Raw genomic sequence first — 57,013 nt, 5'->3', positions numbered from 1 at the left:
CTACCGTCTGCGCGACTGGGGCGTGTCCCGTCAGCGTTACTGGGGTGCCCCGATCCCAATGGTAACTCTGGAAGACGGTACTGTCGTCCCGACGCCGGAAGATCAGTTACCTGTCATTCTTCCGGAAGATGTGGCAATGAACGGCATCACCAGTCCGATCAAAGCCGACCCTGAATGGGCCAAAACCACGGTGAATGGTCAGCCGGCACTGCGCGAAACCGATACTTTCGATACCTTTATGGAGTCATCCTGGTATTACGCGCGCTATACCTGTACGCATTATGACCAGGGAATGCTTGACCCGGCCGCCGCCAACTACTGGCTGCCGGTCGATCAGTATGTGGGTGGTATCGAACATGCCATTATGCACCTGATGTATTTCCGCTTCTTCCATAAACTGTTACGTGACGCCGGACTGGTAAACTCAAACGAGCCTGCCAAACGCCTGTTATGTCAGGGTATGGTACTGGCCGATGCCTTCTACTACACAGGCAGCAACGGTGAGCGTAACTGGGTTTCTCCGGTCGATGTTTCTGTCGTACGTGACGAGAAAGGCCGGATTACCAGTGCCACCGACAAAGATGGCCGTGAAGTGATTTATGCCGGTATGAGTAAGATGTCAAAATCTAAAAATAACGGTATTGACCCGCAGTTAATGGTAGAACGTTACGGCGCAGATACCGTCCGTCTGTTTATGATGTTCGCCTCTCCGGCAGAAATGACTCTGGAATGGCAGGAATCCGGCGTTGAAGGTGCTAACCGTTTCCTGAAACGTGTCTGGAAACTGGTCTATGACCATAGCAGCAAGGGCCCCGCTCCGGTGTTAGACGCCGGGCAGCTGAATGACGACCAGAAAGCACTGCGCCGTGATGTTCATAAAACGGTGGCAAAAGTCTCTGATGATATTGGCCGTCGTCAGACCTTCAACACGGCCATCGCCGCTGTGATGGAACTGATGAACAAACTGCTGAAAGCACCACAGGACACCGATCAGGATCGTGCTCTGATGCAGGAAGCGTTAGATGCCGTGGTTCGTTTACTGTATCCGTTCACCCCGCACGCCTGTTTTGAACTGTGGCAGACCCTGGGGCACAAACAGACTATCGACACCGCGCAATGGCCGGTGGCAGACGAAAGTGCCATGGTCGAAGACTCAGTACTGATTGTGGTTCAGGTGAATGGCAAGGTCCGCGGAAAAATTACGGTTCCGGTTAACTCCACTCAGGAGCAGGTGCAGGCTCTGGCCGCTCAGGAACACCTTGTGGCAAAATACCTGGAAGGCGTTACTGTACGTAAAGTTATTTACGTTCCGGGTAAACTGCTTAACCTGGTCGCAGGTTAAGTTCAGGAGGCGATGTGCGCAAACTTTTCTCAGCACTGATGATTGCGGTGGCCGTACTGGCCACCGCAGGTTGTGGTTTTCATACCAGCGGAACGACCCGGATCCCGAAGGAAATGCAAACCATGATATTAACCAGCAATGACCCATACGGGCCGCTGGCCAGGACCGTACGTCAGCAATTACGGCTTAATGATATTACGCTGGTGGATGACAGTGCAGACCGCCGTAATACCACTCCGTCATTACGCCTGGAAGCCGAAAGCTCCGGTCGTAATACGGCGTCCGTATTCCTCGACGGCACTGCAGCCGAATATCAGCTGTATATGACTGTCACTGCGCAGGTTCTGCTGCCGGGTAAAGGTATTTATCCGCTCAGTACTACGGTATACCGTACATTCTTTGATAACCCTGGCGTACCGCTGGCCAAAGATGCTGAGCAGGATATTATTTATCAGGAAATGCGGGTACGGGCTTCCCAGCAACTGGTTCGTCAGTTACTGGCAGTACATGCCGCACAGTTAAACACCGCAGACACTTTACCGGCCCCGGAGACGATTACCTCGCATTCGGGCCAGCAAAGTGACACTGCAGGCGTGACGACATCCCGCTGATGGTCAGGCTTTACCCTGAACAACTGGCCGCGCAACTCGCTGAAGGGTTGCGCGGCAGTTATTTCCTGAGTGGTAACGACCCGCTGTTACGCCAGGAAAGTCATGATGCCATTATTGCTGCCGCCCGCCAGCAACAATTCCTCGAGCATTTAACTTTTACCATTGATAACCACACCGACTGGGATGCCCTGTTTACCGTCTGTCAATCCCTCAGCCTGTTCACCCGGCGTCAGACCCTGACATTGCTGATGCCGGAAAACGGTCCCTCAGCCCAGATAACCCCGCGGCTGATCCGTCTTGCGGAACTGTTACACAGTGATCTGTTACTGATTGTGCATCTGCACAAACTGACTAAAGCCCAGGAAAACAGCGGCTGGTTTAAAGGGTTATCCCTGAATGCTGTGATGGTACCCTGCACCACTCCGGAACAGGCACAATTACCCCGCTGGGTAAGTCAGCGCTGTAAGAGCCTGGGTATTGCCATTGACCAGCAGGCTATCGGCTTACTCTGTTACTGCTATGAAGGTAACCTGCTGGCCTTATCTCAGGCACTGGAACGCTTATCTTTATTGTGGCCGGAAGGCCAGCTGACGTTACCGAGAGTAGAACAAGCGGTCAACGACGCTGCACATTTTTCACCCTACCACTGGGCAGATGCGATTCTGGCCGGTAAAAGTAAACGGGCATTGCATATTCTGCAGCAGCTGCAACAAGAGGCTGCCGAACCGGTTATTTTAGTGCGTACCCTGCAGCGGGAACTGATGACCCTGCTGCAACTGCAACGTCAACAGGGGTCGCACAACGTCCGTCAGTTAATGGACAAACTGCGTGTCTGGCAAAACCGCAGGCCATTATTTACCGCGGCATTGGAACGACTGGATAACCAGGCGGTGCACCTGGCAATAAAGCAGCTGGCATCGATTGAACTGACCATAAAACAGGATTACGGCAGCGATGTATGGTCACCGCTGGCCTCTCTTACACTGCAACTGACCTTCGGGAAGTCACCGGTGGTGGTGAGCGATGTCTGAGTTACATGCGGTCTTTGGCGGCACATTTGATCCGGTTCATTTCGGTCACCTGCGTTCTGCTGAAGCTCTGGCACGTCTGACCGGGTTGCATAAAGTTACCCTGTTACCGAATAATCTGCCGCCTCATCGTCCTCAGCCGGTCGCCAGTCCGGCACAGCGTCTGGCGATGCTGCGTTGTGCTATTGCCGATCTACCCTTATTCGATATCGATGATCGGGAATTACACCGCGACACCCCTTCCTGGACAGTGACAACCCTGCAGACTATCCGTGCCGAACGCGGCAGCCAGCAACCCCTGGCGTTTATTATTGGTCAGGACTCTCTCCTCAGCCTGAATAAATGGCACCGCTGGCAGGAACTGATGTCCCTTTGTCATCTGCTGGTCTGCCGTCGCCCCGGCTACTGTCGGCAGCCGGAGTCTGCAGAGCTGCAACACTGGATCAGTAAACATCTGACCGATGACCCGCGGCGGCTGCAACAGTATCCTGCCGGGCTTATCTGTCTGGCTGATACACCGTATTACCCGGTGTCGGCCACGGTTATCCGTCAGCGCCTGCATACCGGCCAGTCATGCAGCGACCTGCTGCCTCTATCAGTGATTAACTACATCCGGCAGGCTGGCTTATATCGCGATTGATTAGGGCGTGATATACTCCGCCGCTTCAAATTCGACCGGCCGGGATATTATGACGGTCACTCTGTTATTTCCAGCACATCACGAGGGGAACCTTTTGCAAGGCCAGACACTCCAATCTTTCGTTATCGATAAAGTCGATGACCTCAAAGCACAAAATATTATCGCTATCGATGTCCGTGGTAAATCCAGTATCACTGACTGTATGGTCATTTGTACCGGTACATCTAACCGTCATGTCGTCTCAATTGCAGACCACCTGGCACAGGAATCACGCGCCGCAGGCGTCAGCCCGCTGGGTACCGACGGTAAAGACGACGGTGAATGGGTAGTAGTAGATCTCGGCGAAGTTATCGTTCATATAATGCAGGAAGAAAGCCGTCAGCTGTATGAGCTGGAAAAACTCTGGGGCTGACACGTGAAACTGCAACTTGTCGCAGTCGGCACCAAAATGCCCGACTGGGTGCAGACGGGGTTTATGGACTACCTGCGCCGTTTTCCGAAAGATATGCCGTTTGAGTTGATCGAAGTCCCTGCCGGTAAACGGGGAAAAAATGCCGATATCAAACGTATTCTGGAAAAGGAAGGCGAAGCTATGCTGGCAGCTGTCGGCAAAGGTAACCGCATCGTCACTCTGGATATTCCGGGTAAGCCCTGGGAAACACCTCAGCTGGCACAACAGCTTGAACGCTGGAAGCTGGATGGCCGTGATGTCAGCCTGTTAATCGGCGGACCTGAAGGGCTGGCCCCCGCCTGTAAAGCTGCGGCTGAACAAAGCTGGTCATTATCTGCTCTGACGCTCCCCCACCCGCTGGTTCGTGTGCTGGTTGCCGAAAGCCTTTACCGGGCATGGAGTATTACCACTAACCACCCTTATCATCGCGAATAGCAGATAAGGCAACTTCCGGACTGACAGGCCGCGGATGAACTTAACCAGTAGTGCGTTCAGAGATTATACAGCCGAGCAAAAACTGTTCGCCAGACGAGCGTTAGTCGCTTTTTTCGGCATTCTGCTGCTGAGCAGCATTCTGGTGTTTAATCTCTGGCATCTGCAGATCCTTCACTTCGACGACTACAGCACCCGTTCAAACCAGAACCGGATTAAACTGGTGCCAGTCGCACCGAGCCGCGGGATTATTTATGATCGTAATAAAATCCCGCTGGCAATTAACCGTACGATTTATCAGGCCGAGCTGGTGCCGGAAAAAGTTGCCAGTCTGTCAACAACCCTGCAGGAATTGCAGTCAATACTGGATCTGAGCCAGGAAGATCTGGACGCCTTCGAAAAAGAACGTAAACGATCACGCCGGTTCACTTCTGTTCCGCTGAAAAGTAATTTAAATGAATTGCAGATCGCCCGTTTTTCGGTAAATCAGTACCGTTATCCGGGGGTTGAAGTTAAAGGTTATCAGCGCCGTTATTATCCTTACGGTGCAACCCTGACGCACATTGTCGGCTATGTTTCGAAAATTAATGACCGTGACGTGGCAAGACTTGAGCAGGAAGGAAAAACCGGCAACTACGCGGCGACCCATGATATCGGCAAGCTCGGTATAGAAAGCTATTACGAAGATACTCTGCATGGTAAAGCCGGCTACCAGGAAGTCGAAGTGAATAACCGCGGCAGAGTTATTCGGCAGTTGCACCAGGAGGCGCCGCGTGCCGGACGTGATATTTACCTGACCATCGACCTGAAACTGCAACAATATATTGAGAGCCTGCTGCAGGGCAGCCGGGCCGCGGTGGTAGTCACTGACCCGCGTAACGGAGATATTCTGGCAATGGTCTCAACGCCGGGCTACGATGCGAATCTGTTTGTTAACGGCATCTCGTCAACGGATTATAAAGGTTTGCTGACCGACCCCGATCGGCCATTATATAATCGGGCCATTCAGGCCGCTTACCCGCCCGCGTCGACGGTAAAACCGTATGTTGCTGTTTCAGCATTAAGTGCAGGTGTGATTAATCGTAATACTTCATTAGTCGATCCGGGCTGGTGGCAATTGCCCGGCACAGAGAAACGCTACCGTGACTGGAAGAAATGGGGGCACGGGCGGCTTAACGTCACGAAATCTCTTGAAGAATCTGCAGATACTTTTTTCTATCAGGTCGCTTATGATATGGGGATCGACCGGTTAGCCGAATGGATGCAGAAGTTCGGCTATGGCTCGCGTACCGGTGTTGACCTGCCTCAGGAAAGTGCCGGTAATATGCCGACACGAGAGTGGAAACTGCGGCGGTTTAAAAAGCCCTGGTATCAGGGCGATACCATTCCGGTCGGTATTGGCCAGGGATACTGGACAGCCACACCGTTGCAAATGAATAAAGCCCTGATGACCCTGATTAATGACGGTGTGGTTAAGGTACCTCATTTTCTGCTGGCCGAAAGCCAGGGCGCGGATATTGTGTCCTACCAGCCACCCGCGGCCACCACTATCGGAGAAGTCAATTCCGGATACTGGGAAATCGCCAAAGACGGCATGTACGGTGTGGCAAACCGGCCAAATGGTACGGCCCGTAAAAGCTTTGAAGGTACGCCTTATAAAGTTGCCGCCAAATCCGGAACCGCCCAGGTGTTTGGCCTGAAAGAGAATGAAACTTATAACGCGCACCGGATAACCGAACGTCTGCGGGACCATAAGCTGATGACCGCGTTTGCTCCGTATGATAATCCGCGGGTTGCAGTCACAATGATTTTAGAAAATGGCGGTGCAGGTGCCGCAGTCGGCACCATTATGCGGCAGATCCTTGATCACATTATGCTGGGAGACAACAATACTGAGCTCCCTCAGGCCGCACCGCTTCCTCCTGGTTATGAAGGTGAGTAAATATGTCCCTGAGTCGTAGTCCTCAGAAACGGTCAATATGGACCCGCATCCATATTGACCCTCTGTTTGTACTGATAATTTTTGCCCTGCTCACCTATAGCGGATTTGTTATCTGGAGTGCCAGCGGTCAGGATCCGGGCATGATGGAACGTAAGCTGGGCCAGATTGCGATGGGTGTCACCCTGATGCTGGTACTGGCCCAGGTACCGCCACGGGTTTATGAAAGCTGGGCACCCTATCTGTATATACTCAGTATTGTACTGCTGGTGGCCGTGGATGCTTTCGGTCATATCAGTAAAGGTGCCCAGCGCTGGCTGGATCTCGGCTTTGTGCGTTTTCAGCCCTCTGAAATTGCGAAAATAGCAGTACCGTTAATGGTCGCGCGGTTTATTAACCGTGATGTCTGCCCGCCGACCCTGAAAAATACCGCTATTGCATTAATATTAATCTTCCTGCCTACCCTGCTGGTGGCCGCACAGCCTGACCTGGGGACCGCTATCCTGATTGCTGCTTCAGGACTATTTGTCCTGTTCTTATCCGGTATGAGCTGGAAACTTATCGGTATTGCCGTGGTGCTGGTGGCCGCTTTTATTCCGATCCTGTGGTTTTTCCTGATGCATGGATACCAGCGTGACCGTGTAATGATGTTGCTTAACCCGGAAAGTGATCCCCTCGGTGCCGGTTATCATATTATTCAGTCTAAAATTGCTATCGGATCCGGCGGATTTGAAGGTAAAGGCTGGCTGCATGGTACCCAGTCACAGCTGGAGTTTTTGCCGGAACGCCATACTGACTTTATCTTTGCGGTACTGGCAGAAGAACTGGGTCTGGTTGGCGTACTGGCGTTACTGGCGCTGTATCTGCTATTAATTATGCGCGGACTGGTAATTGCGGCCAAAGCCCAGACAACCTTTGGCCGTGTGCTGGCCGGCGGTATTATGCTGATATTATTTGTCTATGTATTTGTTAATATTGGTATGGTAAGCGGTATTTTACCGGTGGTAGGAGTTCCGCTACCGTTGATCAGTTATGGTGGCTCAGCACTGATCGTATTAATGGCTGGATTCGGCATTGTGATGTCGATCCATACTCATCGAAAAATGTTATCAAAAAGCGTTTAAGAGGCGATACATGCGTAAGGAATGGCTGATCTGTATTGGACTGACATCGTTAGTATTGGCGGGATGTTCCGTCGACCAGCAACAGCAATATACCGCCCCTGCTCAGCCCGCCTGGACCGGGCCGGTGGTGGAAATTCCCGGTATCCCGCCTAAATATGAGCCGCTGATCGCTTCAGCGAATCAGAATTATACAGTCAACGGTGTCAGCTACCGTGTCGTCACGGATACGTCAAACTTCAGCCAGATCGGATTGGCAAGTTCTTATGGTCAGGAGTCTGCAGGCAATACCACGGCTTCCGGTGAGAAATTCGACCCGAATGCCTATACCGCAGCGTCCCCTTACCTGCCCATTCCGAGCTATGCACGTGTCACCAATCTGGCGGATGGTCGTCAGCTGGTGGTACGGATTAATGACCGCGGTCCTTTTGTTGCAGGAAGAATCATCGATTTGTCTTCTGCATCCGCAGGGCGACTGAATATTTCCAATAATACACAGGTTCGTGTAGATGCTATTACTGTCGCTCCCGATGGTACCTTATCCGGACCGGGAACCAACGGGACCAGAGTGGCTATACAAAGTTATGACTTACCGGCCAGACCAAACCTGGACAGCACTGATATGGCCCCGACACCGGCTATACAAAGCAGTAACAGTACCGCTTTACCAGCCACGGCCCCGTCAGTTACTGGTACCTCTCATGTTATGCCGATAGCCAATAGCAGCTTGCAAAGTAGTAACAGTATGGGTGCCCCGCTACACAGTAACGGTTTTCTTGGTGCGCCACAGCCGTTAGCCAGCGGCGTACTGGAGCCTGCAACCCCGGCGGCAACCCCACCCGCGCCGGCAGCAGCAGCTATTGCAGCCCCGGCCGCAAAAACACCGGCGTCCTCCGCGAGTAAAAGTCACGGCTTTGTCGTCCAGGTCGCGGCACTCAATGATGCACAGCGTGCCAGACAGTTAGAGCAGAAGCTGAGCCAGCGTTTTGGCGTTAACGCACATACTGAAGTCGTTAACGGGAACACCTACCGTGTACAACTGGGAGGTTATGCCGATCGCAAGGAAGCCGCCGCGTTACAGCAGCGATTATCAGGTGAAAAAATAAACTCATTTATTACTACTGCGCCGTAATTTTCCCTTCTGTTTTGCGCTAAAGCATAAACTTAAGTAAAGCAGGATGCCTGTTACAAGGGCATCCTGTTATAGTTTGTGACAAATAATACCTGTCCCATGGATGAAGTTACTCTAAAGATGAAGAGAAATTCCCCTTTGCACTTCCTGACCAAATTCAGTTCTGCCTCTCTGGTTGCATTGATTATCAGTCATTCTGCAATGGCTGATGATGTCAATCTGCAAACCATGATCCCCGGCGTCCCTGATATTGATGCCGAAGCCTACATCCTGATTGATTATAATTCAGGCACAGTACTGGCAGAAAAAAATGCAGATAACCGCCGCGACCCGGCAAGCCTCACCAAAATGATGACCAGTTATGTGATTGGCCAGGCGCTCAAAGCCGGTAAAATCCATCAGGATGATATGGTGACTGTCGGCCAGGATGCCTGGGCAACCGGCAATCCGGTATTCAAAGGGTCTTCATTAATGTTTCTTAAACCCGGAGATCGGGTCCCGGTGTCTAAACTGACACGGGGGATTGTACTGCAATCCGGGAATGATGCCTGCGTTGCAATGGCCGATTATGTCGCCGGTAGTCAGGACGCCTTTGTCGGTCTGATGAATAACTATGTCAGCGCTCTGGGATTAAAAAACACTCACTTCAAAACCGTCCATGGGCTGGATGCTGATGGCCAGTATAGTTCAGCACGGGATATGGCACTGATCGGTCAGGCCTTAATCCGCGACGTGCCTGACGAATACGCAATCTACAAAGAAAAAGAGTTCACCTTTAATAATATTCGCCAGACTAACCGTAACGGTCTGTTGTGGGATACCAGCCTGAACGTTGATGGCATTAAAACCGGCCATACTAATGCCGCCGGTTATAATCTGGTAGCCTCTGCGACCGAAGGAAAAATGCGGCTGATTTCTGCAGTGCTCGGTGGGCATACTTATAAAGGCCGCGAAACGGAAAGTAAGAAATTACTGACCTGGGGCTTCCGCTTTTTTGAAACCGTTTCTCCTCTGAAAGCCGGTAAAGACTTTGCCTCTGAGCCCGTATGGTTTGGTGACACGGACAATGTGCAGCTGGGGGTGGATAAAGACGTGTATCTGACGGTTCCCCGCGGCAGGGCAAAAGATTTGAAAGCCAGTTATATTCTGAGCAATACCGAACTGCATGCACCGCTGCAGAAAAACCAGCAGATTGGGACTATCAACTTCCAGCTGGACGGAAAAATCATTGCCCGGCAGCCACTGGTGGTGCTGAATGATGTTAAAGAAGGTGGTTTCTTTAGCCGGATTATCGATTATATTAAACTGAAATTTCATCACTGGATGGGATAGCTGTCAGGGTTGAAATATTCTTAATCATCCCCACATAGTAAAGCATTACTCTGCCCCTGAATCTTCGGGGGCATCTTTTTTACGGAGTCACTATGAAAACCAAACTGAATGAATTGCTCGAATTTCCAACCCCGTTTACCTATAAAGTGATGGGTCTGGCACAGCCCGGGCTGGTTGATCAGGTGATTGAAGTGGTACAACGCCATGCACCGGGAGATTACTCACCCGATGTAAAACCGAGCAGCAAAGGCAATTATCACTCAGTTTCTATTACCATTAATGCCACCCATATCGAACAGGTTGAGGCTCTTTATGAAGAGCTGGGCAACATCGAAATTGTTCGTATGGTGCTGTAACTCTGGCTGCCGGGTACCGGCAGGTATTCAGCCTGCCCGCCCGGCGCTATACTGCGTTTTTCAGCGGCTACCGGATATTCCCCTTGTCTGATCAATCTCTTATTATCCGTCAGTTAGGATTACGTGACTGGCATACGGTTTCTCAGGCGATGCATCAGTTTACTGATCAGCGTACTGCCGATACTGCCGACGAACTCTGGCTGGTACAACACCCTGCGGTATTTACTCAGGGCCAGGCCGGTAAACCCGAACACCTGCTCGACCCCGGCGATATTCCGGTCATGCAAAGTGACCGCGGAGGACAAGTGACTTTCCATGGTCCCGGGCAACAGATCCTCTATGTACTGGTTGATATCCGCCGTCGTAAGCTGGGTGTACGTCAGCTGGTCACGGCAATTGAGCAAACAGTGATCGCGACCCTGGCCGACTTCTCTGTCTCAGGCAGGGCCCGCGATGATGCACCGGGCGTCTATGTCGATGCTAAAAAAATCTGTTCTCTGGGACTACGGATCCGTAAAGGCTGTTCATTCCACGGGCTGGCTTTAAACGTGGATATGGACCTCTCTCCTTTTCTGCGGATCAACCCCTGCGGGTATCCGGGGATGGAAATGACCAGGCTGGCAGACCTGACAGACAGCCGCCTGATGCCGGAAACCCCTCAGCGACTGATTAAACATTTTACGGAACAACTCCCGTACACAGATATTCGTTATCAACACCAGCAGACACTGCCTGACTGATTTTTAATTTACAAATATGTAACTTTTACAGAACCGGAAAGCTGCCCGTCAGCAGGTAAAATGATATACTTTTTTCATTGTTACAAAATTAGTTGAATACAGGCTGCCTGTAGACAATCAGCAAACGGAACCCGCAGAAATGAGTAAACCTGTCCAGATAGAACGCGGTGTCAAATATCGTGATGCCGATAAAATGGCATTGATCCCGGTAAAAACAGTCGTCAGTGAACGCCAGGAGTTGCTGCGTAAACCTGAATGGATGAGAATCAAGCTTCCTGCAGACTCCAGCCGGATTCAGGGAATTAAAGCCGCTATGCGCAAAAATGGCCTGCATTCTGTCTGTGAAGAAGCCTCCTGCCCGAACCTGGCCGAATGTTTTAATCACGGCACGGCAACCTTTATGATCCTCGGTGCTATCTGTACCCGCCGCTGCCCGTTTTGTGATGTCGCCCACGGGCGTCCGCTGGCCCCGGACGCCGCAGAACCGGGCAAGCTGGCACAGGCCATTGCTGATATGGGACTACGCTACGTCGTTATCACCTCCGTTGACCGGGATGATCTGCGTGATGGCGGAGCACAACACTTTGCTGACTGTATCACGGCTATCCGTGAAAAAAGTCCGGCGATCAAAATAGAAACACTGGTACCGGATTTCCGAGGTCGTATGGATCGTGCACTGGATATTCTGACCCGCACGCCGCCGGATGTTTTCAACCATAACCTGGAGAACGTACCACGAATCTACCGCCAGGTAAGACCGGGAGCGGATTACCAATGGTCCCTGACCCTGCTGGAAAAATTTAAGCAATCGCACCCTGATATTCCGACCAAGTCGGGGCTGATGGTGGGTCTGGGTGAAACTAACGCTGAAATTATCGAGGTGATGCGCGATTTACGCCGTCACGGTGTCACCATGCTGACCCTGGGACAGTATTTGCAGCCAAGCCGCCATCACCTGCCGGTTCAGCGCTATGTCAGCCCGGCGGAGTTTGATGAAATGAAACAGGAAGCGATGGCAATGGGGTTCACCCATGCGGCCTGTGGCCCGTTCGTACGTTCCTCGTATCATGCCGATATGCAGGCCAAAGGTATCGAAGTTAAATAACCGGAAATCGTCAGAGACGGTCTGCAGGACTGTCTCTTTCAGGCCGGGTTTATCTCCTGCCCTGCGGCTGGCTTTCACCAAAAAACAAAAAACCAGACAGTCTGACTATCTGGTTTTTACTGACAATAAATACGTATATTTATTGCAGGGGCACATCATTACTCTTTATGAGTAACACGTTCAGCAGGAATCTCTTCCGCTTCACTCTTAGTTGCAGCTGGTTTAGCCGCGGCTGAATCATCATCTTTCATGGCTTTTTTAAAGCCCTTAATTGCGCTACCCAGGTCACCGCCTAATGAGCGTAATTTATTGGTGCCAAAAAGCAATACGATAAGAGCACCAATGATCAGCAGTTTTGCAATACTGATACCTTCCATAATATACCTTTAAACCTCAGCGAAGATCGTTACATCTACATTAATACGCAAAGCCGAGTATAACACAAAACAATTCTGTAACAGACTACGAATAGCACTAATCAGCCGGAAATACGCCATCCCGGAGCTGGCCAGCGATAACGGGCAGCAGGCACTTTCAGCAGGTGAAAAAAAATACGGATATTGGTTAACAAAAAAATAACAGGCAATAAAAAACCCGCCATAAGGCGGGTTTTAGAGATTCTGACTGAAAATTACAGGCTGATAACGTTAGCAGCAGATGGGCCTTTAGCACCGTCAGTAATTTCAAACTCTACACGCTGACCTTCAGCCAGAGTTTTGAAGCCATTGCTCACGATAGCAGAGAAGTGTACGAATACATCTTTGCTGCCATCTTCAGGAGTAATGAAACCGAATCCTTTAGATTCATTAAACCACTTAACGTTACCTTTAATCTTGGACATCTTATTACCTTTACATGAAAAATGGACACTAAACTGTGTCGGCACCTAGTACATCAATTGCGGTGCAATTTGTCCAGCACCATTTTAAGAAAAAGTGATAAATATCTAAATTTCATCACAACAGGGCATTTTTTGCACAAGGATTATGCTTAAAACTGGATACGTAACCATGCGAAGTAAACGTTTCCGTTGTTATGGGTTCCCGGGATATAGGTCATCTGAAAATTTGCCGGACCGTAGCCGATGGAAGCCAGTGGCAGGACCAGAGGGATAGGCAGATAATTCCAGTTATCACGCAAAGTGACTCCGGCGGTATACCCTGCTCCCACATGAAAACGCTGATCACTGAACGGCCGCCAGGTTGCTTCCCAGCCATAACCACCGATGGGTTCCCATTTATTAAAGGAATCTTTAAATGCCATCAGATAAATGCCCTGCCAGTTGCCTTTTTCATCGTAACGGGAGATCCCTCCCCCTGCCCCCCACGGCCTTTCGTTATAACGGTCAATATGCTCGCGGTCATAGGCCAGGCGGTTGTGCCAGGTAATTGCCGGCACATACAAATCCACCGTCTGTGGTGAGTTCCATGTTTCGGCCACATTACCGGTGAAAGTATCCCAGGTTTGGGATATTTGCTGTCCGATATCTGCAGCCTGAGTGACAGGGGCGCTCAGTACTCCGGCCAGCATGATGGCCCATTGTTTAGATTTCATCGTATACACTACATTAACCTGCCAGTTAAAAATTGCTAAATACCGGTAAACCGGCCTGACTCCGCCAGTTTCCGGGCAGTCAGGGTATAACGTCCTGCCAGAAATACCCTGAATAACCAGCATCCTCACTCTGCTGACTGTATCTTCGCCGGAAAGTAAAACATCGCTGCTGTGATTAATAACAGGCGACATTTCTTAAATAACCTTCGCTGACAAAGACATAAGTATTATTTTAGATAAATTTCAAAAAAAATCCTGCTCTCAGAGAAAAAACCCCGGGAGTTAACTGGCCCGCGCTCATACAGCCGGTCACCGGCCGGTTATTTCAGGACGGCTGACAGACAATAATAACCATACCTGCCAGTGCCACTATACCTCCGGTAATATCCCAGCGCGTCAGTGCAACACCATCCACCAGCGCCAGCCACGCCAGTGCCACACAAATATACACGCCACCATAAGCGGCATAAGTCCGCCCTGCCGCAGCCGGATGGAATGTCAGTAACCAGGCAAAAATCACCAGACTTGCTACCCCGGGCACTAACAGCCAGTGACTTCGCTGTTCACGCAGCACCAGATAAGGCAGATAACATCCGGCAATTTCGGCCAGGGCTGTCAATATAAACAACAACCCGGTTTTGACTATTAACATACTTGCTTCCTGTCTGTGAGGTTACGGGACCCCGTGAATTACCGGCACAAATGCTGCACCGGCTGTCCGACGGTTTTTGCTATGCTTAAAAAGATTATCTGTATTCGCGGCACAACCCGCGGGCACCGCGCAGGGATAATTCTACCCTGACAGTCCGCTGAGGTATATTCCGCTGTACACAGACGCCCTTTGCCGCTGTGAGTATCACAGTTTCACCCGATGGCAGGCTGCACAGGGCTTCCCTGTCTTTATTTTACTCTCAGGAGAGCATCAGAAATGACTAAACGGCTTCTTGGTCAGACAGATTTATCCATCACCCCGCTGGTGTTTGGCGGTAATGTCTTTGGCTGGACGATTGATGAGCCTGCCAGTTTCAGAATACTGGATGCTTTTGTTGATCACGGTTTTGACAGTATTGACACTGCTGATGTTTACTCTCTCTGGGCAGAGGGTAACCAGGGCGGGGAATCTGAAACCATAATCGGACGCTGGCTGAAGTCCCGCCCGGGGCGTCGCGAACAGATAAAATTATTCACTAAGGTTGGTGCCGATTTAGGTATTGAAGGCCACAAAGGCCTCTCCCGTAAATGGATTATCCGGGCTGTTGAGGACTCACTGCGCCGCTTAAATACAGATTATATTGACCTTTATTTCTCCCACTGGCCGGATCCCGCCACACCTTATGAAGAAACGCTGGAAGCATATAAAACACTGCTGGCCGAAGGTAAAATCCGTGCTATCGGTGCCTCAAATCTCGATGCAACACAGCTGACAGACGCCCTGAACGTGGCAGCACAGCATGCGCTTCCTGCTTATCAGGTGCTGCAGCCGGAATATAACTTATATGACCGTAACAGCTTTGACGGTCCGCTGCGTGACCTTTGTATTAAAAAGAATATCGGCGTAGTCACCTATTACAGTCTGGCTTCCGGGTTTCTTACCGGAAAATACCGTAAAGAGAGCGATTTACAGCAAAGCAAACGCGGAGCCGGCATCAGCAAATATCTTAATCCGCGCGGATTCAGAATTGTCGGGGCATTGGCAGAAGTTGCAGAAGCACAGCAGGCGACCTCTGCGGAAGTTGCCCTGGCATGGTTAATTGCCCGTGAAGGTGTCACCGCCCCGATTGCCAGTGCAACCAGCGTCCCCCAGGTTGAAAGTTTTGCCAGAGCACTTCAGCTTTCCCTGACCCCGCAGCAACTGACGTTACTGGATACCGTCAGTCAGTAATAAGCGACTCTCCCGTCAGGGGTCTGAGGGCCCCTGATACGCTGCCAGCACACACCTTCGTTACTCCGGCCCCCCCCTTCAGGCCCGCAATGGTCCTTACCCGATTATGACAGGATAATTTTCATACTAAGTGCTAATTTTATAACTATCGCTCTAATTTTTTGATGTTTTTATTCAAAAAATACCGGTGATGTTTTGCGTCTTTTTCACGTACTTTACGTTTTTTCAAAGGGGATTTTTTTATGAATAAGCTGATTGCTGGTTTTGATCGTGTAGTTGATCATCCTGACTTCGCAAAATTATTGTTACGCCTGGTGTTTGGTTTCCTGATGCTGTTCCACGGCAGCTTTAAACTGATGAACGGTGTTGAATGGATCAAACCGATGCTGTCTGCCCATGGCCTGCCTGGCTTTGTGGCTTACGGTGCCTATATCGGGGAAGTTATTGCACCGGTATTGATTATTCTGGGGGTCTGGACCCGGCTGGCCGGCCTGGTTTATGCCATCAACCTGGTCTTCGCCGTGGCACTGGTTGCCGGTGGCAACTTCTTCAAAACCACTGATGTCGGCGCATGGGCGCTGGAAACCGAAGCACTCTATTTCTTCGGTGGCATATTTATCATGTTACTGGGTGCGGGTAAATACAGCCTTTCCCGTCAATAAGTCCGGTCTGTAGTCTCACAGCTGCCCGCCGGACTGTCAGCGCGGGCAGTATTACTGCCTGAAACACTTGTTATATTTCGCTGCCTGCATCCGTCAGGCAGCCTTTTAACTTCACCGGCTATTGGCCGACAGTATTGTCATGGTGACGTTGCAGGTTTTCCGACATTTCATCCAGCGCCTGCTGATTCTCAAGACCCCACAGATAAAGCTGTTCTATAGGCTCAGCCAGAGTTCTGCCCAGCGGCGTTAATGAATACTCGACTTTAGGAGGTATCACCTCAAAAACCTGGCGGTGAATCAACCCGCGAACTTCAAGCTCTTTCAGCGTCTGAAATAACATTTTTTTAGAAATCCCCTGCAGACTGCGCTGTAGCTCTCCGGTCCTCGCCGCTGGCTGTGGCCAGTGCCACAGGGCATGTAACACCATACTGCTCCATTTTACAGAAAACAGATCCATCAGCCGCCTCGGGCCTGAGTCTGCATAGAAAAATACTTTATCACCTGCCCATTGAGGCATACGCTTCACTCCGTCACTGCGCCTGGTCACCAAATGGTAACTACTACCATTAAAAGAACCCTTTATCTATAGTGTGCAGCTTATTTCCTCTGCCAAAGGGCTCCCGGTTGCTGCCCCGAAAAAAAGGTATTATATGCAAGTTAAAGGTCTTATTGCCCGTCACCCTGATACTCCGCTGACCAGCGGCCAGTTCTCCCTTCGTCCGTTGCAGGCTGGCGATGTCAGTATCGATATTCTTTATTGCGGGGTCTGTCATTCGGATCTGCATATGGCGCGTAACGAATGGGGGGTTAGTCACTATCCGCTGGTGCCGGGCCACGAAATTGTCGGTCGTGTCCGGGAAACCGGGGCTGCCGTCAGCCGTTATCAGCCCGGAGATATTGTCGGTGTCGGGGTGATGGTGGATTCCTGTGGTGACTGTCAGTTCTGCCAGCAGCATGAAGAGCAGTATTGTGAACAAGGATTTACCCCGACATATAACGGTACCGATCGTTATACGGGGAAAACCACTCTGGGTGGCTATGCACAACAAATTATCGTTGACCAGAATTTTGTGGTGTCAGTACCGGATAATCTGCCACTACATGGGGTAGCCCCCTTGCTCTGTGCCGGTGTTACGGTCTGGTCACCACTGATGCATTACAACCTGCAACCCGGCCAGAAAGTCGGGATTATCGGGCTGGGGGGACTGGGCCATATGGCGGTAAAACTCGCCAGTGCCCTGGGGGCAGAAGTGACATTATTCACCACATCTCCGGCGAAAGGTGAAGATGCTCTGCGGCTGGGGGCCCGCCGTGTGGTCATCTCAGGCGATGCGCAGCAGATGGCAGATTGTGCACAGCAGTTGGATTTGATTCTGGATTGTGTCGCGGCTCCTCATTCACTGGACCCGTACCTGAGCACCCTGAAGACCAATGGCCGGCTGGTACTGGTTGGCATTCCGGATAATCCTCACCCGGGCCCGGAGGTAACGCCGATGGTTTTCCGCCGGCTGAGTGTCAGCGGAACATCGATTGGCAGCATTGCCGAAACCCAGCAAATGCTTGATTTTTGTGGAAAACATAACATTATTGCCGATGTGGAAGTGATTGGCGGCGAAGGGATAGAAGAAGCTTTCAGCCGCATGCTGGCGGGGCAAATCAAATATCGCTTTGTGATTGATATGCAGCGCACTCACTGGGATTTCTCTGCCTGATAAGCGATCCGCTCAGCCATTATTCTGGCTGAGCGGACCGCCCTTTACTCCGGAGGCTGCGCATTCAGAATACGTTCAGCCTGAGCAGCAGTCAGCGGATAGTCAAAGAAGCGCTGATAAAAGTCACGCGTTTGCCTTACCATATTGATACCGGGGAACAAATCCGGATGCAGCAGTTGCGCTGCCCACTGGATCTGCAACGCGGTTTCGGTACCATAGCGATCCCAGGGAAAGACACCTGACGGATTACGGACAACATGCTGCTGTTTAACCGCCCGTAGCTGGCTGAACAGGGACTGATACGGTGACTGTTGCAGGGTACCCGCGGCGGCATCAAGGATAATATAATCCGGTTGCCATGCCAGTACCTGTTCGGGCGTAATCTGTTTCATATTACCCTCAATATTCCCGGCGACATTCCGGCCTCCCGCCAGGGTAATCCAGGTATCAATCAGAGTATTCCGGCCATCAACCTTCAGCGGATGCAATGACTGAATATGTAATACGGTCGGACGTTGCTGCAGCGTCAGCCGGTCCGTTTTACTGCGGATAACAGCAATTTGCTGCTCCAGATACCGGTTATACGCTTCGGCACGCTGACGGGCTTGTCTGGTGCCCACCACCTGTGCTGTCGTCAGTAATGAACGCTCCATGGAAGGAAAATCGTCAAAATTCATCATTAAAACCGGAATCCCCGCCTGACGGTAACCCGCCGCCGCCGGATCATTCTTTGGTACAAAAACCACATCTGCATGGCGTAATACTAATGCCTCACTGGAAAACTCATGACCCGGCGTCTGTAATGCCTGAAACAGTGAAGGCTGGATTTTAAACATCCACGGACGATCCTGTGGATGATTAACGGTTGCCACAATACGACCTCCGGCACCTAAGGTCATCAGTAATGAATGATGAGCAAACCAGCCATCTGCAATACGTGTCGCATGATCAGCAACAGTCACCTGCCGGCCCGTATCATCAGTCACCGTCTGTGTGGCTCCGTAAGGGCTGACAGCCAACAGACTAAGCAACAGGGTTGCCAAAGCCGGGCGTTTTCCCGGCGCTCTGAGCGTTATCAAAATACCACCTGCATTGATACTTCGGCCATCCGCGGTTCACCAGGCTGCGCACTGGCATACCCCACGCCCGTATAACCATTCAGCCCGCCGGGCACAATATTCGTCCAGTAATGGCGGTTGGTCAGGTTAGTCACATCCAGCCGGAAAGTTGTTGACTGAGCAAATAACCGGGTTTTCCACGAAGCACCTGCATCAGCGGTGGTATAACTGCCGGTCCATGTAGCATTGGTATTATCGGTACTTCGTCTTCCCATATAACGCAGGCCCGTATGTACTTCTGTGCCCGCCAGGGCCGGCAAATCATAAGACGCGAATAAGCTGGCCGTGTAACGTGACAGTCCGACAACCTGCTTATTATCAGTGGCGGTACTGGCGGTATTTCTCAGGCGAGGATCCAGCCAGCTCATACCACCGTAAATATGCAGATTGTCCGTCGCATCGCCTGTCGCCATCAGTTCAAGGCCACGGTTGCGCTGCTCGCCGTCCAGTGCATAAACACCGCTGCTATTGGTATATGCAAAGGGCCGCTTAATCTGAAATACCGCCGCCGTAAGTAACATTCTTCCGACAGCCAGTTTACTGCCAGCCTCGGCCTGCTTGCTTCGATAAGGCGCCAGAATATTTCCGGCATTGGATGCCCCGGCCGGGGCCGTATCACCCTGTTGCAGACTGTCCGCATAAGTCAGATACAGTGTCAGGAGATCAACGGGTTTATACAGCACACTGGCTGAACCACTGAAACCATGGTCAGAAGAGTCACTGGTCCGGAGACCACTTTTATTATAATTAGAGGTTGCCAGCTGGCTTTCACTGCCTGCCAGAACAGTGCTCCACTGTGGCGAAAAAATCAGCGTATCACTAAGTAATAACGCTGTCTGAGTGGTACTGGCAGAGTGATAGCGTTTGGTAAAATCCGGGTAGTCAGGTTCGGTGAAGGACTGAGGATCAGACAGGGAAGCGCTTCCCAGTGTCTGAGTGCTGCCGTTAACCGGATTATAATTTTTCCACGAGAACCCACGGATACCGGCAGAAACCTTATGTCTCAGCACGCCGGTATCAATTTCGCCGCTCAGGTTTGCCAGATAACTGTTAATTGTAAAACGGCTGGCCGTATTACTGGACGTGGTGGTGGTATAATGCCCGGCATTATCTGTCAGAGTATTAGTGACCGCTGTAGACTCACGATCGGCTATCTGACGCAGCACACCAATTTCTCCCAGCCAGTTACCGTCAAAATCATGTTTCAGATGCATGCCAGCGGTCAGGGTATGGTTGTTATCCCCGGCATATGACTGACCAAGATGCGCCGTACGCGGATTCAGGGGCGAAGGAAATGACACACCTTTTGTCAGCGCAAATTTACCTGCTAATCCTTTATCGTAATAATGGTAGTCACTGAAATTACTTTCCAGCAGAGTATGATCCGTCAGATTTGCATCCAGAGCCAGGCTGAACAGCTGGCGACGAATTTTGCTGCCTTTCACATAACCATTACCTTCATCATCAAGAAGATTAGCCCGGTAGCGAACTCTGTCAGAGCTGCCCAGCGGGCCACTAAAATCTCCGGCCAGTTTGTGCGTCAGGCCGCTGCCACCGCCTGCGGTTAATGAGTGATAAGGCGTGTCGGTTCCGCGTTTTGAAACAAAGTTAAATAATCCTGCCGGGTTTGCGGGACCGTATAAAGACCCGGCCAGACCGTTAAGGACTTCAATATGATCAAACTGTTCTGCTGAGTAATCGGTCGTCGAGACGACATTTAACCCGTCAATCATGCTGTTCTGTACCACACTGCCCTGCATACCACGGGTCTGGGGTCTGGCACCCTCTCCCTGCACCGAAGGCATATAACGATATAACTGAGATACACTTTTTAACTGCTGCGCATTCATCATCGACGCTGACAAGGCCTGCACCGACCATGGGGTATATTTAATACTGGTGTTTCCCGGGTTACCAAGAGTTGCCTGCTGCTGAGTGGCATCGGTATTCGCTGATTTTGCCTGTACCACCAGCGTTTGCGGAGACACCGGTACTGCCACAGATGAAAAACTCGCCAGCAGAGATAAATATAACAAGCTGTTGCGCCCTTTACATTCCTGAACCATCGGCATTATCCATTGAAAGATTGTTATTTTTTTTAATTGATTCCGGGCTGGCCGGAGGCTGCCGGTCCGCGGGGGAAGAAGAAAAATATAACGTTATGTAGTTTTTTATATAACGAATAAATAAAAAAAAACGTTTCAGAATGTTTATCAGACGGCAGTCACAATTGTCGGGATATCGAAAAACAGGTAAGGGATACGCAAAAAGGATTGAAGCTAAAGACCCGTGTCACGGATGCTGTAACGGATCTTACATTCAGGAGAAATATGATGAAAAAGCTGACGATTTACCTTTCTGTCCCCCTGTTACTGGTATCAGCATTGTCTGCGGCAGCCACGGCATCCCCGCCTGATGACCATGGGCCCTTCCCTGCGCCGGGCATGCACAGCGAGCGACCACCTCTGCCCATGCCCGTATATGCAGTCACCGAAACTACATCAGCGCCGGTCGACACGCTGAAAAATCTCGTCGCGCAGCTGCCGCAGGCTGACGCCGGTAAGTATCAGGTGCGTATTGAAATATTACCACTGCCTGCCAAACCGCTGATACAAGGCCCTGAGCATTAATCTGTCGCTCCCGCAGATAGTTACCGCAATTCAGCCACGGCTACAACATCAGGATACTGCTTCAGCAATCACCCGCCCGGCACAGGGCGGGTCAGTCACAAGACTTCCCGCCTGCCCGCTCAGAATAAGACAACAGCCATCGCAGATTACCCTGACATAATGGCGGCCTTCAGAGAAAACGACTTTTTTAATTCTGCTGACCAGGGCGACACGATGTACAGGATTACCGGGGGGCTGACGGACAGAGATATAATGCTGACAATCACACACTCAGGAATCAGGTAAAACAAGCCTGTGCTGGCTATAACCAGACTCCGGCCGGAGATGCTGAACTCAGCACAGAAAACTATAAAAAAACTGTCCGGCTTATGTGGCCGGATGGTTACTGTCGAGAACAGCGATTAACGAACGAAAAGCCGCTCTGGCAACCTGCTGCGGATCCTGAGATTTCAGATGATCATTAAAGACTTCTAATCCTATCGGTCCCTGATAATCCTGTGCGGAAAGATAGTCGATCAGCGTTTTCAGGGGGAACACACCCTCACCCGGTAACAATCGTTCATGACGGGCAATACTGGTCAGATGTTGCCGTTCCGGTATATTTTCGGCATCGGATAGCTGGACCAGAAATATTTTATCCATCGGGATACCCTGCAGATCAGCAGATGTTCTTTGTAACGCGAAAATATGGAATGCATCAATCACCAGCCCCAGGGCTGGTGAATCAATTTCCCGCAAAATAGCCATTGCCCGGGGAAGCGTATTAATAAAAGTACTCCAGCTCATTGCTTCATACGCAATACGCAGACCCCGTTGCTCTGCCTGTGCCACCAGCCAGCATAAATCCGGCAGGATCTGCTGCTGCTGACATGCAGCATCGGTATTCGCTGGCACCAGTACAGTACCAGCACCAAGACGTACCGCAGTATCCAGGATGTCCAGTGCCTCCCTGCGCTTATTATCACGCTGCGACTCCGCGGCCCCGTCAAAATCCAGCAGTACCTGATAGTCGGTCAGTGACAGGTTAAGTTCTGTCAGTTTCTGTTTTACCTGATCGGCATCCCCCTCCGCTTTCCGGATATCCTGTTGCCATAATTCGACTTGCATAAAACCAGCATCTGCCGCCGCCTGCAATTTCTGTCCGGTCGACCCGCCAAGTAAAATAGTGTTAATAAACAATGTATTTTCAGAAAACACCGTATCTCCTCCGCAGGATATCGTTTTACTCATACAATATTGCCGATAAAATACAAACCACCGACAGTACTTCATCCATAACTATAGCAGGCTTATTAACTGGCACTGGAAGGGAATATACCGCTCCGGAACGGACGGTGGGCGAAAAGTCATTTTATTGCCGGGTCAGGTGCTCACCTGAATGAGCACCTTTAATATGGTAGCCGTTACACAGAATGACTGACAGGCACTCTGACAGAATATTCCGTTTATTTCAGTGTAGACATATCCACAACAAAACGATATTTCACATCCCCTTTTTTAAGACGTGAAAAAGCGTCATTAATCCGGGCCACATTCACCAGTTCAATATCAGCAGTGATATTATGCTTCGCACAAAAATCCAGCATCTCCTGTGTTTCATGGATACCGCCAATATTAGATCCTGCAAAGCTGCGGCGTCCTTTGACAACATTAAAGGCTGCTATCTCTATAGGTTCAGCGGGTAAACCTACCAGTACCACACTACCATCAATCGCGAGTAGTTTAAGATATTGGTTAACATCATGACTTGCTGAAACAGTATCAATAATTAAATCAATTTTACCCGCATATCGCTTCATCTGCTCAGTATCAGTCGTAAGCACGGCATCATCAGCACCAAGCCGTTTCGCATCAGCAACCTTTTGCTCTGAGGTTGTTAAAACAACGACTTCTGCAGCTAATGCTTTAGCGATACGAATCGCCACATGCCCCAGCCCGCCAATCCCCAGTATACCCACGACTTTTCCGGGACCTGCCTGCCAGTGCTTAAGTGGCGAATATACTGTAATACCAGCACATAACAGTGGTGCTGCTGCAGCCATATCCTCAAAATGGGGCATTTTCAGGGTATAGCTTTCTTTACAGACATAGGTCTGAGCAAAACCACCATATGTCATCCCTCCCAGATATTTATCGGGTGTATTAAAGGACAAAACAGTACCGTGTTCACAAAACTGCTGCAGATCACGTTCACAAGCAGGGCAACTACCGCAGGAATCCACGATACAACCCACAGCAGCATAATCTCCGGGTTTAAAGTGAGTTACGCTGGCACCAACAGAAATCACCCGGCCTACAATTTCATGTCCGGGAACCATCGGAAAAACTGATGCACCAAAATCATTATCAATCTGATGAAGATCAGAATGGCAGATACCACAATACATGATTTCAATTTCTACATCATCAGCGAGTAAACCACGACGCCTGATTGAAAACTCTCTAAGCGGACTTTTTTCAGCTTTAGCACCAACGGCTTTCACAGACTTAATCATAATATCTCCGGCATCATCAGGTTATTACTTTTTAAATTAGCAACCCCTGTTTCTGTTGGGTATACCTGCAAATAGATTAGCCTTATTAGCTTCACTCATAAATATATTATGTATTTATTGTTTACCCCTGACGCTGATGGCTGATATTGTATTTATTCATCGCCCAGAAAAGCTGATGCAGTGAGCGATAGACTGGTATCTAACACCGCAGTTTTACACGTAAAATTTCTCACCCTGAATTCCGAAAAATATAATTAGCCATATAACCCAAAAGGCGAAAATTAATTTTTTAAATATACCTGTAAAACAATACTGCCCCTGTCCCTTTTACAGATCGCGGAGGATTATAAAACCAGGGAATGAAAGACCGGCTATCAAACATTGTTTACGGTATCGCGCAGTATCATCGGCAAAATACAGCGATTCACTCTCCATATAAGTAAAAACGAAAGAGGTAACTTATGGCTGAAGTTATTGTGGTAATTGGCAGTGGTTCAATTGCACAGGCTATCGCAAGACGAGTCAGTAGCGGAAAAAAAATCCTGCTCGCAGATATCAATCGGGAAAATGCACAGTCAGTCTCAGCGCAGCTGAAAAGAGCGGGTTTTGATGCCAGTGCAATACATACTGATGTGCGTTCCAGAGAGTCTATACAACAGTTAGTCGCTGCATCGGTCGCTGCCGGCGAAATTAAAGGGGTAATTCTGACCGCCGGACTTTCTCCTTCACAGGCAAAAGCTCAGGATCTGCTACATGTTGATTTATACGGCAGTGCCGTGGTGTTTGAAGAATTTGGAAAAGTGATTGCCACAGGCGGATCATGTGTCGTTCTGGGTTCACAATCCAGCCATCGTTTGGATTGTGATGCACTGTCACAACAGACTGCCGATCAGCTGGCAACCCTGTCGCCGGAAGAACTGACAGAACTGCCGTGGATAAAAGCAATTGATGACAGCCTGTACGCCTATCAGATCGCAAAACGGGGGAATGCTTTACGTGTAATGGCTGAAGCAGCAAAGTGGGGTAAACGCGGCGCACGGATAAACTGCATCAGTGCAGGAATTATTTTTACTCCACTGGCTTATGACGAACTGAATAGCGCCGAACGGGGCGAGTACTACCGAAATATGTTAGAGAAGTCACCCGCCGGTCGCGGAGGTACTCCTGATGAAATTGCTGCTCTGGCAGAATTTATGTTTGGCCCTAATGGGAGTTATATCAGCGGCAGCGATATCCTGATTGACGGTGGTGTAACTGCCTCAGTACGTTATGGTGACCTGAAGACCGGCTAATCTTCCCTTCACCTGCAGTCCTCCGTTGCTCCCGTGACGGTACTCTGCGAGTATGCCGGCCGGCTGCCAGCCCGAAATGAGCCTTTTTTCGGGCCATTTACCCCGGCGCCTGCCCCGTAACAGGACGATCCGGAGTAAATTCTGTCATCAATTGGCATTATTGAAGATGAACCTGCGAGTCTGCCCAAGAGCCGATCAAAACCGACGGATTTATCATCACAAGTGGCAGGCAGCTTCAACACAGGTTAAACAACAGTGAAATAACTGATGTAAATTATTGTCCTTACTCATTTTTCCCTCGATATGTTTAAAAAAATTATCACTTATCATTAAACTATTTCCACACTAAACATAATGACTTCAGGTATTAATTTTGGGAAATGACTTGCTTCTTCTGCTGGCCATTATTCTGGCCGGCGTTGCCGTTTACTTTGGTTTCTCCGCATGGAGAGAACGGGGCAGACAGCGCCGGACCTTTCGGCGATAGTACTTTCACAGCCGCAGCAATGCGGCTGCTAGCAAAAGATTCACCTGCCGGGTCTCTGCCCCTGTTCAGTGGCTTCTGATTCCCCCCTTCCGCCTGCTTGCCGGGTCATCGTCGCTGTATCCGGCGTCCTGCCATTATCCGAGGAAAGATTAACTGCAGAGGTAATCGTGCAGTTTTATTTTATAGTACTAAACTTAAGTAATTGCTTAAGTGGCTTCTGTTACTTTTATTACATAAGCATATATATCAAAACGTTAACTAATATATTGCTAATATAAGGTGACCTTAATGTTAAATTTATTTTACGTAAGACCCCGACAGGAACGCCGTGTTTTTTCATCTGTGCTGATTGGTATCGTTGCGGGGGTTATTTCCGCACTGGTTAAGTCTGGTTTTGAAACAATGATCCCGCCAAGAACGGCAGCTACCCTCCCACCGCCGCTGGTATTACTGGAAAAACTGGGTGTCCATATTGATACCCTGACCTATCAATGGATGGGATACAGCATTAACTGGGGCGGCAATGGCGTGCATATTTTATTTTCTGTGGTTATCGCCATTGTCTACTCGGTACTGGTCGAATATCTCCCGAAAGCCCGGCTGTTTCACGGGGTCGCTTTTGGTGTGGGCGTGTCTGTATTCGCCCATGGTCTGATAGTACCGCTGCTCGGCTTATCTGGCTGGTTGTGGATAGCCGGAAGTCAGGCGCTGATTTCTGAATTTGTCGGCACTGCATTTTGGATCTGGACTATCGAAGCCGTCCGCAAAGATCTGCGCGGTAAATTATAATCCCCGCCACCGACTGGCCGGGCTTCTGACAAACAGGCGGCGGGATAATTTGATGACAATCACGGAACCACCATTGCGGGTTTATTCTGTGCTTTGTTTATCCCGCCACGTTATCCGCAGACAACAGAAGCTGGCGGTTTTTCAGGACGTTCTGCTATTCATTAAAAACATTGATTATTTTATGTGAAGCATAAGAGACCCGAACAATACCGGATAAAAACAATAATTACCGGATGACTCTTCCGGCAATAGAGTCACTGTCGAATAAATTAATCACTGCTGCCACAGCATAGCTGTTATCCGCGAATACAGCACCGGTGTTATTTCTTATAATCAAAAAATTAAATTTAATTGTTAATGATAAATTGTTAAACAATAAAATCAATTACACCCTGATAATTATTAACAGATTAAATAAATCAAATAAAACCTGAGGTGGTGATCACTGCCAGACCGCTGCTCACCCTTCCCCTCCCCCGGTTCAACCTTTAATTAATAAAATAATATTACCTGACACTGTTTCAAATCACTGCCCCAGAAAATCGTCCGCCACAACCGGAATAATGATTATTAAGTATTATTTAAGTAACCTGGAAAATACCTGTTGGCGGCATCCGTTAAAAATAACCAGGATAATAAAAGGCATCAATTAGCCAACAAAAAAATGGTTATTTCATTACAAAGTAACGCGTGATTAATAACAACATCCCGTAACATTGCAAGGGCTAATATATATATGCTTTCCCGTAGAAATCTGCTTAAAACCGGATTGTACCTCACCGGTTTCGCCGCCTTTACCCCGGCCCTTTCCCGGGCACTGCTCCCGTCACAAAACAGTGATAACACTGTTTTTTATAAACTTTCCCTGCTGTTAACCGGACGAACTCAGCTGAGTCAGTTACTGAGCCAGCGGGCCTTAACCTGTCTGGCAAAAGAAGACTCTGATTTCCCCGTAAAACTTACCCGCCTGATACAGGCGATGAATGCCGCGAACATTACCCGGGCTGATCAATTAAATGGTCACCGGATTATGTCGGTGACGGAAACCGGGGATACGGTAAAAAAAATCATCTCTGCATGGTACCTGGGTTTTACCGGCACTCCGCTGCCATTAAGAGCCACAGATAATACCCGGTTTGTGACATATACCGATGCAATGATGTATGCCCCGACCTCAGACGCAACGGTTATTCCGACTTATTCAAGAGGACAGACCAACTACTGGGTCAGACCGCCAGTCACGATTTTAACTGACTAATAAATATATTGATTTTAATGTGAGATAAAAATGAATACCCAATATGATGCCGATGTTATTGTTATCGGTTCCGGTGCCCTGGGCAGTAATGCTGCTTATATCCTCGCGCAGAAAGGTCATTCTGTGATTATTCTCGAAGCCGGAGAACGGATCCCGCGCTGGAAAATCGTAGAAAACTTCAGAAATTCATCAAAAAAAGGAAATTATAACTCACCCTACCCTGATATGCCCTGGGCGCATCACTCTTATAATGAACAATATATCGAAAATACAGGGTCATTTGATTTCCGTCCGGGTATGCTCAAACTCGTAGGCGGAACCACCTGGCACTGGGCCTCAGCATGCTGGCGATATTTGCCCAATGATATGAAACTTAACTCTCTTTATGGTGTAGGCCGGGACTGGCCCATCGAATACAGTGAACTTGAACCTTATTATCAGAAAGCAGAGCAAGCGCTGGGAGTCTGTGGCAGTGACTCCGATGACCAGAGTGGCCAGGGCGGTAACCCCTTTCCTCCGCGATCTAAACCTTACCCGATGGAACCCGAAGCTGAAACCTACCTGTTCCAGCGTCTGAAAGCCCGCCTGAGTCCTGCCGGCTACCACTTTATTCATGAGCCAAACGGTCGCGCTACCAGACCCTATGACGGCCGTCCTGCCTGCAGCGGCAATAATAATTGTATGCCTGTCTGTCCAATCGGCTCGATGTATAGCGGGGAGCTGCACGCACTGCATGCTGAACAGGCTGGCGCGCAACTTCATACAGATGCTACCGCCTGGAAACTAGAAAAAGGCCAGGAAGGTAAAATAGTGGCTGTCCATGTGCGCAGTTCAACCGGTCAGGATAAAAGACTCACCGCCAAATATTTTATCGTCGCGGCACATGGCCTTGAAACACCAAAGCTGTTGCTTATTTCTGACGTCGCTAATAGTTCTGATCAGGTCGGTCGTAATCTGATGGATCACACGGGGATGGGACTGCAGTTCCTGGCTGATGAACCTGTATGGCCTGGCCGCGGAGCCGTTCAGCAAGGCGGTATTTTTAATTATCGTGACGGTGAATTCCGTAAAACACACTCTGCAATCAAGCATGCTATCTCGAATAATGTTCCGAATATGGCTGTCGCTCAGCGTTTAATCTCTCAGGGGATTGTCGGTCATAAACTGGATGAGCAAATCAGACACCAGGCGGCCCGCTGGGTAGATATTTCAACAGTATTCGAGATCCTGCCACACGCGACTAACACAGTCAGACCCAGTAAAACGCGTAAGGATGCCCTTGGGATCCCTATGCTTACCGTTCACTATGAAGTTGATAACTATGTAAAGGCCGGCCGTGAGGTCGTGGTTAAGGATTATCAAAAGTTTGTCAGCCTGATGGGGGGTGAAGTGGTGGAAGATAATACCGGATGGCAAAACCGTGACCACCTGATGGGCTCAGTTATTATGGGCGACCATCCTGAAAACTCAGTAGTAAATCATGAATGCAGAACCTGGGATCACAGTAATCTTTTCCTGGCAACAACCGGGGTTATTCCGGCTTCAGGCGTGATTAACCCCACCCTGACTGGTGTTGCTCTCAGTATCCGCGCAGCCGAAATTATTGACCGTGAAATCTGAGTACAAAATATGATAAACATAAAAAAGACTATTTTAACGGCAGGCGTTCTGTCTTTCAGTTTACTGATACCTTTATCCGTCTGTTCTGCAAATAATACGACTGAGCAATTAATCACAAAAGGTAAATATATCGCGGTCGCTGCTGACTGTGGCGCATGTCACCGTCAGGCAACTGCTCACGGAAAACCTTACGCTGGCGGTAACGCTATTGATTCGCCAATGGGGCGGATTATCGCCAGTAACATTACGCCTTCTGAAAGCTTTGGGATCGGTAACTATACTGAAAAAGAATTCGCCAATGCGGTTCGCCGGGGGATCGCGGCTGACGGCAGTCATCTTTATCCGGCAATGCCATATACCGCATACCATGCAATGACCGATACCGACCTGCATGCGCTCTATAGTTATTTTATGTATGGTGTGAATCCTGTTGATAGTGCTCCGGAAGAAAAAACCAGCCTCAGTTTCCCTTTTAATATCCGTCAGTTAATGTGGGGATGGAACCTTTTATTCAGCAGTAACCAACCGTTCCGGGAAATCACTAATTCGCCGCCTCAGGTTAACCGCGGGAAATACCTTGTGGAAGTACTCGGGCATTGCAGTACATGCCACACGCCACGTAATCTGATGATGGCTGAAGATAAAAGTAAAAACTTGTCCGGCAGCCCTCTCGGCGGGTGGTATGCACCAAATATTACCCCCGATAAGGACAGCGGTATCGGTAGCTGGAGTCAGCAGGAAATAGTGGTTTATCTCAAAACCGGACATATCGCAGGTAAGGCCAGTGCTGCAGGGCCGATGGCCGAAACTGTTGAGAATAGTTTCCGATACCTTAGTGACAGTGATCTGAACGCCATTGCCACCTGGATTAAGCAAGTCCCTGTCATTAGTACTGCACCTGCATATCATTCCGCAATACGTCCCCCGCTCACGGATATAAATAAGGTTATAAGCGGACAGGGGGACCAGGCATCCCTCGCAGACAACACAACAACAGATGGGTCAGAACTTTATAACGCCGCGTGTGCCAGCTGTCATGGCATAAATGGCCAGGGGACTGCCGATCATTTTTACCCTTCGTTGACCAGTAATTCTGCAGTATCTTCGCCGACAGCACAAAACCTGGTGATGACCATCGTCGAAGGACTTAACCGTAAAAGCAGCGACGGTGATGTCTCTATGCCGGCTTTTGGTAAACAACTCACAGATTCACAAATAGCCTCTGTTACCCGCTTTGTCCGTTATCAGTTCTCCGCAATTGATGACAAAATCACTGCACAACAAGTCACCGGCTGGCGCAATGGCGGTGATACCCCTTTCATCGTTAGCTATATAAACTATTTTATCGGCCTCGGAGGACTGGCGGTAGTGGCCGTATTTTCACTGATCATCTTCTCTGTAAAAAAACGCAGACAATAACCCTCAGCAACTGCATATTTATAATATGCAGTTGCCCTCAGCCTTTATTTCAGAATAGTTGTTAACGCCTCTGAAAATACATTGGGTGGCATGGAGTGATATCCAAAACGTATTTTCCCGGAGCGTAAAGTGCAACACTGGCGAAACTGTTACTGCCTTACAATATGACTGTGGCAGCCGTTGCGCAGATGGAAGCCATATCGGAAGCGACCCTGTATAACGGGCGTAATCAGGAAAAATCAGAGCCCTATAGGATTCAATAAAAACACCCAAACCAATGTATTAATTGTTTTTTTTATTATTTATAAATCACAAACACCCCCAAATGTACCCCCAAATAATTTTCTGTGCCTTTTCTGTGGTGGATATTTGACCGATAGTAGGCTGGTTAAGCGCCCTGCTCACTCCTTGTCCATGCTCATATCATCAGCACTCTTATTGTATGATACTTGTCACCTACAATAAGGGGTCCCCGCAATGCGAATGGCTGCTCTTTTGTATTTTATTCGGTCATCACCATAAAATGCTACTGTATAGATAAGAAGACGTAAGGCCGTACATTTGTGCGGGGCAGCTATGTGCCAGAAGCGGACAACACTAAACACTCTTTACATTAATTTCAGGGTGATAAGTCCCCACCGGTTATCTTTTGGTTGTCACGTGCCTGGTTAGTTTTGACTATCCGCATTTCATGTGACCATGATCCACATGATGAATATTTTCAACGAAAAGGAGTGTGATAATGGGAGGGGTTGGTATCGAGTTACGTATGGGGATTTTGCATAATGCCGCCAAGCAACAAATGCTAGGCCCCCTCTTGTCTCATGGGTGGATTGCTTCTGTCGTAGAAGAGTCCGAAGCTGGCGAGTACTTAGTGATAGAAGCCACAAAAGGTACGAAAAATCACTCAGTCGCACTAATGTATACGTCAGCAACAGATAATCGATATTATAAGCAGTTGGAAAGAAGGGTTAGTCATATTTTCACAAATGGGCAGCTTTACCATGTTGAAAACTACGCTAAAGGAGTTACAACTCCCGTTTCTTCACTGGATGATTTTTTCCCTCTGCTGGTCGAGTGGAATACTGAATTAGCACCTCCTAAACTGAGTAAAAAAATCTCAAGTTCTCCTGACTCGGTAATCAGAATTGTTTCAGAAAATCCTTTGGCTGGCATTTGGGCTCGTCTGAATCAGTTCTCCAGCTCTGAGATAGCTAAAAAGCTGGTTTTAAGGCGAGCCGAGAGACAAGGAGTTCAGCTAGCAGATGAAGATGTCCTTTCTAAAGCGTCCGGCATCGCGTTTGCATTGGGTAATGCTGCTGATTATTACAAAGGGGCACCGTACGAAAGCTTGAATAAGCGAGTTCTTAGCTTGTACTACGGAACCTTGAGCCTTGCATTTGCGGAGATGTTAGCCGCACCTAATGGGCCCTCCGATCTTGACCAGTTGGAAGGCATGACAAAACAGGGGCATGGGCTGTTCACCCTGTCGTCAGTAACTGGTCATTTTGGAGACCTGAAGGTTGGTGTTCTAGCCACTGGATTTTACCCTAATTGGGTTAGTTTTCTGGGGTATGACACTGGTTTTTATCCTAAGGCTAAAGCAAGGTCTGTGGGTGATTTAGATAATTCGGTTAAGTATCCTCTACAGTCATTTGCCGGCATGTCTGCCTTACTATCTGCGATTCCCGAATTGGGGGATCTCTTCACGCAGGTGTACGACGATGAGCCTGCTTGGCTTATTCCGTATATTGATGTCACCTCCCGACACGCAAAAAGGGCTACTAATACTTCAACCAGTTACATTTTTCTTAAAGATCTATCTAATAAAATATCCGAGGCACGAATTGCTTTGCAGGATTGGCCGCTTGCTGAGTTAACAAAGGTTGAAACTTCCCGCGATGGTGAAGTGTTTCGGGCGCGCATCGATCATCAGGGGCTGAAGTCTTGGCGCGATGCATTATTGATGCATCACAGCCCTTATCTAAGTAGCCCCACATTAATCTTGCCAGTATTGGGGGGCGTGTCCGAGTATAGAGTCACCTCTCTTGCAATATTGTATTCATTATCAATATTAGTGAGGTACATGCCAAGTGCTTGGAGGCGTGTGGAAGGGGGTGATTGGGACCAGCATTTAAGTGTCATGCGTACCGTACTGGATGTATTTGAGAGGATTCTTCCACAGCAATTCCTTGAAAGTATCTCAGGAGAGAGTGTTCATACTAGCTTACCTGGGTCTCTATTTTAACAAGTACCTATCCTCGCAGACGCGTTTAGGGCTTCGCTATCACCGTATGCATGCTTCTCGCCTATTGCTGCCTGTATGTTGGGAGCAGTAGGCGACTTTTCGACACTGAGAACGGCTGTTCAATTTACACCAATACCCATTTATCGTATACCGACTGAAAACACGCAGCCATATGCGGATTCACTTGGTTGTGATAGGTGCCTTCATTTCGAAGCCACCAGCTTTGTGCGCTAACCAAATTGACTCCCTAAGCTATGGAAATAGCCCGCTGTCTTACGCTGTCTTACGCTGGTAAAATATTGCTCAATCTCCCTAATGTTGGTGATCATAATGAGCAAATCCCTATCTGTTACCTTTCGCGTCCCCGCTTACCTAGTTGAGTCCTTCACCTCTGCCGTGAGTGAGTCCGGCAATGACAAAACAGCATGGCTGATTGACGCTGTACGTCAGAAGTTGGGCCAGCCAGAAAGTAATCCCGATCACCGGTTTTTGGCTCTGGTTGAACGCATGGAAACGGCGGCGGCTGCGCTGGCTGGTGGTAAACAGGGCATACCCCCGCAGCAATACAATGAGGCGGCAGTGCTTCAAGTGGTGGCAAATACCATCAGGCAGGGATTCGACAACGGCCGCATTATCGCGGAACGGCTTAATGAGGCCGGCTATCAGACCAGGGCAGGTAAGGCGTGGAATAAGGATATTTACAGCGCATGGAAGCGACAGAAAGGAACCGCTACGAAAATAGCGGAGGCAGCCTCAATGTGACACTAACTTCATACCAGTATCGATAAAGCATCGTAATAATGTTCGTTCCGAGCCACATTATGGATTTGTTACCTTTACTGGCTCCCCCATAGATAAGGAGCGGATTTTACACCTTAAGGTTAAAATACTGCCAGATCTATTGGATTTACTTTCGTAACGGGTATAGGGAAAATGGGAAGATTAATAAATAATTATTAACGAAATTTCATCAATCCTTTAAAATTAGGATTAAAGGATTGACAAGTACCTTGACAGTTAAAATGGCTTATGGCTTTCCCTTTCAGCCATCATGTCTACTAACGCATCCAACCGTGCTAAGGCTGGTTCATCCCATAATGTTACTGATTGGTGACCCAATGGTGCTCCAATAGCTGCTACATTAGCGGCTAGGGAATCTCGCATTTTACCAAATGCTTGGTCAGTTATGGGAATCGGGTTCTTTAAGCTTTTAATGTCCATGACATACCCCCTATTGACTAACTCATTCTGAACATCTTTTATGGTGTGGAATGAATCTTCTAAATCCTGAAGCTGTGAATGATAGTCTATGAATCTAACACTACCACCGCTACAGAAATCGTTAGATATAGCCTCAATTATAGATTGTTTTACGTCAAGTGTTCTGCGCCAAGCTGTAAATGCTAGCGCGCCACCTGATCCAGAGAAGAGCGCCCGAACCTCTTTGCTGTTTGAATCCACATAAGTGGCATCAATCTGATTTGATAAAAGCCACAACTTATTGGTTAATAAATCAACAGCATACAGAGCAACACTATCACCATTATTACTGGTAAACGGCGGATAGTTTTTAACTAGAGTTGATGCTCGCCACCAAGTCTTCCACTGCTCAATTAACTCACCATTTCCAGCTAAGCACAGGACTACATCTTCGCGCAACAGGATTTTCCGAAACCAGTATCGTCTACGTAAACGATATGCGAAGCCTCGGGATAAGAGCACGTTTCAAACTCACCATTAGCTACGTGCGCAAAGCATGACCACCGTGAATCACTACCCACTACACGTTTTAGACCGTCATAAATAGTTGTAGTCACAATAATATCTCAAATTCTTTTGAAAAAAACATCTTTGTATGTTTTCTGAGCATTTCATTGAAGGCGCGTTAACTTATCATTTTGATAAATATTTTTATACACAAAATTTGTAATTATTGTTAATTTGCAATAGCAAGTGTAAGAGTGCATAGGTCTACTTAGCTTTTAATAATACTCCTAAGAAATATTTGTATAGAAATTTTTCCAGGGTTGGTTTCAGATTTAACTGTCTCGATTACCTTGGCGGACGTGGTTTCTTCCACTGGTAGGGTGGTGCCTCCAGCGTCCGGCGGTATCGTTCTTTTGCTGCCAGGGCGTTTCTAATCTCATTCCTGACGGTGTACAGCGTGTGCCTGTCCAGCTTTTCGCCCTGTATGCGGGCCATCTGTAGTACGGTCATTTCCAGTGATTCACGGTCTAACATTGGTCGCTCCTTGTTCCGTTTATTGTGATTTTGGCGGCCTCTAACGTGCCCGAAAATTATCAGGATACGCACTCAAAATGCGTACTTATGGTGCGTACCACACTGCGTACCTACTGCGAACCAGAGATGCGAACTTTGCTGCGAACCGTTAGATAACGTCAACTTTTATCAACCATTCATGGGGTAGGAAGCTACCAGCTATCCTGCTGAAAACTAACAATTAATGACAGGCTTAATTTCATGCCTCGCCATACATCATGGGGTAAGGCAATTTCTGCGCAATTTCACTATTCGTTGTGCGCATTTTTCTGCGCAATTTTATCCTTGCGCATTCCCTGTTTTTCCTGCCAGTGGCGATACCCAGCTAACTGCCGCGCTTTACCCTCTGCTGTCTTGGCGCCACTACTTAGGCCCCCGTGAAACTTGCACCGTCCATTCTGGTATATGTCTTTACGCTTACAGGGTGTGCCTGCCCTGGTCTTTGCTTCGCACCGTAAGTCTGCCAGGTCGTCAGGCATTGGATCATGTGCCGGTGTATCGTGGTATCTGTATCCATTGGCGGCCCATTTTTTAAGGGCATCATCTCTGCGCTGGTAGTGCTGCTGTAGTCTTTTAACCTTCTCGGCTCTGCTGTCCATCTATTCGGCCTCTGTGGTAACTACTGTGTGGTTACGTTTGGTGGTTACTGGTTACTATCCCGCACCAGCTTCTCGGCTATGGCTTGCCTGACGAACTCAGCACGGTTCCGGCGGCATGGGTGAGAGATATCACCATAACGGTGAGTGCCTATCAGGTCATCAACCTGCGCCACCAGCGAACTCTCTACCGTCACGATTAAACGTGTAGTTTCTACACCATTAAAATACCGGTTCGTGTTCTTCTTCTCACTGGCTGACATGGTTCCCCTTTTGTGGGCTCTGTAAATCATCATAGGCAGGATCCTGCCTCTAGCCTATGCGGATAACCCTCTGATTTTGTACCAGAGGACTTTTTTGTCCTCTGCTGCCTCGCGCGCGTACTGGTGGCTAAATCATCAGGCTGTCATTGGGTTAAGTTCCTTCTCTACTCTTTCCTGCTATCAGGCATTATTCACCTGTAACTGCTTCAGCGCGTTATCCATCAACTGACGGGCAATAACGTGGATTGTTGGCGCGATGTTCAGCGGGGATTTGCTGCGCTCCTGTTCCTGGATTTTTCGAAGTACGGCGATTTGTTCTCGACTGAGTAGTACCGGCTTCAGGCTTGCTGTACTCATGGTTATTTGTCCACATTGGCTATTTATACAGCTATTATAGTTTCAATATTTGCAACAGTTAATATATTTGTACCGATTCATGAAACGATTATGTGATCGGTCAGATCAACGTTATTTATCGTCAGGCACAAAAAAACGGAAATAACCGGCTTCTGTTTACTGTGGTCGATGAAGCTATGAAATCGAGTCTGGACGTTTTCGCAGGGCAAGGTATGGCGGAGTGTGGTACTGGCCTCAAAATCGCTATGAGGCCGTTTAAGCAGTACGCATAAGAGGGGCTGATGTTAAATTTTTCTCTTGTATCGAGTTAGGCTACGCCTTCATTAATCGGTTTTAATGGTGATCGTTACATTCGCTGGAGGGGTTATAAGTTGATGTTGGGACTCTGCCTGAACATTCTTGTTTGTATGTGCTAGTGAATTATATGAGAAGCAAGCAAGAGCTATGAATGTGACAACGAGGAATACGAGCGCTGCATTCCGTGTATACCTATAGACTCTCTCTCCCTTCTTAACGATTTCCCAGTTATCTTTAAGTAATGGTCCAGCAGCATCTCTTATTGCGTCTGAAGCTCTGATTATTTCCTCATCCTGAGCCCAACAGCCCTTATCTTTCGCCCTAACCCTAAAACCTCTCGCTACCTTTACTGCTCTTGCGTCTTTTATTACTCGCATTAACTCAAATTCTTGGGTTCCTTCTTTTTTTATATCTTCATGATTTAACATGAGTGTGAGCTTCGTTAAGGACTGAACCGTCTTCTCCCTACTTTCATTTAGGGTTTCTACTGCTTTATCAATATTTTTCCCTCTACACTCACTCAAGTCATAAGACATCCTTTGTGCCGATGCCGTAAAAATTGAAATTTCCTCTCTTAATGTATTTATCCATTCCTGCCTAAACTCAGATACTTTGTTTTCCTTTGTCACAATCATGTTTAGGAATGAAAATAATCCTGTAACTAATGCTGCTGCGAGCGCACCCATAGCGATGTAGATACTTGGCGGTAATTGTTCAAACATGGTTATTTCCATTTTCTTGTATTATAAAGAACTCAAGGCCCCCGTGGTGGGTATATCAAAAACCACGGGGAGAGTAGCGACCATCGTTTGGTCAGACCCAGAATGCTCACCTTATACAACGTCTGATTATACAAAAGCAGTACCTGACGTTTATATCACAATGTTCTACTCGCTAGTGAGGTCAGTTCACTTTAAAGGCTTAGGATGGCGATTTTCTGCTTGCTCATGATTAAAACCTTTCTTCATCATCAAAAGGTGGTTGCTGATAGTGTTCCCATCCTGGCACGGCGCTGTGTGGTTGGCCTGACTGCTGCGGATTGCTGGTGGTCTTTCTGCTGCCTGGTCGTGACGTTCTGGCACTGATAATGCTGTCAGCGATAACCTGTGGCTGTTCCTTCTGTACGCAATCCTGTCCTGACCACTGGTTAAGCTGCATATTCCCAGCAATGCTTATCATGTCACCCTTATGGTGTTTCGCCAGTGTGTCAGCCTGAGCGCCAAAAGCGACTACGCCCAGCCAGTAGGTAGCTTCGTTGTTCTGTGCGGTATGGCAGGGTAGCGTCACCGCCAGTCGTGCCATTGCCATGCTTTTACTGTTTGCCGTGGTGCGGGTCTGTGGATCTGCCACCAGCCGCCCGTACGCTGAAATCTGTGCGGTCATAATTTACTCACCTCAATTTTTTCTATAAACAACTGAAAGTATGTTGGTTCAGTTGGTTCAGTTGGTTCACGGGCTTGCAGGCCGCGCCAGTACTGGGTTTTAGTGAACCAACATTTTTAATTTTGTGTTGGTTCAGTGGGGGTGATTGTTGGTTCAGTACCTGCCAACGAAAAATCATCCTGTCGTCTGTGTTGGTTCAAAATAGCCAATTGTTGGTTCAGTGTTGGTTCAAAATATGATTTAAAATCCTTATAAATCAATACACTTTACAAATTGAACCGACTGAACCAACTGAACCAACACTAAAACCTCGTATGTGAAAAAAAGTATTTACTCTGGCTGGTCGTTTTCCTCCGGCATGAAGCTCAGGACAAATACGTTAATCTGCCGCCCCTCAATCCTCGGTGATTTCCGCTGATAACCTCGGCCACTGGCTGGCGGTGTCAGCATTCCGCTTTGCTTCAGCACATCAGCAAACAGTTTCGGGTTAAAACCAGTGGCGATCTCCTTTTCAAACGTAGCCGGGAACGTGTAAAACACTACCGGGTCGCTTTCGTGGCTTCCGTTCTGCCGGTAGCCTGCCAGGTTGTTGATCGGCAAGTCTCGCGGCTCATACGGCAGCGGAGCGAACCGGCTCAGTCCGTAAGCATTAAGAAAAGCCTCCGTCTGCTGGATTATCTGCTGGTGTTCTTTATTACCCGTCCCGAATTCCTTCACCCAGGCGTTATAGCTGTGCTGTATCGCATCACGGCATATCTGCGCGTTCCATCCGGTGATCACCCGGCCTGCCAGTAGTGCGGCTTCCAGAATGGCGAATCGGGACGCTACCCTGTGAACCTGTTCGCCGTAGTCAGCTGGGATTATGCCACGCCAGCGTTCTTCACACTCCCGGACGATTTCAACGGCTTCCCCCTGATTATCTGCAAGCCATTTTATCCAGGCCCGGCCCGCCGCTCCGTGGTTACTCTGCCAGGCATCCTTCAGGGCGTCAGCGTGGTGCTTACCGTTACCGTTGCCGTGAAAGTTAACAGCCTTAGTCAGCGGGATATTCAACAGGCGCACAAGCTGCCCGGCTTTGGTCTTTCTGCCACTGGTAGCGATGAAGGTTTCCATGTCCATCTCACCGGTACTGATCGCCACGGTGCGCCAGCGTTTCAGATCCCGGTTTCCTCCTTCCTTCGCACCTTGCAGTTTCCCCACGCCGTTAAACAGGGCATAGGCAGACTGTGAGACGCTCACCGGGTCGGCTCCTTGTCCGACTTCATCCAGCGGCATTAATCCGTCATTATGCGCGGCAGCTTCATTGGCTAACCCCAGCGCGGTGCCGTACCAGGTCAGTTTCAGTAAATCAGGATCACCGTATAAACTCGCGGCGGCGTTTGCCGTTGTTGTCTTACCGGCGCTGGATTGCTGGTAAAAATGGATGCCGAACCCGTCAGCCCCGGATAGCCCGATAAGTGGTGCCGCCAGTGCTGCGGCGATCCCGGTCATCATGGAATAGTTACCCTCAGCAAGTCTGGCCACGGAACCCCGCCAGCTATAGGCTGTGCCTGTCACTTTGTAGCCGGATGCGGCGCTACTGCGGCCGCTGAATAATACGGGGCGATCTGGTGATCCAATGATGTCGCCATCAGGCATGATATAGGCCCCACACTGCCAGCCAGTCGCATGACTCACCCGCCATATTTCGCGGTTGCCGCTCATTTGCAGCCAATCGGCCAGAATTGCCCGTAACCCGCTTTTGGTAGTGATATTCACGCCACCTGCTTTTAACGTGCGCCATCCTTCACGCTCCCCCACATCAGCCAGTGGTAGCGGCGCTGTTACCGGTGACGTTTCACCATAGGGAACCCAGCGTAATATCAGGTACTGGTCTTTATCATCGCGGCCAGTGCCGATCACATCTAACGGGGAGGATAGCCAGCTTTCCTTGCTGATAATCTCGCCGGTATCTTTGTCAGTCTTTGGCTCAATCCAATAAATGCCATCCTTCCGGCTTTTAACCTGCGGTTTAAGCGGGTCGTTTTGCTGGCTCTCTTTGCCGCCGTGAGTCACCTGTAGCGTTGCGTTCATCGCTTCCCCCTGTGGTTGGTACAATCCTTCGTTAAATGCTGCTGTAGACGCCTCTAGCCCGTATTGCTGCCGGTAGTCGTCCCAGTCAGCCTTGTGGTCAGTCGGTGGGCTTGTGACAAGGCCAGCCACGGCAATGGCGGCAGACTCTGCGGCGGTGATCCCCGTGTTCGCGCTCCCGTCCTGCTGGTGGTCGTTATCGGCGGCAATGATGATTTGTGCCTGTGGGTATTTCCCGCGCATTACCTTAGCCACCGGTAACAGGTTGCCTGCGTCAATGGCTGCCACTGCCAGCGCTTCTGGGCGCATCAGGGAGACGCTCAACGCTGTGGCGTAACCTTCGGCAAGGATAACGGCCTGTGGCTGCTGTGGTGCGTTTATGGTGTGATATGCGCCTTTCTTCGCGGAGCCGGCCACCAGCTTTTTACTGCCTATCTGTGAGATAGTCTGTGCTGCGGTGATATTCCCGATAGCGTCCGTTAATGGCAGGAGGATTGAGCCATCAGGCAGGCATCGGGTGATCACTCCATCCAGATACTTAGCGATCAGATACTGGCTCTCGCCGTCCGTTGCTGCCGCCTCCAATTGCTGATACCTGGCATCGAATTGTGCCCGCCGTTCTGCCTCTGCTTCATCCTGGCGCTGCCGGTATTCCTCAGCCTGGCTTTGGCGCCGCTGCTCCAGTTGGTCACGTCTCTGGTCGGCTGATTTTTGGTCTGTTTCGGCTGTCCGGTAATCAATACCCAGCACATCAGCCACCAGCTTTGCCGCCTCTGTGGTGTCGCACTGGTGAACTTTGCGGATCAGGTCGAGGCCATCACCCGCACCGCACTGGTTACAGATAAAGCTGCCGCGCCCGTTGTCATCGAACCGGAATCGGTCATTACCCCCGCAGTTGGGGCAAGGCGCATGTTTTCGCGGGTTATCCGGCACGGCGATATTGAGGCTCTGCATAATGTAAGGCCAGTTATTCGCTGCTTCGGTAGTCACTTCCCGGATAAGGTCAATGTTACGCATCGTTATCCCTCCTTAGTGCCATACCGGGGCAGCAGGTAGCCCCTCGGTGTTGATCTGCTCAATAAAGCTGTCGTGAAGTATTGCCATACACTCACGGCCCCAGGCAGATAGGGCATAGGCTCCGCTGTCTGTAGTCAGCATTTGCTGGTATATGAGGACTGCCTTTTGCTCCGAGCCTTCGTGGGCGTGTAACTCACAGGCCAGTGATTCAATGTTATTAGCCAGGGCCACGCGCTCAGTGACAGGGTAAACAGATATGCCGCCGTGTTTGCCAAAGTACCGAGCAAACGTCTGTGTCGTGCCGTCCTCTAGTTCAACTTCGCCAGCGCCGTTCTGTTCCAGCTGCTCGATGATAAACAGGGCCGCCACAATCCAACGCCACAGCATCACCTGTTGCCCGCCAGTCGGGGTGAAATAGCCCATTACCTCAGCCTCAAATACTGTCGCTACCAGGCGTAGGCCATTTGGCAGATCATCGTCATAAGCGCCATCATCCAGCGTCCTGATAGCGGCCTTATAGCCGATCAACTTCTGGTGCTGGTGGCTACCATCGGCGCGGCGAGTCATGAAAATAACGCCATCTGCGGTTGCTTCTATCACTTCCAATTTACTCACTGTTCACACTCCCGGCGGATTTCTTTGGCTAAATCAATTTGTGTCATTTCCAGTAAATGAAGCAGTGCTGAAAGCCAGTGATATTCTTTTTGAGTATCATGCTCCGGTAAAATTTCGGTGATGATATGAACTAAACCGGTACGGAACCTCTCAAGCCGTTCAGAGATTCGTTCATTAGTCGTAAAACTTTCGGAATACGCTTCCTCTCTGGATAGCATGGCAATCGCATTGCTGTATTCGGGGTGCTGCTCCATCATTTCGCGATCTCCCGCGTGAAGTTAATGCGGATATGAGTAAATCCTTCCTGCTGCGCCCGGCTCATTGCGTGGGCCGTAGCGTGTTTAACGTCAGAGGAAACGATTTGGTAGGTAATCCCCACGGTCAGTCCGCGCTTATTGACGGCATAGCCGCGCACATCAAAGTGACTACGCATTGCTAACCCCCTGGCGAATACGGCCGGCAAAGAAGCAAACGTGATCTTTTGCCAGCATCCGGCGGGCTTCACACTCTGTAGCAGCGGCGATATGGTGGATTGTGGCCTTAACTGTCGGGCAGTCACGGCGAACTGCGGCGATAATCCAGACGAATGACGCCGGTTCATTGCCTGAATTTTGGGTGAGTGAATGCCGCCCTTGCGGGTGTGTGGTATTCTGCATTACAGCTTCCTCGATACTTTCGCTATCGGTGGTTGTTAGCCCTCGTTCGGTACTGGTAATACCGTTCGTGGGCGTTTCTTTATTACGCCTTACCGTGATAAGGTATAGACCTAATGGGATCGATAATATTGCAATAGGTCTATACATGTCAATCATCGAAAGGGATAAAGTCCCTAAAGGAGCTGGCCGCTCACCGATGTTCAATGTACGTTTATCACCTGAACTCAAGGCACAATTTGAGGCAGCAGCAACGGCAGAGAACATGAGTCTCGGGAACTGGCTGAAAACGCTTGGTCGCAAAGAACTTGAGCGGTTAGGCATTGAACCAAAGGGCTGATACTCATTGGCTGTAGTCGAAAGGATGGCATTCGCAGTGCTGTCCTTTTTTTCGTTCAGCTTTTGGTGATCGGGAGTTTTAAGGTCGGCTTTACATCCCTGTGATTTGAGGTATGTCAGTTGGCTGAACATCGGGCAAATATTTGTCTGATGAACACTAAGTTTTACTAAGTGCTCAAGGTTAAGATTTGTTAAGAATCCAGCCAGTGAAATGTGAGGTTTTGTTAGGTTTTCGACACTAACATTTACTAACAGGCCAGCCAGTGAAGGGGCATTACTCTGGGCGGCGATCATCTGTCACCTCCACATACTCAGCTTTGAACTTCTCCAGTGGCTTCTGGCATGGGTGCGGGTAGTCATCGCGCATAAACACGACACAGCCGGCACTCATTCCCAGCACTGTGACGGTGCGCCCGTGCGGGCTTTTAAAGCGGCGCTTTGGCTTCTGTGGGGGCATCAGTGAACCTCCGGCAATTGCGGCTGGTACTTGCGCCATAATTCAGCTTCTTCGGCGATTAAGCGGGCTTTCTCACCTTTGCAGGCTTGCAGATCTTTACCGCGTTTACTGGCCTTTTTGTCATAGGCTACCTGGCGTTTGCTGTGGTCATTCAGGAACGCGAACGGGACACCATAGGAGCCAGTCTTGCGGATAGAAGGGATCACTTCACGAAATACCCAGTTGGTGAACCCGTGGGCGAATGTGCCGGGAATCGTTGCTTTGCGGCTGCGAGAAATCAGTTTGTAGAAACCTGACTCCTGAACTGTCCGCATGTGTTGGTTGCCGCCAGGGGTAGGTATTAAATACCCCCCCTTTTCATCGTCATCCAGGCGGCGTAAGGAAACTAAGTGATCTGCAATTTCCAGCGCGTCACAAATATCTTTAGCAATAAACCACGGCTCACCGCTGATATTCACAATACGGATGGTTTTACCTTCAAACCTGATAACTGAAATATGGTCTTCACTTGCACAGTTAATATTGCTAAATCCATGCTCAGGCTGAGGGGCGGCCTCGGAACTGAATCCGCTTTTTTCGATTTTCATCTGTCAGGCTCCGTTATTCGGTAGGGTTGGTGTCCGGGAACTGGTTAATAAGCTGCTGTGCATATTCTGGCGGCAAGTGACTTTCACCGCGATCTGTACGCCAGCGATTGACCAACACAACGGCACGGGCTGCGGCCTTACGGTCAGCAATTCGGTAGCTGGTGAAAGTGGTTCTGTACCCGTGGCGGGAAACGTATTTAACCGGCTCGCCGGACACATCAACGCCATATTGATTACGGAGTTTGGCAACATCAGTGTGTAGGCAGGTGGTATAAAACTGCTTACCAGTGCCGTTCTTATCAAAATCAGCAAACGTGCGGGCGTTAGTATTAAGTGCGGTGATCCCGTTAGGATGTGTCAGCATATAGAGGCCGAATGTTTCGGCTTTATATGGCGGCTTGATATTCAGTGGTGCGGGTGTAGAATCAATCCCGCGAATATCTGAATCAGCCACCTGTGCCGGGTGGTTTTTTTTCGCCATTAGTTAGCCCCCACGCCATCACGTTCTGCGATACGCTCGTTAATCCACGCATCGATTTCACTTTCCACAAAAGCAATAGAACGTGCGCCAATTTTGATAGGCTTTGGGAAGCGGTTCTGCTTGATAAGCTCGTAAGCCCATGATTTTTTGGTACGAGTGCGGTTAAGAGCTTCTTTAAAGTCGATTAAACGTTCTTTCTTGTCTTGCATGGATTCACCTGTTCATTTTGTGTATCAGTGGATGATTACGGAACAAGTGAAATACTATTTTTTTATTTATCAAATAAATACATTCAAAAGCGGCTTATGAAAGTCATAACCGGCTTATGGCATTCAAAAGCGGCTTATGACCGACTTTTAGAGGCTTTTAACCTAGATTTAGATATGCTTTGGCTTGTATTTATCGCCCTTTTCACGGTAGAAAGTGACGGAACCTCTTTCGGGTTTGCCTCTTTAAGCTTACCTACAACATAAATTGCTATTTGTTCATTGCTCTCATATGGAACTTCTTTATGCCTCTTTTCCGCTAGCTCGATAGCCTCGCCTGTTCTCGGATGTTGGTTTCTTCCCCCTTGCCTTCCGTTTGCTGAACATTTATCAGAAATGACTACAGCCCCGATATTGGCAGTGTTGAATGTATCAAGAATAGCCCGAGCAACATCTAGTTCGCCCTTAATAAATGACAAGGTTGCCAATATAGCGGCTCTTTGGAATACATTTTTAGAGACATTCAGGTAATCACAAATTCTGACTGAGAAGTTATGAAGCCTGATCAAACAATCACTGTGTATATGACCAGTGTTATATGAGAGTATGTCATTCATAGTTACAGAATTATAAAAGCTGATATTGGCGGGGTTTTTTAATTTCAGCTCTTGCTCAGCATAATTTGATTTGAACAAATTAATCACGTCATTATCGCTAAGTAATGGCGATATTTCTTGCCTTAACTTTACCTGTAGCGTTGAAGACCCGCCCTTGCTTCTAATGGGCACAGGTGATGCAAAATAATCAAAAGCAGTGCTTTCTTTCATTTATTAAAATCCATTTAAAGTTATGGGCTAATCTTAGAATTAATATCGTTCCATAATAGCACGCCAAAGCCCAATCGGGCGCAAATTAACTTAACGCAAACTACCCATGTACCACATTTGCCCCGCTCTCCAGTGCGTCCAGATAATCAGCATATGCCTGGAGCATTTCTCTGCGTCCTTCCAGATATTGAGCGTGGTTGTAAGTGCCCCGGATAGAGTTTTTATCGACATGCGCCAATTGGGTTTCTATCCAGGCAGAGTTATAGCCCTGTTCGTGAAGTATGGTACTCAATGTATGCCGGAATCCGTGGCCTGTGGCTTTACCATCATAGCCAATACGCTTGATCACCTGATTAATACTGGCCTCACTCATTGGCTTGCCAGCGTCATTCCGTCCATGAAAGACATATCTGCCCCGTCCGGTTAGCTGGTGGATTTCTTCCAGCAATTCCCTTGCCTGGCGGGAGATAGGGACAATATGCGGGCGGCGCATTTTCATACGCTCGGCGGGTATCTGCCAGATGCCTTTTTCAAAGTCGATGTCTGACCATTCGGACGTTCTCAGCTCAATGGTTCTGAGGCCGGTGATCATCAATAACTTTGTGGCAGTGCGGGTAATCATGCTTCCGGAGTAATCATTCAGAGCATTCAGGAAGCCAGGTATCTGTTCAACGCTCAGGTGCGGGAAGTGTTTTTGCTTCGGTGCTTTCAGTGCCCCGGCCAAATCTGTGACTGGGTTACTCTCTGCCCTGCCGGTAATCACTGCGTGGGTAAAAATCTGGCGGCAAGCCTGCCGGGTCTTTTTCAGTTTATCCAGAACGCCGCGCTGTTCCATCTTCCGCAACACGGACAGCATCTCAGCAGGCTTAATCTCGTTAATCGCCCTCTTACCGATAAACGGGAAAATATCTTTTGTCAGATACTCCAGAATGTCCTCAGCATAGCCCTGTGACCAGTTAGGCGCTTTGTGTTCATGCCACTCGATAGCTACCGACTCAAAGTTATTTTTGACCGCCAGCGCCTTTGCCTGCTTCTCTGCCTGTTTTTCCTGTCCCGGATCACCACCAGCAGCCAGAACCCTTTTGGCATCCTCGCGCCTGCTGCGGGCATCGGATAACGTCACATCAGGATATACCCCCACGGACAGCAGTTTTTCTTTACCGGTTACACGATACTTTAACCGCCAGTAACGTGAACCATTGGGATTAACCAATAGATACAGGCCACCGCCGTCAGATAGCTTATACGGCTTTTCTTTAGGCTTTGCAGTCTCTACCTGGCGGGCATTGAGTTTCATTTTGGGGGTATCTTTTCCATTGAACCTGATAATACCCCCAAATATACCCCCACTTGATCGTGGATTACAATGGATTTAGATGGACGTTAGTAGACGTAATAATGGCTTTGAAGTGCGTATTTACTGGGGTTAGTGGACGTTACAGGACTGTAGTGGAAGGGGAAATGGTACGCCCTATAGGATTCGAACCTATGACCTACGGCTTAGAAGGCCGGTGCTCTATCCAACTGAGCTAAGGGCGCCCTGATTTCCGACGAATTATACGGTCACCGGCAGATGAGTCAATGTTTTTACGCGACTTTCTGTTTTACTGCTGAAGCTTTAAACAACAATCAGCGATTCTTTGCCTGACAGCACGCGTTGCTTCTGACAGAATAGATACCTCACCCTATGACTCTAACTCCGTGGATTTTTTCTCTGATGTCAGCACAGATTATTGATGGTAAAACGATTGCGCAGCAGGTCCGGCTTGAAGTTGCAGAAAAAGTGAAACAGCGCCTGGCGGCGGGTAAACGTGCCCCCGGCCTGGCCGTAATTCTGGTCGGCGACAACCCGGCGTCACAAATATATGTTGGCAGTAAACGTAAAGCCTGTGAGGAAGTCGGTTTTGTCTCCCGTTCTTATGACCTTCCGGCCACCACGACTGAACAGGAAGTGCTGACATTAATCGATCAGCTGAATAACGATCATCAAATCGACGGCATACTGGTGCAGTTGCCGCTGCCGGAAGGTATCGATAATATTAAAGTGCTGGAGCGGATTGCTGCCGATAAAGACGTCGATGGCTTTCATCCTTATAACGTAGGACGTTTATGTCAGCGGGCGCCGCTGCTGCGTCCCTGCACCCCGCGCGGAATTATCACCCTGCTGGAACGGTATTCCATTGACACTTTCGGTTTAAACGCCGTGGTCATCGGGGCCTCGAATATTGTTGGCCGTCCGATGAGTCTCGAATTGTTACTGGCCGGATGTACCACCACTGTCACTCACCGGTTTACCCGTAATCTCCGCCAGCATGTTGAAAATGCTGATCTGCTGGTGGTCGCCGTAGGTAAACCCGGGTTTATTCCCGGCGACTGGATTAAGCCAGGTGCGATTGTGATTGATGTCGGTATTAATCGTCTGGAAGATGGTCGTGTGGTGGGTGATGTCGAGTTTGAAACCGCTGCCGGACGTGCCTCATGGATCACCCCGGTACCGGGTGGGGTTGGCCCGATGACAGTAGCAACCTTAATACAGAATACTTTGCAGGCTTGCGAAGAATATCACGACGGAGAAACAGAATAATGGCAACCTTCTCACTGGGTAAATTTCCCCATGTTGAACTTTGCGACTTACTGAAACTGGAAGGCTGGGCCGAAAGCGGTGCCCAGGCAAAAGCATGTATTGCGGATGGTCTGGTAGCCGTGGATGGTCAGATCGAAACCCGTAAACGCTGTAAAATTGTCAGCGGACAGACCGTCGTTTTTGCCGGTCAGTCGATCAGCGTTATCCCGTAATTATACCACCCAAAAAAACGGGCGACCGGTTACCCCTGTCGCCCGTTTTTTGCTGATTAGGCCTGCAGATTATTTACGGCGCCAGCTGGTTCCCTGCGGGCCGTCTTCCAGAATAATCCCCAGCGCATTCAGCTTGTCACGGGCAACGTCTGCCTGCGCCCAGTTTTTGCTTTCGCGGGCATCTTTACGCATTTTGATCAGGGCTTCAATTTCAGCAACCTCATCATCGCTGCTGCCGGCAGCACTTTGCAGAAAGGTTTCCGGATCCTGCTGCAGAATACCTAATACGCTGGCCAGCTGGCGTAATTTTGCTGCCAGAGCATCCGCAACCGCGCTGTCCTCAGCTTTGAGGCGATTAACCTCACGTCCCATATCAAACAGCACCGAATAAGCTTCCGGTGTATTAAAGTCATCATCCATCGCATCACGGAAACGCTGTTCAAACTCTGCACCGTCGGCAGCCACGGCCTGAGGATCTGTATTGCGCAGTGCGGTATACAAACGTTCCAGGGCAGCACGGGCTTGTTTCAGGTTATCTTCGCTGTAATTCAGCTGACTGCGGTAATGTCCGGACATCAGGAAGTAACGTACAGTTTCTGCATCGTAATGCTTCAGTACATCACGGACCGTGAAGAAGTTACCCAGTGATTTTGACATTTTCTCACGGTCAATCATCACCATCCCTGAGTGCATCCAGTAATTCACATACTCACCGCCGTGGGCACAGGTTGACTGGGCAATTTCGTTTTCATGGTGCGGGAACATTAAATCCGAACCGCCACCGTGAATATCAAAGTGTTCACCCAGCTGTTTGCAGTTCATGGCTGAACATTCAATATGCCAGCCGGGACGTCCGTTGCCCCACGGCGACGGCCAGCCCGGTTCGTCAGCTTTCGACATTTTCCACAGCACAAAGTCCATCGGATTTTTCTTTACATCGGTAACTTCCACCCGCGCACCGGCCTGCAGTTGCTCCAGGTCCTGTCGCGAAAGCTCACCATAATGGCGGTCACTTTGTACATCGAACATCACATCCCCGTTGCTGGCCACATAGGCATGGCCACGCTGCAACAGTTTTTCCACCAGTGTAATGATTTCGCCGATATGCTGAGTTGCCCGCGGTTCAGCGTCCGGCGGTAAAATGCCCAGCGCGGCAAAATCAGCATGCATTTCCGCAATCATCCGCTGAGTCAGCGCGCCAATGGTTTCACCGTTTTCATTGGCCCGCTTAATGATTTTGTCATCGATATCGGTAATGTTTCTTACATATTTCAGCTGATAGCCCAGGTAGCGTAAATAACGGGAAACGACATCAAAAGCGACAAACGTCCGGCCATGTCCGATATGGCACAGGTCATAAACGGTAATACCGCACACGTACATGCCTGCTTTACCTGCATGTATAGGTTTGAATTCCTCTTTTTGTCTGCTCTGCGTGTTATAAATTTTTAGCATTTAACTGTATCCGTTTAAACGTGTGCGATAACTGTGGTTATTGTGCCGTATTTTTCACGTGACTGCGACGTAAAGCAAGTCATCAGCCGTGATCAACCTCCGCCATACTGCCGTAAGCCTGAAATTTATGATATAAGGAGCCTCTGCGATTACCCTTCCCCGTTAGGCAGGAAGAGTTAAAATACTGACAATAACCATGACAGGATGAAATTATGGTCACTTTCCAGACGAATTTTGGTGATATCGTTATTAAAACTTTTGACGATAAAGCACCGGCTACCGTGAAAAACTTCCTGGAGTACTGCCGTGAAGGTTTCTACGATAATACTATTTTCCATCGCGTGATTAACGGCTTTATGGTTCAGGGCGGCGGTTTTGAACCGGGAATGAAACAGAAATCCACGAAAGAAGAAATCCGTAACGAAGCAAACAACGGCCTGAAAAACACCCGTGGTACGCTGGCAATGGCCCGTACCTCTGCGCCGCACTCTGCTACTGCACAGTTCTTTATTAACGTTGCTGATAACGATTTTCTGAACTTCCGTGACGAAAGCCTGCAAGGCTGGGGCTACTGTGTGTTCGCAGAAGTCGTTGAAGGGATGGATGTGGTTGAAAAGATTAAAGCCGTTTCCACCGGACGCAGTGGTATGCACCAGGACGTACCAAAAGATGACGTCGTCATTAATAAAGTGATCGTCAGCGAGTAATGCCGCGAACGCTTTTTATTGCAGATTTGCATCTGTGTCAGGAAGAACCGGCAATCACTGCCGGTTTTATGCGTTTTTTACAACGCGAAGCGACAGACTGCGACGCTCTGTATATTCTCGGTGACCTGTTTGAAAGCTGGATCGGTGATGATGACCCGGCCCCGTTACACCGGCAGGTTGCTGAGGCGCTGTCTGCCCTGCCGGTTCCGGTCTTCTTTATTCACGGTAACCGTGACTTTCTTCTGGGTAAGGCATACGCCAGCCGCAGTGGCATGACGTTGCTTGCGGAAGAAACACTGCTGGAATGCTACGGCCAGCGGGTATTGATTATGCACGGCGATACACTCTGTACTGATGATCAGGGGTATCAGCGTTTTCGCCAAAAAGTGCATCAACCCTGGCTGCAACGGGTTTTCCTGATGCTGCCGTTATGCCTGAGGCAGAACATTGCGGCGCGGTTACGCAATGACAGCCAGCAGGCCAACCAGTCAAAAAGTCTGCAAATTATGGATGTTAATCAGCAGGCGGTTGAACAGGTGATGGAACGTTACCGGGCCTCTGTGTTGATCCACGGCCATACCCATCGTCCGGAAATACACTTTCTGCAGATAAACCACCAGCCCGCCGAACGCGCCGTACTGGGTGCCTGGCACCATCAGGGGTCAATGATCCAGCTGGATGCCAGCGGTGTGAGTTTAATTGCCTTCCGCTGGTAAATTTCGCGCTGATTGTCCGGTTGTGTCGTGACGCAACCGTTTTCCTTCCGGCCGTCTCATGCTATTCTCACGCCCTTCTCAATGTGTATAGCCTGTACCTCTGTCCAGGTTTTCTATCTGCTCACAGGAGTTGACCGCATGTCGTCGAATACTGCCCCGGCCCGTATCGCTATTATTATGGGTTCTAAAAGTGACTGGGCTACGATGCAGTATGCTGCAGAAATCCTTAATGAACTGAATGTTGATCACCACGTGGAAGTGGTTTCCGCGCACCGTACGCCGGACAAATTATTCAGTTTTGCTGAGAATGCCCGTCAACAGGGTTTTCATGTGATCATCGCCGGAGCCGGTGGCGCGGCCCATTTACCGGGCATGCTGGCGGCAAAAACCCTGCTGCCGGTGCTGGGTGTCCCTGTTCAGAGTGCCGCTCTGAGCGGTGTTGACAGCCTGTACTCTATTGTCCAGATGCCACGCGGTATTCCGGTCGGCACCCTGGCGATTGGGAAAGCCGGTGCAGCAAACGCCGCCCTGCTGGCCGCCCAGATTCTGGCGGTTAACGATCCGTCGCTGGCACAACGTCTGTCAGACTGGCGCACGGCACAAAGTGAAGCTGTACTGAACAATCCGGACCCGCGGGAGGATGCATGAAGTCAGTTTGCGTACTGGGTAACGGTCAACTGGGACGCATGCTGCGTCAGGCCGGCGAACCGCTGGGGATCGCGGTTTATCCGGTCGGCACCGATGCCGAGCCGGAAGCACTGCCCATCCGTCAGAGTGTGATCACCGCAGAGATAGAACGCTGGCCGGAAACGGCCCTGACCCGTGAACTGGCGAACCACCCGGCCTTTGTTAACCGGGATATTTTTCCGCGCCTTGCTGATCGCCTGACCCAGAAGCAATTACTCGACCAGTTGGGACTGGCAACCGCTCCCTGGCAGTTACTGAGCAATGCGCAACAGTGGCCGGAAATTTATAACCGGGTGGGTGAGCTGGCTATCGTTAAACGCCGTACCGGCGGTTATGATGGCCGCGGACAATGGCGTTTGCGTCAGCCCGAATGCCTGAGCTTACCCGCAGACTGCTATGGCGAATGTATCGTTGAGCAGGGCATTAATTTTTCCGGCGAAGTCTCACTGGTCGGAGCCCGTGGCCGCGATGGCAGTACCGTATTTTATCCCCTGACGCACAACCTGCACCACAACGGTATTCTGCTGACCAGCGTCGCTTTACCAGTACCGGACGCCGCACAGCAGCGTCAGGCAGAAGCTATGCTTACGGCGATTATGCAGGAACTGGAGTATGTCGGTGTTATCGCGATGGAGTGTTTCGTGACGCCGGAAGGCTTGCTGATCAATGAACTGGCACCTCGCGTACACAACAGTGGTCACTGGACACAAAACGGAGCATCGGTCAGCCAGTTTGAGCTGCATCTGCGAGCCATCCTCGGATTACCTCTGCCTTCACCGGTGGTCTTTGCCCCTTCAGTGATGGTGAATATCATCGGTTGTGCACTGAATCAGCAATGGCTGGAGCATGCGCTGGTACATCTGCACTGGTACGAAAAAGAGGTGCGTCCGGGACGGAAACTGGGCCACCTGAATCTTACGGACAGTGACCGGACGCGCCTTATATCAGCGCTGCGGGCTCTGGTTCCTCAGTTACCCGATGAATATGCGGCCGCCATCGACTGGGCGACCGAAAAATTGTAACTGCCTGCCGGTACGGGAAATTCATGTTTCCCGTATCTCCTGCCGGACACGCGTTTTCCCGCCCGTGATTGGTGCCGTAGCCACCTTATATGCAATACTGCAGCTATTCCGGCTGGTATCTGATACCAGCTATCTGCCATTAACGTGTGAGCCTATGCAAAAAAATATCTTAATTACCGGCTGTTCAAGCGGCATCGGGGCTGTGGCTGCCGGGGATTTGCTGAGTCGTGGTTATCGGGTGCTTGCTGCCTGCCGTAAACCGGAAGATGTCAGCCGTATGAACCAGCTGGGATACACCGGGATACTGCTTGATCTCGATGATCCGCAAAGTGTCGGGGCCGCGGCCAGTGAGATCACGGAACTGTGCAACGGAACATTACACGGACTGTTCAATAATGCCGGGTTCGGGGTCTATGGCCCGCTGAGCACCCTCTCCCGCCGCCAGCTGGAACAACAGTTCGCGACCAATTTCTTTGGCGTCCATCAGCTGACCATGCTACTGCTGCCCGCCTTACAGGCCAGCGGCCAGGGACGGATCATTAATACCAGTTCCGTGATGGGGCTGATTTCCACCCCGGGCCGTGGTGCATATGCCGCCAGCAAATATGCGCTGGAAGCCTGGTCTGATGCCCTGCGAATGGAAATGAAGCACAGCGGTATCCGTGTCAGTCTGATCGAGCCGGGCCCGATCTCCACCCGCTTTACCGGCAATGTATTGCAGGGAGAAGCAGACCGTCCGGTAACAAATCCCGGTATTGCCGCCCGTTTTACCCTCCCGCCCCGGGCGATACTGCCTAAATTACGTCATGCGCTGGAGAGCCGTTATCCGCGCCAGCGTTATCCGGTCACCGTAGTAACCCATGTAATGTCACTGGCACGGCGTTTATTACCGGGGGTTATCCTGGACCGAATTTTAAGCACTCATTCAGCACCGGACAAATAGCCGCTTGAACCCGCGCCGTCTGTCCCCATATCTGACGGATAACGGTTATACTTTTTCAGACGAAGGAACATAGCTTATGTCACCCCAGCCCCCGATTATTGATGTTAATGAATCCAATCTGCAGCAGGTACTTGAGCAGTCAATGCAGGTACCGGTACTGTTTTATTTCTGGTCACCCCGCAGCCAGCAGTGTCAGGAGCTGACACCGGTACTGGAGAAACTGGCTGCTGAGCACCATGGGCAATTTCTGCTGGCGAAACTGGATTGTGATGAACAGCAAATGGTCGCCTCACAGTTCGGATTACGGGCCATTCCGACCGTCTATCTGTTTAAAGATGGTCAGCCGCTGGATGGTTTCCAGGGGCCGCAGCCGGAAGACGCGGTACGGGCGTTGCTGGAAAAAGTGCTGCCACGGGAAGACGAAATAAAAGTACAGCAGGCGCAGGCATTACTGGAAGAAGATAAACCACTGGACGCACTACCGCTGTTAAAAGATGCCTGGCAACTCAGCCAGTACGCCAGTGAAACCGGCTTTTTACTGGCCGAAACGCTGATCCGTCTCAACCGGGGTGATGAAGCTGAAGAAGTTTTAAAACACGTCCCACTGCAGGATCAGGACACCCGTTATCAGGGACTGATGGCACAGATCGATCTGCTGCGTCAGGCCGCTGATACCCCGGAAATTCAGCAACTGCAGACAGATCTTGAGGCTGACCGGACCAATACCGCTATTGCCGCTAAACTGGCAATCCAGTTTCATCAGGTCGGACGTAATGAAGAAGCACTGGAATTATTGTTTGGTTTTCTGAAAACCGACCTCGCTGCCGGACAAGGCGAGTTGCGTAAAACGTTCCAGGAGATTCTTGCAGCGCTGGGAACCGGTGATGCGCTGGCCGGTAAATACCGCCGTCAGTTATATTCCCTGCTGTACTAACCGCCTCAGGGCGCGGAGTGACCTCTGCCGGTACAGCCGGACAGGCTGTCGATAATCGGGCACTCCGCGCCATCATCTCCCGGACAACGTTCTGCCAGTGCGAGTAACCGCTGGCGCATTCCCTCAAGCTCCGCCATTTGCCGGTCAATATCACTGACTTTACGTAACGTCCTGGCTTTAATATCTGCACTGTGCCGGTGCGGATCGTTAAACAACCCCACCAGCTCACGACACTCCTGCAGGCTGAATCCGACCAGACGAGCCTGGCGCAATAATGTCAGTTCTTCAACATGGTGATCCGTATAGCTGCGGTAACCGTTCGCGCTGCGCCGGGGCGGCGTCATAATCCCCTTTTCCTCATAGAACCGAATCGCCTTACTGGATAAGCCGGTTTTTCTGGCGACATCACTGATGTTCATATTATTTCTCCGTTGCTTTACAGGCTCGGCTGCGACAGGTTCTGACAGAGATCCGGTTAAACATATCGTTTTTATTGACCTTTACCTTACAGGAAGGTTTACACTTTTAGCACTGAGACTGACTTATGATGACCTGATAAAGGAGATTTACTTATGTCTGAGACTCTGACTTTTCAGCTGGATGGCCTGTCCTGTGGCCACTGTGTTAAACGTGTCAAAGAAGTACTGGAACAGCGCAGTGATGTTACCACTGCCGAGGTGACCCTGGAACAGGTGGTCGTCACAGGAACAGCCTCTGCCAGCGAGTTAATCCGCGACATTGAACAGGCCGGTTACCATGCCAGTCAGCAACCGGGTAACCGCGACCCAAAGCCTGAACCGCTGACAGCAACTGACCCCGTGCCGGACGGGCTGGCAGCGGAAAAAAAACGTCCGGCCTCCCCGGATGAAGATAACCCACAGACGGTTCAGCTACTGATTGACGGAATGAGTTGTGCCAGCTGTGTCAGCCGGGTGGAGAAAGCACTGAACCAGGTCGCTCATGTCCGTCAGGCACGGGTTAATCTGGCCGACCGCAGTGCGCTGGTCAGCGGGCCTGCCGATCCGCAGGCACTGCTGAAGGCAGTGAGTGACGCCGGTTACCAGGGGATAGTGATCAGCGATGACAACCAGCGTCGCGAACAACAACAACAAATTTCACGTCAGCATTTTATTCGCTATAGCTGGCAGTCTGCTGTTGCGCTACTGACGGGGATCCCGGTGATGATTTGGGGCATGAGCAGCGGAAATATGATGCTCACCGCAGATAACCGGCTGACATGGCAGCTTATCGGTCTGCTGACCCTGCTGGTAATGATTATCGCCGGCGGCCATTTTTATCGCAGTGCATGGAAAAGCCTGAGTAACCGCAGCGCCACTATGGATACTCTGGTAGCCCTGGGAACGGCTGTGGCATGGGCCTATTCAGCCACAGTCGTACTGTTCCCTGATAGTTTCCCGGAACCTGCCCGTCATCTTTATTTTGAAGCCAGCACCATGATTATTGGCCTGATTAACCTCGGTCATGCCCTGGAACAACGCGCCAGACAGCACTCTTCACAGGCGCTGGAGAAACTGCTTGACCTGACCCCGCCGCAAGCCACGGTCCTGAAAGATGACGGGGATGTGTCGTTGCCGGTCAGCCAGATTCAGCCGGGTATGCGACTGCGGTTACGGGCCGGGGATCGTGTTCCGGTGGATGGAATTATTGATGCCGGTCAGGGACTGATTGATGAATCGATGCTGACGGGTGAAGCCTGGCCACAGCAAAAAACCACCGATGATAAGGTCAGTGCCGGAACCCTGGTCTGCGATGGCACCCTGAGTTTTCGGGCTACTGCCACCGGACAAAATACCGCCCTGGCGCGGATTATCTCGCTGGTCAGAAATGCCCAAAGCAGTAAACCGAAGATCGGTCAGCTGGCCGACAGAATTTCATCCGTCTTTGTACCTGTAGTGATCCTTATCGCCCT

The 57,013-nt window shown here is 49.8% G+C and carries 63 protein-coding genes and 1 tRNA gene (2 of these 64 only partly in view); 34 read left to right on the top strand and 30 right to left on the bottom strand.

The window, feature by feature from the left end:
- From leuS to lipA, 13 genes are all read left to right on the top strand, one after another.
- On the top strand, positions 1-1,342 hold the 3' portion of the coding sequence (gene leuS / locus JK198_RS00595; RefSeq protein WP_212709891.1) for a leucine--tRNA ligase. It extends 1,241 nt beyond the left edge of the window; only the last 1,342 of its 2,583 coding nucleotides appear in the window; the start codon falls outside the window, past its left edge; its stop codon occupies positions 1,340-1,342.
- A 14-nt stretch (positions 1,343-1,356) separates the two neighbouring features.
- Complete coding sequence (gene lptE, locus JK198_RS00590; protein ID WP_343877586.1) at positions 1,357-1,953, top strand: LPS assembly lipoprotein LptE; 597 nt, start codon at positions 1,357-1,359, stop codon at positions 1,951-1,953.
- A complete protein-coding gene (gene holA, locus JK198_RS00585; RefSeq protein WP_212708414.1) occupies positions 1,953-2,984 on the top strand; it encodes a DNA polymerase III subunit delta in 1,032 nt (343 codons plus the stop codon). Before lptE ends, holA begins: the two co-directional genes overlap by 1 nt.
- A complete protein-coding gene (gene nadD / locus JK198_RS00580; RefSeq protein WP_212709890.1) occupies positions 2,977-3,621 on the top strand; it encodes a nicotinate-nucleotide adenylyltransferase in 645 nt (214 codons plus the stop codon). Before holA ends, nadD begins: the two co-directional genes overlap by 8 nt.
- Before the next feature lie 94 nt (positions 3,622-3,715).
- Entirely contained in the window at positions 3,716-4,033 is a 318-nt protein-coding gene (gene rsfS / locus JK198_RS00575; protein ID WP_212708416.1) for a ribosome silencing factor, read from the top strand.
- 3 nt (positions 4,034-4,036) lie between these two features.
- Positions 4,037-4,507: a 23S rRNA (pseudouridine(1915)-N(3))-methyltransferase RlmH gene (gene rlmH, locus JK198_RS00570; RefSeq protein WP_212708417.1), complete on the top strand. Its 471-nt coding sequence runs from the start codon at positions 4,037-4,039 to the stop codon at positions 4,505-4,507.
- A 34-nt stretch (positions 4,508-4,541) separates the two neighbouring features.
- Positions 4,542-6,446: a peptidoglycan DD-transpeptidase MrdA gene (mrdA, locus tag JK198_RS00565; protein ID WP_212709889.1), complete on the top strand. Its 1,905-nt coding sequence runs from the start codon at positions 4,542-4,544 to the stop codon at positions 6,444-6,446.
- A gap of 8 nt (positions 6,447-6,454) precedes the next feature.
- Entirely contained in the window at positions 6,455-7,567 is a 1,113-nt protein-coding gene (gene mrdB, locus JK198_RS00560; RefSeq protein WP_212708442.1) for a peptidoglycan glycosyltransferase MrdB, read from the top strand.
- Between the two features lie 10 nt (positions 7,568-7,577).
- Positions 7,578-8,696 (top strand): endolytic peptidoglycan transglycosylase RlpA, encoded by a 1,119-nt coding sequence (rlpA, locus tag JK198_RS00555; RefSeq protein WP_212708419.1) that lies wholly within the window; start codon positions 7,578-7,580, stop codon positions 8,694-8,696.
- Between the two features lie 120 nt (positions 8,697-8,816).
- Positions 8,817-10,028 (top strand): D-alanyl-D-alanine carboxypeptidase DacA, encoded by a 1,212-nt coding sequence (gene dacA, locus JK198_RS00550; protein ID WP_212708420.1) that lies wholly within the window; start codon positions 8,817-8,819, stop codon positions 10,026-10,028.
- Positions 10,029-10,120: 92 nt separating this feature from the next.
- A complete protein-coding gene (gene ybeD / locus JK198_RS00545) occupies positions 10,121-10,384 on the top strand; it encodes a DUF493 family protein YbeD (protein ID WP_212708421.1) in 264 nt (87 codons plus the stop codon).
- An 83-nt stretch (positions 10,385-10,467) separates the two neighbouring features.
- Positions 10,468-11,124: a lipoyl(octanoyl) transferase LipB gene (gene lipB / locus JK198_RS00540; protein ID WP_212708422.1), complete on the top strand. Its 657-nt coding sequence runs from the start codon at positions 10,468-10,470 to the stop codon at positions 11,122-11,124.
- A gap of 139 nt (positions 11,125-11,263) precedes the next feature.
- Entirely contained in the window at positions 11,264-12,229 is a 966-nt protein-coding gene (gene lipA, locus JK198_RS00535) for a lipoyl synthase (RefSeq protein WP_212708423.1), read from the top strand.
- Between the two features lie 158 nt (positions 12,230-12,387).
- On the opposite strand, the gene tatE is transcribed toward lipA, so the two are convergent.
- The 4 genes from tatE to JK198_RS00515 all read right to left on the bottom strand — a co-directional run bounded on the left by tatE (position 12,388) and on the right by JK198_RS00515 (position 14,429).
- A complete protein-coding gene (gene tatE, locus JK198_RS00530; RefSeq protein WP_212708424.1) occupies positions 12,388-12,606 on the bottom strand; it encodes a twin-arginine translocase subunit TatE in 219 nt (72 codons plus the stop codon).
- 254 nt (positions 12,607-12,860) lie between these two features.
- Positions 12,861-13,070 carry a transcription antiterminator/RNA stability regulator CspE gene (cspE, locus tag JK198_RS00525; RefSeq protein ID WP_038019505.1) on the bottom strand — a complete coding sequence of 70 codons (210 nt, stop codon included), beginning with the start codon at positions 13,068-13,070 and terminating at the stop codon, positions 12,861-12,863.
- 149 nt (positions 13,071-13,219) lie between these two features.
- On the bottom strand, positions 13,220-13,759 hold the full coding sequence (gene pagP / locus JK198_RS00520) for a lipid IV(A) palmitoyltransferase PagP (protein ID WP_249212920.1): 540 nt from the start codon (positions 13,757-13,759) through the stop codon (positions 13,220-13,222).
- Positions 13,760-14,108: 349 nt separating this feature from the next.
- Positions 14,109-14,429 (bottom strand): YnfA family protein, encoded by a 321-nt coding sequence (locus JK198_RS00515; protein WP_343877688.1) that lies wholly within the window; start codon positions 14,427-14,429, stop codon positions 14,109-14,111.
- A gap of 282 nt (positions 14,430-14,711) precedes the next feature.
- On the opposite strand from JK198_RS00515, the gene JK198_RS00510 reads away from it, so the two are divergent.
- Together JK198_RS00510 and JK198_RS00505 are read left to right on the top strand one after the other, a co-directional pair.
- A complete protein-coding gene (locus JK198_RS00510; RefSeq protein ID WP_212708426.1) occupies positions 14,712-15,665 on the top strand; it encodes an aldo/keto reductase in 954 nt (317 codons plus the stop codon).
- 242 nt (positions 15,666-15,907) lie between these two features.
- Positions 15,908-16,327: a DoxX family protein gene (locus tag JK198_RS00505; RefSeq protein ID WP_212708427.1), complete on the top strand. Its 420-nt coding sequence runs from the start codon at positions 15,908-15,910 to the stop codon at positions 16,325-16,327.
- Positions 16,328-16,445: 118 nt separating this feature from the next.
- On the opposite strand, the gene JK198_RS00500 is transcribed toward JK198_RS00505, so the two are convergent.
- Positions 16,446-16,844, bottom strand: a complete 399-nt coding sequence (locus tag JK198_RS00500; RefSeq protein ID WP_212709888.1) for a helix-turn-helix domain-containing protein — start codon at positions 16,842-16,844, stop codon at positions 16,446-16,448.
- A gap of 133 nt (positions 16,845-16,977) precedes the next feature.
- Here JK198_RS00500 and JK198_RS00495 point away from each other — a divergent pair, with 133 nt between their 5' ends.
- Complete coding sequence (locus JK198_RS00495) at positions 16,978-18,039, top strand: NAD(P)-dependent alcohol dehydrogenase (RefSeq protein ID WP_212708429.1); 1,062 nt, start codon at positions 16,978-16,980, stop codon at positions 18,037-18,039.
- A 44-nt stretch (positions 18,040-18,083) separates the two neighbouring features.
- On the opposite strand, the gene JK198_RS00490 is transcribed toward JK198_RS00495, so the two are convergent.
- Together JK198_RS00490 and JK198_RS00485 are read right to left on the bottom strand one after the other, a co-directional pair.
- A complete protein-coding gene (locus tag JK198_RS00490; RefSeq protein WP_212709929.1) occupies positions 18,084-19,082 on the bottom strand; it encodes an ABC transporter substrate-binding protein in 999 nt (332 codons plus the stop codon).
- Between the two features lie 32 nt (positions 19,083-19,114).
- Positions 19,115-21,223, bottom strand: coding sequence for a TonB-dependent siderophore receptor (locus JK198_RS00485; protein ID WP_212709887.1), 2,109 nt, complete (start codon positions 21,221-21,223; stop codon positions 19,115-19,117).
- A gap of 264 nt (positions 21,224-21,487) precedes the next feature.
- Between JK198_RS00485 and JK198_RS00480 the strand changes: the two genes are divergently transcribed.
- On the top strand, positions 21,488-21,787 hold the full coding sequence (locus tag JK198_RS00480) for a hypothetical protein (protein ID WP_212708431.1): 300 nt from the start codon (positions 21,488-21,490) through the stop codon (positions 21,785-21,787).
- Positions 21,788-22,153: 366 nt separating this feature from the next.
- On the opposite strand, the gene JK198_RS00475 is transcribed toward JK198_RS00480, so the two are convergent.
- A complete protein-coding gene (locus JK198_RS00475; protein ID WP_249213220.1) occupies positions 22,154-23,017 on the bottom strand; it encodes a sugar phosphate isomerase/epimerase family protein in 864 nt (287 codons plus the stop codon).
- A 215-nt stretch (positions 23,018-23,232) separates the two neighbouring features.
- Positions 23,233-24,282 (bottom strand): NAD(P)-dependent alcohol dehydrogenase, encoded by a 1,050-nt coding sequence (locus tag JK198_RS00470; protein WP_212709886.1) that lies wholly within the window; start codon positions 24,280-24,282, stop codon positions 23,233-23,235.
- A gap of 461 nt (positions 24,283-24,743) precedes the next feature.
- Between JK198_RS00470 and JK198_RS00465 the strand changes: the two genes are divergently transcribed.
- The 7 genes from JK198_RS00465 (at position 24,744) to JK198_RS00430 (ending at position 34,157) form a co-directional block, all read left to right on the top strand.
- Entirely contained in the window at positions 24,744-25,574 is an 831-nt protein-coding gene (locus JK198_RS00465; RefSeq protein WP_212709885.1) for an SDR family oxidoreductase, read from the top strand.
- Between the two features lie 775 nt (positions 25,575-26,349).
- On the top strand, positions 26,350-26,850 hold the full coding sequence (locus tag JK198_RS00455; protein WP_212708435.1) for a DUF1440 domain-containing protein: 501 nt from the start codon (positions 26,350-26,352) through the stop codon (positions 26,848-26,850).
- Between the two features lie 736 nt (positions 26,851-27,586).
- Positions 27,587-28,108 carry a sugar dehydrogenase complex small subunit gene (locus JK198_RS00450; protein ID WP_212708436.1) on the top strand — a complete coding sequence of 174 codons (522 nt, stop codon included), beginning with the start codon at positions 27,587-27,589 and terminating at the stop codon, positions 28,106-28,108.
- Positions 28,109-28,138: 30 nt separating this feature from the next.
- Entirely contained in the window at positions 28,139-29,728 is a 1,590-nt protein-coding gene (locus JK198_RS00445; RefSeq protein WP_212709884.1) for a GMC family oxidoreductase, read from the top strand.
- A gap of 9 nt (positions 29,729-29,737) precedes the next feature.
- Positions 29,738-31,147 carry a cytochrome c gene (locus tag JK198_RS00440; protein ID WP_212709883.1) on the top strand — a complete coding sequence of 470 codons (1,410 nt, stop codon included), beginning with the start codon at positions 29,738-29,740 and terminating at the stop codon, positions 31,145-31,147.
- 742 nt (positions 31,148-31,889) lie between these two features.
- Complete coding sequence (locus JK198_RS00435) at positions 31,890-33,395, top strand: hypothetical protein (protein ID WP_212709882.1); 1,506 nt, start codon at positions 31,890-31,892, stop codon at positions 33,393-33,395.
- A gap of 330 nt (positions 33,396-33,725) precedes the next feature.
- On the top strand, positions 33,726-34,157 hold the full coding sequence (locus JK198_RS00430; RefSeq protein WP_212709881.1) for a hypothetical protein: 432 nt from the start codon (positions 33,726-33,728) through the stop codon (positions 34,155-34,157).
- 255 nt (positions 34,158-34,412) lie between these two features.
- Here JK198_RS00430 and JK198_RS00425 read toward each other — a convergent pair whose 3' ends face one another.
- The 12 genes from JK198_RS00425 to JK198_RS16735 form a co-directional block, all read right to left on the bottom strand.
- Complete coding sequence (locus JK198_RS00425) at positions 34,413-35,054, bottom strand: hypothetical protein (RefSeq protein ID WP_212709880.1); 642 nt, start codon at positions 35,052-35,054, stop codon at positions 34,413-34,415.
- A 393-nt stretch (positions 35,055-35,447) separates the two neighbouring features.
- Positions 35,448-35,636: a hypothetical protein gene (locus tag JK198_RS00420; RefSeq protein WP_212709879.1), complete on the bottom strand. Its 189-nt coding sequence runs from the start codon at positions 35,634-35,636 to the stop codon at positions 35,448-35,450.
- 287 nt (positions 35,637-35,923) lie between these two features.
- Entirely contained in the window at positions 35,924-36,154 is a 231-nt protein-coding gene (locus JK198_RS16910) for an HGGxSTG domain-containing protein (RefSeq protein WP_283092695.1), read from the bottom strand.
- Between the two features lie 164 nt (positions 36,155-36,318).
- Positions 36,319-36,567, bottom strand: a complete 249-nt coding sequence (locus JK198_RS00415) for a ribbon-helix-helix domain-containing protein (RefSeq protein ID WP_249213219.1) — start codon at positions 36,565-36,567, stop codon at positions 36,319-36,321.
- A 147-nt stretch (positions 36,568-36,714) separates the two neighbouring features.
- Positions 36,715-36,891 carry a hypothetical protein gene (locus JK198_RS00410; RefSeq protein ID WP_212709878.1) on the bottom strand — a complete coding sequence of 59 codons (177 nt, stop codon included), beginning with the start codon at positions 36,889-36,891 and terminating at the stop codon, positions 36,715-36,717.
- Positions 36,892-37,214: 323 nt separating this feature from the next.
- The gene (locus tag JK198_RS00405) at positions 37,215-37,910 is read right to left on the bottom strand and encodes a hypothetical protein (RefSeq protein WP_212709877.1); all 696 of its coding nucleotides are present in this window, start codon (positions 37,908-37,910) and stop codon (positions 37,215-37,217) included.
- A 229-nt stretch (positions 37,911-38,139) separates the two neighbouring features.
- Positions 38,140-38,571, bottom strand: coding sequence for a single-stranded DNA-binding protein (locus JK198_RS00400; protein WP_212709876.1), 432 nt, complete (start codon positions 38,569-38,571; stop codon positions 38,140-38,142).
- A 330-nt stretch (positions 38,572-38,901) separates the two neighbouring features.
- On the bottom strand, positions 38,902-41,658 hold the full coding sequence (locus JK198_RS00395) for a TOPRIM and DUF927 domain-containing protein (RefSeq protein WP_212709875.1): 2,757 nt from the start codon (positions 41,656-41,658) through the stop codon (positions 38,902-38,904).
- A 12-nt stretch (positions 41,659-41,670) separates the two neighbouring features.
- Entirely contained in the window at positions 41,671-42,273 is a 603-nt protein-coding gene (locus JK198_RS00390; protein ID WP_212709874.1) for a hypothetical protein, read from the bottom strand.
- Positions 42,270-42,530 (bottom strand): nicotinic acetylcholine receptor subunit beta, encoded by a 261-nt coding sequence (locus JK198_RS00385; protein WP_212709873.1) that lies wholly within the window; start codon positions 42,528-42,530, stop codon positions 42,270-42,272. The genes JK198_RS00390 and JK198_RS00385 overlap by 4 nt, the downstream gene beginning before the upstream one ends.
- On the bottom strand, positions 42,527-42,706 hold the full coding sequence (locus tag JK198_RS00380; protein ID WP_212709872.1) for a hypothetical protein: 180 nt from the start codon (positions 42,704-42,706) through the stop codon (positions 42,527-42,529). Before JK198_RS00380 ends, JK198_RS00385 begins: the two co-directional genes overlap by 4 nt.
- Entirely contained in the window at positions 42,699-42,929 is a 231-nt protein-coding gene (locus JK198_RS16735) for a host cell division inhibitor Icd-like protein (protein ID WP_249213218.1), read from the bottom strand. The genes JK198_RS00380 and JK198_RS16735 overlap by 8 nt, the downstream gene beginning before the upstream one ends.
- A gap of 145 nt (positions 42,930-43,074) precedes the next feature.
- Between JK198_RS16735 and JK198_RS00370 the strand changes: the two genes are divergently transcribed.
- Positions 43,075-43,266: a toxin-antitoxin system HicB family antitoxin gene (locus JK198_RS00370; protein WP_212709870.1), complete on the top strand. Its 192-nt coding sequence runs from the start codon at positions 43,075-43,077 to the stop codon at positions 43,264-43,266.
- Positions 43,267-43,539: 273 nt separating this feature from the next.
- On the opposite strand, the gene JK198_RS00365 is transcribed toward JK198_RS00370, so the two are convergent.
- The 7 genes from JK198_RS00365 to JK198_RS00335 all read right to left on the bottom strand — a co-directional run bounded on the left by JK198_RS00365 (position 43,540) and on the right by JK198_RS00335 (position 47,362).
- A complete protein-coding gene (locus JK198_RS00365; RefSeq protein ID WP_249213217.1) occupies positions 43,540-43,761 on the bottom strand; it encodes a DUF4222 domain-containing protein in 222 nt (73 codons plus the stop codon).
- Complete coding sequence (locus JK198_RS00360; RefSeq protein WP_212709869.1) at positions 43,722-44,309, bottom strand: BRO family protein; 588 nt, start codon at positions 44,307-44,309, stop codon at positions 43,722-43,724. Before JK198_RS00360 ends, JK198_RS00365 begins: the two co-directional genes overlap by 40 nt.
- 13 nt (positions 44,310-44,322) lie before the next feature.
- On the bottom strand, positions 44,323-44,790 hold the full coding sequence (locus JK198_RS00355) for a hypothetical protein (RefSeq protein ID WP_212709868.1): 468 nt from the start codon (positions 44,788-44,790) through the stop codon (positions 44,323-44,325).
- A complete protein-coding gene (locus JK198_RS00350; protein ID WP_212709867.1) occupies positions 44,790-44,999 on the bottom strand; it encodes an AlpA family transcriptional regulator in 210 nt (69 codons plus the stop codon). Before JK198_RS00350 ends, JK198_RS00355 begins: the two co-directional genes overlap by 1 nt.
- Positions 45,000-45,133: 134 nt before the next feature.
- A complete protein-coding gene (locus JK198_RS00345) occupies positions 45,134-45,823 on the bottom strand; it encodes a hypothetical protein (RefSeq protein WP_212709866.1) in 690 nt (229 codons plus the stop codon).
- Positions 45,824-45,923: 100 nt separating this feature from the next.
- Positions 45,924-47,120: a tyrosine-type recombinase/integrase gene (locus JK198_RS00340; RefSeq protein WP_212709865.1), complete on the bottom strand. Its 1,197-nt coding sequence runs from the start codon at positions 47,118-47,120 to the stop codon at positions 45,924-45,926.
- A gap of 165 nt (positions 47,121-47,285) precedes the next feature.
- A tRNA-Arg gene (locus tag JK198_RS00335) sits at positions 47,286-47,362 on the bottom strand.
- Between the two features lie 178 nt (positions 47,363-47,540).
- Here JK198_RS00335 and folD point away from each other — a divergent pair.
- Both folD and ybcJ read left to right on the top strand, forming a co-directional pair.
- On the top strand, positions 47,541-48,407 hold the full coding sequence (gene folD, locus JK198_RS00330; RefSeq protein WP_212709027.1) for a bifunctional methylenetetrahydrofolate dehydrogenase/methenyltetrahydrofolate cyclohydrolase FolD: 867 nt from the start codon (positions 47,541-47,543) through the stop codon (positions 48,405-48,407).
- Positions 48,407-48,619 carry a ribosome-associated protein YbcJ gene (gene ybcJ / locus JK198_RS00325; RefSeq protein ID WP_212709864.1) on the top strand — a complete coding sequence of 71 codons (213 nt, stop codon included), beginning with the start codon at positions 48,407-48,409 and terminating at the stop codon, positions 48,617-48,619. Before folD ends, ybcJ begins: the two co-directional genes overlap by 1 nt.
- A 69-nt stretch (positions 48,620-48,688) precedes the next feature.
- Here the strand turns inward: ybcJ and cysS are convergent, their stop codons facing one another.
- A complete protein-coding gene (gene cysS / locus JK198_RS00320) occupies positions 48,689-50,074 on the bottom strand; it encodes a cysteine--tRNA ligase (protein WP_212709863.1) in 1,386 nt (461 codons plus the stop codon).
- Between the two features lie 212 nt (positions 50,075-50,286).
- On the opposite strand from cysS, the gene ppiB reads away from it, so the two are divergent.
- The 6 genes from ppiB to JK198_RS00290 all read left to right on the top strand — a co-directional run bounded on the left by ppiB (position 50,287) and on the right by JK198_RS00290 (position 55,083).
- Entirely contained in the window at positions 50,287-50,781 is a 495-nt protein-coding gene (gene ppiB, locus JK198_RS00315; RefSeq protein ID WP_212709030.1) for a peptidylprolyl isomerase B, read from the top strand.
- Positions 50,781-51,497 carry a UDP-2,3-diacylglucosamine diphosphatase gene (locus tag JK198_RS00310; RefSeq protein WP_212709862.1) on the top strand — a complete coding sequence of 239 codons (717 nt, stop codon included), beginning with the start codon at positions 50,781-50,783 and terminating at the stop codon, positions 51,495-51,497. The genes ppiB and JK198_RS00310 overlap by 1 nt, the downstream gene beginning before the upstream one ends.
- Before the next feature lie 138 nt (positions 51,498-51,635).
- Positions 51,636-52,145, top strand: coding sequence for a 5-(carboxyamino)imidazole ribonucleotide mutase (gene purE, locus JK198_RS00305; RefSeq protein ID WP_212709032.1), 510 nt, complete (start codon positions 51,636-51,638; stop codon positions 52,143-52,145).
- Positions 52,142-53,206 (top strand): 5-(carboxyamino)imidazole ribonucleotide synthase, encoded by a 1,065-nt coding sequence (gene purK, locus JK198_RS00300; RefSeq protein ID WP_212709861.1) that lies wholly within the window; start codon positions 52,142-52,144, stop codon positions 53,204-53,206. The genes purE and purK overlap by 4 nt, the downstream gene beginning before the upstream one ends.
- Before the next feature lie 154 nt (positions 53,207-53,360).
- Positions 53,361-54,149 carry an SDR family oxidoreductase gene (locus JK198_RS00295; RefSeq protein WP_212709034.1) on the top strand — a complete coding sequence of 263 codons (789 nt, stop codon included), beginning with the start codon at positions 53,361-53,363 and terminating at the stop codon, positions 54,147-54,149.
- Between the two features lie 76 nt (positions 54,150-54,225).
- A complete protein-coding gene (locus JK198_RS00290) occupies positions 54,226-55,083 on the top strand; it encodes a co-chaperone YbbN (RefSeq protein ID WP_212709860.1) in 858 nt (285 codons plus the stop codon).
- A gap of 5 nt (positions 55,084-55,088) precedes the next feature.
- Here JK198_RS00290 and cueR read toward each other — a convergent pair whose 3' ends face one another.
- Complete coding sequence (gene cueR, locus JK198_RS00285; RefSeq protein ID WP_212709036.1) at positions 55,089-55,502, bottom strand: Cu(I)-responsive transcriptional regulator; 414 nt, start codon at positions 55,500-55,502, stop codon at positions 55,089-55,091.
- A gap of 153 nt (positions 55,503-55,655) precedes the next feature.
- Here cueR and JK198_RS00280 point away from each other — a divergent pair, with 153 nt between their 5' ends.
- Positions 55,656-57,013 carry the 5' portion of a copper-translocating P-type ATPase gene (locus JK198_RS00280; protein ID WP_212709859.1) on the top strand. Its footprint extends 1,192 nt past the window's final position, so only the first 1,358 of its 2,550 coding nucleotides appear in the window; its start codon is at positions 55,656-55,658; its stop codon lies beyond the right edge, outside the window.

Source organism: Tatumella sp. JGM91 (genome assembly GCF_018257575.1).
In the GTDB taxonomy this organism is placed as follows: Bacteria; Pseudomonadota; Gammaproteobacteria; order Enterobacterales; family Enterobacteriaceae; genus Tatumella; species Tatumella punctata.
Note: the sequence above shows the minus strand (reverse complement) of the source record. Positions and strands in the feature narration are given on the sequence as shown.

Bases quoted from the DNA above. Each gene is read 5' to 3' on its own strand.
- pagP (WP_249212920.1), bottom strand. From the start codon at position 13,759: ATGCTGGCCGGAGTACTGAGCGCCCCTGTCACTCAGGCTGCAGATATC.
- JK198_RS00290 (WP_212709860.1), top strand. From the start codon at position 54,226: ATGTCACCCCAGCCCCCGATTATTGATGTTAATGAATCCAATCTGCAG.
- JK198_RS00485 (WP_212709887.1), bottom strand. From the start codon at position 21,223: ATGGTTCAGGAATGTAAAGGGCGCAACAGCTTGTTATATTTATCTCTG.
- JK198_RS00455 (WP_212708435.1), top strand. From the start codon at position 26,350: ATGTTAAATTTATTTTACGTAAGACCCCGACAGGAACGCCGTGTTTTT.
- JK198_RS00340 (WP_212709865.1), bottom strand. From the start codon at position 47,120: ATGAAACTCAATGCCCGCCAGGTAGAGACTGCAAAGCCTAAAGAAAAG.
- JK198_RS00370 (WP_212709870.1), top strand. From the start codon at position 43,075: ATGTCAATCATCGAAAGGGATAAAGTCCCTAAAGGAGCTGGCCGCTCA.
- JK198_RS00480 (WP_212708431.1), top strand. From the start codon at position 21,488: ATGATGAAAAAGCTGACGATTTACCTTTCTGTCCCCCTGTTACTGGTA.
- purE (WP_212709032.1), top strand. From the start codon at position 51,636: ATGTCGTCGAATACTGCCCCGGCCCGTATCGCTATTATTATGGGTTCT.
- nadD (WP_212709890.1), top strand. From the start codon at position 2,977: ATGTCTGAGTTACATGCGGTCTTTGGCGGCACATTTGATCCGGTTCAT.
- JK198_RS00470 (WP_212709886.1), bottom strand. From the start codon at position 24,282: ATGATTAAGTCTGTGAAAGCCGTTGGTGCTAAAGCTGAAAAAAGTCCG.
- JK198_RS00420 (WP_212709879.1), bottom strand. From the start codon at position 35,636: ATGTTAGACCGTGAATCACTGGAAATGACCGTACTACAGATGGCCCGC.
- JK198_RS00365 (WP_249213217.1), bottom strand. From the start codon at position 43,761: ATGGCGCAAGTACCAGCCGCAATTGCCGGAGGTTCACTGATGCCCCCA.
- JK198_RS00350 (WP_212709867.1), bottom strand. From the start codon at position 44,999: ATGCAAGACAAGAAAGAACGTTTAATCGACTTTAAAGAAGCTCTTAAC.
- JK198_RS00465 (WP_212709885.1), top strand. From the start codon at position 24,744: ATGGCTGAAGTTATTGTGGTAATTGGCAGTGGTTCAATTGCACAGGCT.
- folD (WP_212709027.1), top strand. From the start codon at position 47,541: ATGTCAGCACAGATTATTGATGGTAAAACGATTGCGCAGCAGGTCCGG.
- tatE (WP_212708424.1), bottom strand. From the start codon at position 12,606: ATGGAAGGTATCAGTATTGCAAAACTGCTGATCATTGGTGCTCTTATC.
- holA (WP_212708414.1), top strand. From the start codon at position 1,953: ATGGTCAGGCTTTACCCTGAACAACTGGCCGCGCAACTCGCTGAAGGG.
- JK198_RS00500 (WP_212709888.1), bottom strand. From the start codon at position 16,844: ATGCCTCAATGGGCAGGTGATAAAGTATTTTTCTATGCAGACTCAGGC.
- ppiB (WP_212709030.1), top strand. From the start codon at position 50,287: ATGGTCACTTTCCAGACGAATTTTGGTGATATCGTTATTAAAACTTTT.
- dacA (WP_212708420.1), top strand. From the start codon at position 8,817: ATGAAGAGAAATTCCCCTTTGCACTTCCTGACCAAATTCAGTTCTGCC.
- JK198_RS00380 (WP_212709872.1), bottom strand. From the start codon at position 42,706: ATGCGTAGTCACTTTGATGTGCGCGGCTATGCCGTCAATAAGCGCGGA.
- JK198_RS00510 (WP_212708426.1), top strand. From the start codon at position 14,712: ATGACTAAACGGCTTCTTGGTCAGACAGATTTATCCATCACCCCGCTG.
- JK198_RS00355 (WP_212709868.1), bottom strand. From the start codon at position 44,790: ATGGCGAAAAAAAACCACCCGGCACAGGTGGCTGATTCAGATATTCGC.
- JK198_RS00435 (WP_212709882.1), top strand. From the start codon at position 31,890: ATGGGAGGGGTTGGTATCGAGTTACGTATGGGGATTTTGCATAATGCC.
- JK198_RS00430 (WP_212709881.1), top strand. From the start codon at position 33,726: ATGAGCAAATCCCTATCTGTTACCTTTCGCGTCCCCGCTTACCTAGTT.
- JK198_RS00295 (WP_212709034.1), top strand. From the start codon at position 53,361: ATGCAAAAAAATATCTTAATTACCGGCTGTTCAAGCGGCATCGGGGCT.
- JK198_RS00450 (WP_212708436.1), top strand. From the start codon at position 27,587: ATGCTTTCCCGTAGAAATCTGCTTAAAACCGGATTGTACCTCACCGGT.
- JK198_RS00310 (WP_212709862.1), top strand. From the start codon at position 50,781: ATGCCGCGAACGCTTTTTATTGCAGATTTGCATCTGTGTCAGGAAGAA.
- JK198_RS00410 (WP_212709878.1), bottom strand. From the start codon at position 36,891: ATGAGTACAGCAAGCCTGAAGCCGGTACTACTCAGTCGAGAACAAATC.
- JK198_RS00360 (WP_212709869.1), bottom strand. From the start codon at position 44,309: ATGAAAATCGAAAAAAGCGGATTCAGTTCCGAGGCCGCCCCTCAGCCT.
- rlpA (WP_212708419.1), top strand. From the start codon at position 7,578: ATGCGTAAGGAATGGCTGATCTGTATTGGACTGACATCGTTAGTATTG.
- JK198_RS00445 (WP_212709884.1), top strand. From the start codon at position 28,139: ATGAATACCCAATATGATGCCGATGTTATTGTTATCGGTTCCGGTGCC.
- JK198_RS00405 (WP_212709877.1), bottom strand. From the start codon at position 37,910: ATGTTTGAACAATTACCGCCAAGTATCTACATCGCTATGGGTGCGCTC.
- JK198_RS00385 (WP_212709873.1), bottom strand. From the start codon at position 42,530: ATGATGGAGCAGCACCCCGAATACAGCAATGCGATTGCCATGCTATCC.
- purK (WP_212709861.1), top strand. From the start codon at position 52,142: ATGAAGTCAGTTTGCGTACTGGGTAACGGTCAACTGGGACGCATGCTG.
- JK198_RS16735 (WP_249213218.1), bottom strand. From the start codon at position 42,929: ATGCAGAATACCACACACCCGCAAGGGCGGCATTCACTCACCCAAAAT.
- cysS (WP_212709863.1), bottom strand. From the start codon at position 50,074: ATGCTAAAAATTTATAACACGCAGAGCAGACAAAAAGAGGAATTCAAA.
- JK198_RS00415 (WP_249213219.1), bottom strand. From the start codon at position 36,567: ATGATGATTTACAGAGCCCACAAAAGGGGAACCATGTCAGCCAGTGAG.
- lipA (WP_212708423.1), top strand. From the start codon at position 11,264: ATGAGTAAACCTGTCCAGATAGAACGCGGTGTCAAATATCGTGATGCC.
- mrdA (WP_212709889.1), top strand. From the start codon at position 4,542: ATGAACTTAACCAGTAGTGCGTTCAGAGATTATACAGCCGAGCAAAAA.
- cspE (WP_038019505.1), bottom strand. From the start codon at position 13,070: ATGTCCAAGATTAAAGGTAACGTTAAGTGGTTTAATGAATCTAAAGGA.
- JK198_RS00440 (WP_212709883.1), top strand. From the start codon at position 29,738: ATGATAAACATAAAAAAGACTATTTTAACGGCAGGCGTTCTGTCTTTC.
- ybcJ (WP_212709864.1), top strand. From the start codon at position 48,407: ATGGCAACCTTCTCACTGGGTAAATTTCCCCATGTTGAACTTTGCGAC.
- cueR (WP_212709036.1), bottom strand. From the start codon at position 55,502: ATGAACATCAGTGATGTCGCCAGAAAAACCGGCTTATCCAGTAAGGCG.
- ybeD (WP_212708421.1), top strand. From the start codon at position 10,121: ATGAAAACCAAACTGAATGAATTGCTCGAATTTCCAACCCCGTTTACC.
- JK198_RS00505 (WP_212708427.1), top strand. From the start codon at position 15,908: ATGAATAAGCTGATTGCTGGTTTTGATCGTGTAGTTGATCATCCTGAC.
- JK198_RS00495 (WP_212708429.1), top strand. From the start codon at position 16,978: ATGCAAGTTAAAGGTCTTATTGCCCGTCACCCTGATACTCCGCTGACC.
- JK198_RS00400 (WP_212709876.1), bottom strand. From the start codon at position 38,571: ATGACCGCACAGATTTCAGCGTACGGGCGGCTGGTGGCAGATCCACAG.
- JK198_RS00345 (WP_212709866.1), bottom strand. From the start codon at position 45,823: ATGAAAGAAAGCACTGCTTTTGATTATTTTGCATCACCTGTGCCCATT.
- JK198_RS16910 (WP_283092695.1), bottom strand. From the start codon at position 36,154: ATGCCTGACGACCTGGCAGACTTACGGTGCGAAGCAAAGACCAGGGCA.
- JK198_RS00475 (WP_249213220.1), bottom strand. From the start codon at position 23,017: ATGAGTAAAACGATATCCTGCGGAGGAGATACGGTGTTTTCTGAAAAT.
- JK198_RS00395 (WP_212709875.1), bottom strand. From the start codon at position 41,658: ATGCGTAACATTGACCTTATCCGGGAAGTGACTACCGAAGCAGCGAAT.